The organism is Pseudomonas sp. P1.8 (assembly GCF_001269805.1).
In the GTDB taxonomy this organism is placed as follows: Bacteria; Pseudomonadota; Gammaproteobacteria; order Pseudomonadales; family Pseudomonadaceae; genus Aquipseudomonas.
In genome coordinates, this window is record NZ_LHVM01000006.1 from 1 (window position 1) to 57,671 (window position 57,671).

Genomic DNA, 57,671 nt, shown 5'->3' on the forward strand with positions numbered 1-57,671 from the left:
GGTCGAAGATACCAGGCCGCTGCGACTGTTTATTAAAAACACAGCACTCTGCAAACACGAAAGTGGACGTATAGGGTGTGACGCCTGCCCGGTGCCGGAAGGTTAATTGATGGGGTTAGCTAACGCGAAGCTCTTGATCGAAGCCCCGGTAAACGGCGGCCGTAACTATAACGGTCCTAAGGTAGCGAAATTCCTTGTCGGGTAAGTTCCGACCTGCACGAATGGCGTAACGATGGCGGCGCTGTCTCCACCCGAGACTCAGTGAAATTGAAATCGCTGTGAAGATGCAGTGTATCCGCGGCTAGACGGAAAGACCCCGTGAACCTTTACTATAGCTTTGCACTGGACTTTGAATTTGCTTGTGTAGGATAGGTGGGAGGCTTTGAAGCGTGGACGCCAGTTCGCGTGGAGCCAACCTTGAAATACCACCCTGGCAACTTTGAGGTTCTAACTCAGGTCCGTTATCCGGATCGAGGACAGTGTATGGTGGGTAGTTTGACTGGGGCGGTCTCCTCCTAAAGAGTAACGGAGGAGTACGAAGGTGCGCTCAGACCGGTCGGAAATCGGTCGTAGAGTATAAAGGCAAAAGCGCGCTTGACTGCGAGACAGACACGTCGAGCAGGTACGAAAGTAGGTCTTAGTGATCCGGTGGTTCTGTATGGAAGGGCCATCGCTCAACGGATAAAAGGTACTCCGGGGATAACAGGCTGATACCGCCCAAGAGTTCATATCGACGGCGGTGTTTGGCACCTCGATGTCGGCTCATCACATCCTGGGGCTGAAGCCGGTCCCAAGGGTATGGCTGTTCGCCATTTAAAGTGGTACGCGAGCTGGGTTTAGAACGTCGTGAGACAGTTCGGTCCCTATCTGCCGTGGACGTTTGAGATTTGAGAGGGGCTGCTCCTAGTACGAGAGGACCGGAGTGGACGAACCTCTGGTGTTCCGGTTGTCACGCCAGTGGCATTGCCGGGTAGCTATGTTCGGAATAGATAACCGCTGAAAGCATCTAAGCGGGAAACTAGCCTCAAGATGAGATCTCACTGGGACCTTGAGTCCCCTGAAGGGCCGTCGAAGACTACGACGTTGATAGGTTGGGTGTGTAAGCGCTGTGAGGCGTTGAGCTAACCAATACTAATTGCCCGTGAGGCTTGACCATATAACACCCAAGCAATTTGAGTCGAAAGGCCAGATTGCGGTGTGTGAAGACGCAATGAACCGAAAGTTCGAAATACTCACAAAACACCAAGCTATCACATCCCCAATTTGCTGAAGCGCGGCCAGCTGGCCACGATTCGGTACCCGAATTTCTTGACGACCATAGAGCATTGGAACCACCTGATCCCATCCCGAACTCAGCAGTGAAACGATGCATCGCCGATGGTAGTGTGGGGTTTCCCCATGTGAGAGTAGGTCATCGTCAAGATTAAATTCCGAAACCCCAATTGCGAAAGCAGTTGGGGTTTTGTTTTTGCGCCTTTTTTTCCTGCGCGAGCGAGCTTGCTCGCGATGGACTCAGGAGGGCTGCGTTTAGTCAGTAAGTACGCGTTACCGTTAACGACCATCGCTCGCTCCTACACATGAAGCAAGTCGCCTTCAATGCTAAAGTCGTCCCTCGATTTGCGCTTTCCAAGGAGGCCTTTATGCCGGACGCAACGTCCCTCAGTGCTGGTTTTATGGTGGTTCACGGTAACCGCCTGGACGAGTTACGCAGCCTGGTGGTGAGCTGGATGCGGCGTTACCCGCTGGCCCCCCTGGAAAATGAAATCGCCCTGGTGCAGAGCAACGGCATCGCCCAATGGCTGAAATTAGCACTGGCTGAAGACGCTGAAGATGACGACATGGGAGGCTGTGGAATTGCCGCAGCCATCGATGTGCAGTTGCCCGGCAGTTTCATGTGGCAGCTCTATCGTATGGTCCTGGGTCGAGACGAAATCCCGGTCAAGTCCTTGCTTGATAAAGCGCCGCTGACCTGGCGTCTGATGCGCCTGCTGCCGCAATTGATCAATGAACCACACTTCGAGCCGTTACAGCGCTTCTTGACCAATGACTCCGATCTGCGCAAGCGCTATCAGTTGTCTGAGCGGCTAGCGGACCTGTTCGACCAGTATCAGGTGTACCGCGCCGATTGGCTCGAAGACTGGGCAGAAGGTAGGCACCAATTGCGCAGCGGCAGAGGAGAAACCAAGCCACTGACTGCAGCCAATTGCTGGCAGGCTGAGCTGTGGCGTGCACTTCTATTGGATGTTGGTGAAGAGGGCATGGCGCAAAGCCGTGCCGGCGTCCATCAGCGGTTTATCGAGCGCATCAACAACCTCAATGATGCTCCACCAGGGTTGCCTTCACGGGTTATCGTTTTCGGCATTTCCTCACTGCCCGCTCAAGCCCTTGAAGCTCTGGCGGGGCTGGCTCGCTTCAGCCAGGTTCTGCTGTGCGTACATAACCCATGTCGTCACCATTGGGCAGACATCGTCGCCGATAAAGACCTCTTGCGGCATCAATACAAGCGTCAGGCTCGCAAGAGTGGCATGCCGGTTGTACTCGATTCCACAACGCTTCATCAGCATGCCCATCCGCTACTGGCTGCCTGGGGCAAGCAGGGACGGGACTACATCAATCTGCTGGACAGCTACGACGATCCCAACAGTTATCGCTCGGCATTTCGCGACGGTCGCATCGACCTGTTCAGCGAAAGCCAACCACTGAATATGCTCAACCAGTTGCAGGATGACATCCTGGAACTACGTCCCCTGAATGAGACTCGCGAGTTATGGCCATCTGTGAGCCTGGACGAGGACGAGTCGATCCGTTTCCACATCGCTCATAGCGCTCAGCGCGAAGTAGAGATCCTGCACGATCAACTGCTCGCGCGCTTCAGCGAAAATCCCCTGTTACGTCCTCGTGACGTGATCGTGATGGTCCCCGACATCGACAGCTATGCACCGCATATCCGTGCAGTGTTCGGTCAGCTTGAGCGACATGATCCGCGATTCATCCCCTTCACACTGGCCGATCAGGGGCAGCGTGGTCGTGATCCGTTGCTGATTGCCGTCGAACATTTGCTCAAGCTGCCGGACAGTCGTTTCCCTGTTAGCGAGATTCTTGATCTATTGGACGTTCCTGCATTACGTGCCCGCTTTGGCGTAGAGGAGCGTGACCTGCCGACCCTGCACCGCTGGATCGAAGGCGCGGGTATTCGTTGGGGCATAAACGCGCAGCAGCGTGCAGGTCTTGGCCTGCCGCAAGCGCTGGAGCAAAACAGTTGGCGTTTCGGGCTGCGGCGAATGTTGCTCGGTTACGCGGTTGGCAACGGCAGTGCCTGTGGAGAAATCGAGCCATACGACGAGATCGGTGGTCTTGATGCTGCGCTCATAGGTCCGTTGGTTGCATTGCTGGATGCACTTGAGATCGCTCACCACGAACTGGCACAACCAGCATCTCCCCAGCAATGGAGCCTGCGCTTGCAGGCATTGGTAGCGCTGTTCTTTCAGGCCAGTAATGAACACGACGACTATTTGCTGAGCCAGCTGGAAACGTTGCGCGAAGCCTGGCTTGAGAGTTGTGAATCAGTAGGACTGCTAGACGAACTGCCGCTGACCGTTGTCCGCGAAGCCTGGCTTGCCGGTCTTGATCAGGGGCGCTTGTCCCAACGCTTCTTGGCGGGAGCGGTCAATTTTTGCACCTTGATGCCCATGCGTGCGATCCCGTTCAAATTGGTTTGCCTGCTAGGCATGAATGACGGCGACTACCCGCGGGCACAGCCACCGCTGGACTTCGATCTCATGGGCAGTGATTACCGCCCCGGTGATCGCTCGCGGCGCGAAGACGACCGCTACTTGCTGCTCGAAGCGCTTTTATCCGCACGTGAGCAGCTCTATATCAGTTGGGTTGGCCGAAGTATTCGCGACAACAGTGAAAGACCCGCATCGGTGCTGATTGGCCAGCTACGGGACCACCTGGCCAGCGGCTGGCAGCTTGCCAATTCCGCGGGAGACCTGCTTGACGCGATTACCCGGGAACATCCCCTGCAACCATTCAGTGCCCGTTATTTTCACGAAGGCGATGACCTGTTCAGCTACGCCAACGAGTGGCAAGTGCTTCATCGATTGACGGAGCCAACGGTCGACATCGAGTTGCTTGGCGCCCACGTTCAGGATGAGCCGCTTACGCTCGGTCAGTTGCAGGATTTTCTGCGCAACCCCGTGCGACACTTCTTCAGTCAGCGGCTGAAAGTGTTTTTCGAGGCTGCCGAAGCGCCTCTCGCCGATGAGGAGCCCTTTGTCCTTGATGCCTTGCAACGCTACAGCCTGAGTGACCGTTTGCTTGAAGCCGCAATGGCAGACCTGGATGACACCGATCAGGCGTTGCATCTGCAGGCCCGGCGTCTTCAGAACAGTGGATTGCTGCCAATGGCGGGCTTTGGTGAATGCCTCCAGCGAGAGTTGATTGAGCCGTTGCCGGATTTGCTGCAACGCTACCAACAACTCCTGGCGCTATGGCCAACTCCGCTGACCAGCGCATTACCGGTAAGTCTGTCGTCGCATGCCTTGCGCATTGAGGGGTGGCTCAGTGGTCTGCATCAACGGGCAGACGGTGGTTTGCTGTCTGTGACCACAATCCCCAACAGCATCGGTTCGATCAAGTCCCGCAAATGGCATCGTCTGACTCGGCCGTGGGTCAATCATCTGGTTGCTTGCGCCAGCGGTCTGTCGATGACCACCGCGTTGGTGGCCAGTGATGACAGTCTGGTACTCGCTCCAATGCAGGTGGAGTCAGCACAACGAATACTGGAAGACCTGTTGCTCGCTTGGCAATCGGGCATGCGTCAGCCACTTCCGATCGCGATCAAAACCGCTTTTGCCTGGTTGGGTCAGACCGATAGGGTCAAAGCCGAAGCAGCCGCTCGAAAAGCCTATGAAGGTGATGGATTGACTACCAATGGAGAGCGACGTGAAAGCCTCGCGCTTGCTCGACAGTTTGCCGATTACGACGCGTTGACCGCCGACGAGACGTTTTTCGACTGGTGCGACGCTCTGTATCGACCGTTGCTCGAAGCCTCTTGGCGTTCATTGTCCAGCGACGAGGCCCGCCCATGACCACCAAGACACCGCTGGCCCTGGCATTTCCGCTGCGCGGCAGCCAGTTGATCGAAGCCAGCGCCGGCACCGGCAAGACTTTCACGATCTCTGCGCTCTACCTGCGCCTGGTCCTCGGCCATGGCGGGGAGTCCAATGGTTTCGGACGTGAGCTGTTACCTCCGCAAATCCTCGTTGTGACGTTTACCGACGCTGCCACCAAAGAACTGCGCGAGCGCATTCGCACGCGACTGGCTGAAGCCGCACGATTCTTTCGCGATGAAACCCCCGCTCCGGATGCACTGATAGGCGAACTGCGTGATCAATATCCGGCCGAGCTCTGGCCAGGCTGTGCAAATCGCCTCGACATCGCCGCGCAATGGATGGACGAAGCAGCCGTGTCGACCATTCACAGTTGGTGTCAGCGCATGTTGCGCGAACACGCGTTCGACAGTGGAAGTCTGTTCACCCAGACACTGGAAACCGATCACAGCGATCTGCTCGGCGAAGTGCTGCGCGACTATTGGCGATTGTTTTGCTACCCCATGCAAGGCGATGCCCTGAGCTGGGTGCGCGGCAACTGGGGCGGGCCGGCTGCTTTGCTGCCGCGAATTCGAGGACTGTTTTCCAGTGAGCGGGACACCTTAGCCGGTAAAGAGCCCGCAACGTTGATCAGCGAATGTTTGCAGGAACGACGAGCCGCATTGCTTGAGCTCAAGCAGCCCTGGTGTCGATGGGCCGACGAGTTGTTGGCGATCTGTCACGAAGGTGTCGCCAGCAAAAGTGTCGACGGACGCAAGATGCAGGTCCGTTACTTCGAATCATGGTTTGAAAAAATCAAAGCCTGGGCTGAAGACGAAACCATCGAGCAACTGGATATCGGTACCGGCTTCACGCGTCTTACACCCGACGGTATGGCCGAGGCCTGGAAGAAGGGTGAAGTGCCCAGCCATCCTGGTCTGGATGCCATGTCCGGTCTGAAAGCCAGTCTCGACAGTTTGCCGACGCCCGATGCCGCCGTATTGCAACACGCTGCCCATTGGGTTGGTGCGCGGTTCGAGGAGGAAAAGCGTCGCCGTGCCGAAATGGGTTTTGACGACATGCTGCTGCGCCTCGACGCGGCATTGCAGTCCGACGGTGGTGAGCGACTGGCGACCTTGATCCGCGAACAGTTCCCGGTCGCGCTGATCGATGAGTTCCAGGACACCGACCCGGTGCAATACCGAATCTTCGAAAGCATCTACCGCGTTGAGGACAACAATCCAGAAAGCGGTCTGTTCCTGATCGGCGACCCGAAACAGGCGATCTACGCCTTCCGCGGTGCCGACATCTACACCTACCTTCGCGCCCGTCAGGCAACCACCGGGCGCCTGCATACATTGGGCACCAACTTCCGCTCCAGCCACGGCATGGTCGATGCCGTGAACCATGTGTTTGAGTATGCCGAGTGTCGCGAGTCCGGACGCGGAGCTTTCCTGTTTCGCGAGAAAGACGGTGATAACCCTGTCCCGTTCCTGCCGGTCGATTCGCAGGGGCGCAAAGAAGTTCTGCAGATCAACCATCAGTGCGTCCCCGCGCTGAATATCTGGCACTTGCCCGCCGAGCAACCGTTGTCCGGTGCGGTGTATCGAAAGCAACTTGCCGCGGCGTGTGCCAGTGAAATCACGGCATTGCTCAACGGTGGACAACAAGGTCGAGCGGGCTTCCTGCGTGACAACGAATTCAAAGGCCTGATGCCCGCGGACATCGCGATCCTTGTCCGAGATGGCAAGGAGGCGCAGGCCGTGCGCGCAGAGCTGGCTGCCCGAGGCGTGCGCAGTGTTTATCTGTCGGACAAGGATTCAGTGTTCGCCGCGCAGGAAGCTCACGACGTTCTCACGTGGTTGAAGGCCTGTGCCGAGCCGGATGTCGAGCGACCGCTGCGCGCCGCATTGGCCAGCCTCACGTTGAACCTGTCGCTGGCAGAGTTGGAGCAGTTGAACCAGGACGAACTGGCCTGGGAAGCGCGGGTCATGCAGTTTCGCGGATATCGTGAGCTGTGGCGCAAGCAGGGTGTCTTGCCGATGCTGCGCCGCCTGCTGCACGACTTTCGGTTGCCCCAGTCATTGATCGCCCGCAACGATGGCGAGCGGGTGTTGACCAACCTTTTGCACCTGTCCGAGTTGCTGCAGCAGGCTGCCGCTGAACTGGATGGAGAGCAGGCGTTGATACGGCATCTCTGCGAGCATCTGGCGTTGTCCGGTCAGGCCGGCGAAGAGCAGATACTGCGGCTGGAAAGCGATGAGCAACTGGTCAAGGTGGTGACCATTCACAAGTCCAAAGGACTTGAGTATCCCTTGGTGTTCCTGCCGTTCATTTGTTCGGCGAAACCGGTGGATGGCAGTCGCCTGCCGTTGCATTACCACGACGCCACGGGCAAGGCTCAAGTGACGTTGAGCCCGACGCCCGAGTTGATCGCCCTGGCCGACGACGAACGTCTGGCCGAAGATCTGCGCTTGCTCTATGTGGCACTGACCCGGGCGCAGCATGCGTGCTGGTTGGGGGTGACCGATCTCAAGCGCGGCAATAACCACAACTCGGTGCTGCACCTGTCGGCATTGGGTTATCTGTTGGGCGGCGGCGCTTCACTGGGCGAATCGGCGGGGCTGAGTATCTGGTTGCGAGACCTGCAACAGGACTGTCCGGCGATAGGTTGCAGTGACCTGCCAGAAGCCAGTGCCGAGCTTTACCATCCGCCGCAGAACACGGCGGCGTTGCTGGCCCCGTTGATTCCCAAGCGCAAGGCCAGTGAAAACTGGTGGATCGCCTCCTACAGTGCCTTGCGCATAGGTGACAGTCTGAGTATCGGCAGCGATGAGGCGCCCGAGAGCCCGCAGGCCCAGAAACTCTTTGACGACGAACGTCTCGATCCACAGGCTCCCCGGGAGATGATCGCTGGCGGTGCCGATATCCATCGATTCCCGCGTGGTCCGAATCCCGGTACTTTTCTCCATGGTTTGCTCGAGTGGGCGGGTAACGAAGGTTTTTGCGCCACGCCCAAAGCCGTGGAAGACGCTATCGCCCGCCGCTGTAATCGCCGTGGCTGGGAAGGCTGGATTACCACGCTCAGTGACTGGTTGCAGCATCTGCTCAAGTCCGCACTGCCTGTTGGTAGCGGGCAGGCTCCCGTGGTTCTTGAAGAGTTGAGTCAGTACCAGGTCGAGATGGAGTTCTGGTTTGCCAGCCACAAAGTCGACGTGCTCAAGCTCGATGCATTGGTCTGCCAATACACCCATGACGGCGTGGTCCGTGTGGCGGCCGAACCGGTGATGCTCAATGGGATGTTCAAGGGTTTTATCGATCTGACCTTCGAGCACGACGGCCGCTATTATGTCGCCGACTACAAGTCCAATTGGCTCGGCGTCGATGACGGAGCCTATACCGCGCAGGCGATGGAGCAGTCTGTTCTCGACAACCGATATGACCTGCAATACGTGCTGTACCTTCTGGCTTTGCATCGCCAACTCAAGGCCCGGCTTGCCGATTACGACTACGACCGACATGTCGGAGGTGCGTTGTACCTGTTCCTGCGGGGGTCGCGGGCGCCGAGCCAGGGTGCGTATTTCGCCCGACCGCCAAGGGAGTTGATCGAACAACTGGACCGGCTGTTCCAGGGTAAACCGCAACCCAAGGCCGAACCCGCCTGGGAACAGGGAGTATTGCTATGAGCCGCACTTTCGCCGACGTGCTGACGGTTGCCGACAGCCTTGTAGATATCAAACCTTTGGATCGCGCCGACGATTTGCTGAGATTGCTCACACGCTGGGTCGAGCGAGGCTGGCTGCGGTCGCTGGACAAAGCTTTCGTTGCCTTTCTCCATGAGCTGGCTCCCGATGATGACCCGTTGGTGTTGCTGGCGGCAGCGTTGACCAGTCACCAATTGGGTCACGGCCATGTCTGCCTGGATCTGTTCGAAACACTCAAAGAGCCGGACTTCGCGTTGTCGTTGCCTCCGGAAGGTGATCAGCAGAGTGGCGTGATGTTGCTTCCGTCGCAGTTGCTGGAGGCCGTGGACGGCGGGCATTGGTGCAAGGTGCTGGCATCCAGCAGTCTGGTTGCATTGGCGGCAGACCCGCGTGAAGCGGTACAGCAGCGGCCGTTGGTCTTGTCAGGAAAACGCCTGTATTTGCGCCGCTATTGGACCTACGAGCGACGCATCGACAACTTGCTGCGTGAGCGCCTGGCCGCGCACGAAGCGACGCCGAGTGATCTCTTGCAGCGCCTCACCGAGCTGTTCGGTCCGGCCAGGACCGGTGAGGTCATCGACTGGCAGAAACTGGCTTGCGCACTGGCGACCCGAGGTGCTTTCAGCATCGTGACCGGCGGTCCGGGGACCGGCAAGACCACGACGGTCGTGCGCTTGCTGGCTCTACTTCAGGCACCTGCTGTGGAAGCTGGCAAGCCGCTGCGTATTCGCCTCGCTGCACCGACCGGAAAAGCGGCGGCGCGCCTCACCGAGTCGATCAGCCAGCAGGTCAGAACGCTGAAGGTCACGCAAGCCATACGCGATAAAATCCCGTCGGACGTTACCACCGTTCACCGTTTGCTCGGCAGCCGTCCCGGGACGCGACATTTTCGCCATCACGCCGCCAATCGTTTGCCACTGGATGTATTGGTGGTGGACGAAGCCTCGATGATCGACCTGGAAATGATGGCCAATTTGCTCGATGCGCTGCCGCCTCACGCCCGTCTGGTGTTGTTGGGTGACAAGGATCAGTTGGCGTCGGTGGAGGCCGGTGCCGTGCTCGGGGATCTGTGTCGCGATGCCGAGGGCGGTTGGTACAGTCCGCAGACGCGTCAGTGGCTGGAGGCCGTCAGCGGCGAAAACCTCGAGGCCAGCGGGTTGCACGAAGATACCCTCAATGTTCATCCGCTGGCCCAGCAAGTGGTAATGCTGCGTCACTCGCGGCGATTCGGCGAAGGCAGCGGAATTGGCCAGTTGGCCCGATGGGTCAACCAGCAGCAGCCCGAAGAGGCCCGCAGATTGTTGGCGGCACGCAGCCACGAGGACGTGTTTTGCCTGTCCCTGAAGAATGAGCAGGATCGCGCGCTGGAGCGCTTGTTGCTCGACGGCCATGGTGAAGGGCCGCAAGGTTATCGCCATTATTTGAACGTGCTGCGCAATCAGCGGCCAGCACTCGATAGCCCGCTGGAAGATTCGTGCTGGACCGAGTGGGCGCGCCAAGTCCTGCAGGCCTTCGACGCATTTCAGTTGTTGTGTGCCGTGCGCAAAGGGCCATGGGGCGTGGAGGGCTTGAACCAGCGAGTGGCCGGAGCATTGCTCAAGGCGCGGCTGATTGACAGTGACCAGCAGTGGTATGAGGGTCGTCCCGTGCTGATGACGCGTAATGATTATGGTCTGGGTTTGATGAACGGCGACATCGGCATTGCGCTCAAACTGCCTGAGCGCGAGGGTTCCCAAGCAGGCAAGCCTGTCTTGCGGGTGGCCTTTGCGCGTAACGATGGGCAGGGCGGTGTTCGTTTTGTTCTGCCAAGTCGGCTCAACGATGTTGAAACCGTGTATGCCATGACCGTGCACAAATCCCAGGGATCGGAATTTGCCCACACCGCGTTGATCCTGCCGGATGCCCTGAACCCGGTGCTCACCAAGGAACTGATCTACACCGGGATCACCCGGGCCAAGGACTGGTTCACCTTGATTGAACCGCGCTCCGGGGTTTTTGAAGAGGCGGTGCGGCGCAAGGTCAAGCGTTTGAGCGGCTTGATGCTGGAGTTGAAGGAAGGGGACGGCTGACAGCCCTTGTGCTGGCCAGATCAGTCGGCGAACCGAATCTCCCGGCTCTCACCCATCAACAGTGCCTGATTACGCTCGGTCACCTCCCGGATGTAATCCCACAGCAGGGTAATCCGCTTGAGCTTGCGCAGGTCCTCGCGGCAGTACATCCAGAACTGCCGGGTGATGTTGATCTCCTGCGGCAATACCGGCAGCAAACGCGGATCCTGGGCGGCGAGGAAGCAGGGCAGGATCGCCAGTGAGCGGCCCTGCTGCGCCGCCACGAACTGCGCGATCACGCTGGTACTGCGCAAGTTGGCGCTGGCACCGGGCAAGACGTTTGCCAGATACAGCAGCTCCGAGCTGAACGCCAGATCGTCGACGTAGCTGATAAACGAATGTTTGGCCAAGTCGGTGGATCGGCTGATCGGTGGGTGGTTGTCGAGATAGTCCTGGGTCGCGTACAGCTGCAATCGGTAGTCGCACAGTTTGCAGCAGACGTATGGACCATGCTCCGGGCGCTCCAGGGCGATGACGATGTCGGCCTCGCGCTTGGACAGGCTGATGAAGTGCGGCAGCGGCAGGATATCCACCGAGATCGCCGGGTAGGTGTCGATGAAGTGGCTCAGCTGCGGCGTGATGAAAAACGTGCCGAAGCCTTCGGTGCAGCCCATGCGCACGTGGCCCGATAGCGCCACGCCGGAGCCGGACACCTGCTCGCACGCCATGTGCAGGGTGCTTTCAATCGACTCCGCGTAACCCATCAACCGTTGGCCTTCGGCGGTCAGGACGAAGCCGCTGGTCCGGGACTTCTCGAACAGCAAAGTGCCCAGTGCGGCCTCCAGCGAACTGATGCGCCGAGACACGGTGGTGTAGTCGACCGCCAGGCGCTTGGCGGCAGTGCTGGCCTTGCGGGTGCGGGCGACTTCCAGAAAAAACTTGAGGTCATCCCAGTTCAGTGAACCGAGGGAGGTGATGTTTTTTTGCATGTTGGACCGGTTTTTATGTGCGTTCTTATTAGAAGTTTGCACATCTATACTCCAAAAACAGTCCGTTAACCAATTCGCGGCACACGCCTCATCTCAAGGCGACTTTCTCGCCTTGGCTCCCCTGATAACAACAACGTCCAGGTGACCCACATGAACGCATCGCTTACGCCCAACGACACTACCGTACAAAAGGTCAAATTGTTGATCGACGGCGAGTGGGTCGAGTCCAGATCCACCGAGTGGCACGACATCATCAACCCGGCGACCCAGCAAGTGCTGGCCAAAGTGCCGTTTGCAACCGCCGACGAAGTCGACGCGGCCATCAGCGCCGCCCATCGCGCCTTCCAGACCTGGAAACTCACGCCCATCGGTGCGCGGATGCGCATCATGCTCAAGCTCCAGGCGCTGATTCGCGAGCACTCCAAGCGCATCGCCGTGGTGCTGAGCGCCGAACAGGGCAAAACCATTGCCGACGCGGAAGGCGACATTTTCCGTGGGCTGGAAGTGGTCGAGCACGCTTGCTCCATCGGCAGCCTGCAAATGGGCGAGTTCGCCGAAAACGTCGCTGGCGGCGTCGACACCTACACCCTGCGCCAGCCCATCGGCGTATGCGCCGGCATCACACCGTTCAACTTCCCGGCGATGATTCCGCTGTGGATGTTCCCGATGGCCATCGCCTGCGGTAATACCTTCGTACTCAAGCCGTCCGAACAGGACCCGATGTCGACCATGCTGCTGGTGGAACTGGCCATCGAGGCCGGCGTTCCGGCCGGTGTGCTCAACGTCGTGCACGGCGGCAAGGACGTGGTGGACGCACTCTGCACCCACAAGGACATCAAGGCTGTGTCCTTCGTCGGCTCGACTGCGGTCGGTACGCACGTTTACGACCTGGCCGGTAAGCACGGCAAGCGCGTGCAATCGATGATGGGCGCCAAGAACCACGCCGTGGTGCTGCCGGACGCCAATCGCGAACAAGCGCTGAATGCATTGGTGGGTGCCGGTTTTGGTGCTGCCGGTCAACGTTGCATGGCTACTTCGGTAGTGGTGTTGGTCGGCGCGGCCAAGCAATGGCTGCCTGATCTGAAAGCGCTGGCACAGAAACTCAAAGTGAATGCGGGCAGCGAGGCGGGTACCGACGTCGGTCCGGTGATCTCGAAAAAAGCCAAGGCGCGGATTCTTGATCTGATCGAAAGCGGCATCAAGGAAGGCGCCAAACTGGAACTGGACGGTCGTGAGATTTCGGTTCCCGGCTACGAGAAGGGTAACTTTGTCGGCCCGACCCTGTTCTCCGGCGTGACCACCGATATGCAGATCTACACCCAGGAAATCTTCGGCCCGGTGCTGGTGGTGCTGGAAGTCGCGACGCTCGATGAGGCGATTGCCATGGTCAACGCCAACCCGTTCGGCAACGGCACGGGCCTGTTCACCCAGAGCGGTGCGGCAGCGCGTAAATTCCAGAGTGAAATCGACGTCGGCCAGGTCGGTATCAACATCCCGATTCCGGTGCCGGTGCCGTTCTTCAGCTTCACCGGTTCCCGTGGTTCCAAGCTTGGCGACCTCGGTCCGTATGGCAAGCAAGTGGTGCAGTTCTACACTCAGACCAAGACTGTCACCAGCCGCTGGTTCGATGACGACAGCGTCAATGACGGTGTGAATACCACCATCAACCTGCGATAAGGAGCCGGACATGAAAATCGCTTTTATCGGTCTCGGCAACATGGGCGCGCCGATGGCGCGCAACCTGATCAAGGCCGGCCATTCCTTGCGCCTGGTCGACCTGAACAAAACCGTGCTGGCAGAGCTTGAACAACTGGGCGGCAGCATCAGCGCGTCGGCCCGGGAAGCGGCAGAGGGCGCGGAACTGGTGATCACCATGCTGCCCGCCGCCGTTCACGTGCGCAGCGTCTGGTTGGGTGAGGACGGTGTGCTCGCGGGTATCGGAAAAGGCGTGCCGGCCGTGGATTGCAGCACTATCGATCCGCAGACTGCACGCGATGTGGCGGCTGCCGCTGCCAAACAGGGTGTGGCCATGGCCGATGCACCGGTTTCCGGTGGCACGGGTGGTGCGGCGGCCGGGACGTTGACCTTCATGGTCGGCGCTTCCCCGGAACTGTTCGCCACGCTGCAACCGGTACTCGCACAAATGGGCCGCAACATCGTTCATTGCGGGGAGGTCGGCACCGGGCAAATCGCTAAAATCTGCAACAACCTGCTGCTGGGGATTTCCATGGTCGGCGTCAGCGAAGCCATGGCACTTGGCGATGCATTGGGCATCGACACCAAGGTGCTGGCGGGGATCATCAACAGCTCCACCGGGCGTTGCTGGAGTTCGGAAATGTACAACCCGTGGCCGGGCATCGTCGAAACGGCGCCCGCCTCGCGCGGTTACACCGGTGGTTTCGGTGCCGAGCTGATGCTCAAGGATCTGGGGCTGGCGACCGAAGCGGCGCGCCAGGCACACCAGCCGGTGGTGCTGGGTGCGGTGGCTCAGCAGTTGTATCAGGCGATGAGCTTGCGCGGGGAGGGAGGTCAGGATTTCTCGGCGATCATCAACGGCTATCGTAAGCCGCAGTAAAGGATATTTCCGGGAATCCGCGTCGGGCGGGTTTCCGGTTTTTTATCTGGCAGAAAGAAAAGATCGCAGCCTTCGGCAGCTCCTACGGGGTGCATACATTCCCCTGTAGGAGCTGCCGAAGGCTGCGATCTTTTGCTTTATCAGGCAAACACGAAATATTTGCGCACGGTCTCCACCACTTCCCACGTGCCTTTCATTCCCGGCTCGATGACAAAAATATCCCCGGCGCGCAGGTGGATCGGGGCCATGCCTTCGGGTGTGATGATGCAGTAGCCTTCCTGGAAGTGGCAGTACTCCCACTTCACGTATTCCACGTACCACTTGCCCGGCGTGCAGATCCAGGTGCCCATGATCTTGCTGCCGTCTTCGCTGGTATAGGCGTTGAGGTTGACGGTGTGCGGGTCGCCTTCGAGCTTTTCCCATTTGCAGGCATCGAGAACGGGCAGCGGGTGAGTGTCGCGAAGAACGGTGATCGGTGCGGTCATGATGACTCCGGGCAGTGGGTGCTGGAACTGAAGTCGCACCCTATAGCGCGGGTCTGCTCAGCAGTTGTCTGTGCTCGACACTGAGCTATCCAGAAACGCAGTGAGCCGGGGTTGCGGGCAGTGTCAGGACATCCAGCAATGCCTTGGCGTAAGGGGCAAGCGTCGTGAAGTCTCGTGCGCAGAGTAAAAGTTTTCGCTGCGCCCAAGGCTCTTGCAGGGTTATTTGCTTCAGCGCAGATTCACCGAGCCAACGTTCGATGGCTGCAACCGGCACGATCCCAAGCCCGGCTCCCCGGGCCACCATGCGCATGACCCCTTCGAACCCATCGGCACGGATACGGATCTGCAGGCGCAACCCGGCGTGCAGTGCCTGTTCCTCCAGGTACACGGCCAGTGCACTGTTGGCGTTCAGGCCGATGTAGTCGTGATGCAGGGTGTCGGTGAAGCTCAGGGGCGCGGTGTTTGCGAGTGGGTGATCCCGGGGCATGATCAGTACCAGCGGATCGGCGCGAAACGGGCGGGTTTGCAAGTCATGGGTGTCTACCGCGTCCGAGACAATGCCGAGCTCCGCCGCACCCTGGCGCAAGGCATGAGTGATGCGCGTGCTGGGTAGCTCTTGCAGGTCGATGTCGAGGTTGGGATGGTCGCGCAGGAAATCCGCGAGCAGCTCCGGGAGGTACTCGGTGATCGCTGTGGTGTTGCACAGCAATCGAACCTGGCCTTTGACACCCTTGGCGTATTCGGCCAGCTCTTGTTGCATGCGATCGGCCTGTTGCAACAGCACTCGCGCATGTTGTGTCAGGGCATTACCCGCTGAAGTCGGACTGACACCGCGCCGATTGCGCTCGAGAAGCGCGATACCCAAGGATGCTTCCATTGCACGGATCCGCGCGCTGGCCGCCGCCAGGGATAAATGACTGCGGGCGGCGCCCGCGGTGATGTTGCCGGTCTCGAGGATGTTCAGATAGAGGCGAAGGTCGGTCAGGTCGAAGTGCATCGGCAGCCTCAAGTTCGTTGTTGGACGGACCGGCAACTTCGCTGGCAAGCCAGTACCTGCAGGCGATCAAATCCAGGAACTGGCTTGCCAGCGAAGACGTCATTAGCCGCGATACTATTTCAGTCTCTGTATAAACAAGAGGCAGCCTCAGTATATGGCAGATTTTCAACCGTCCCGGCCGGGCTCACCATAGTCCCATGAATACACTCGCATCCTTCTACCAAAACCTCGGTCTGGCCCTGTCACTGCTGGTGATCGTGACTTTCCTCCTGGCCGGCATGGTCAAAGGTGTGATCGGCCTTGGCCTGCCGACCATCGCCATGGGGCTGCTTGGTCTGGCTATGGCTCCGTCGCAGGCTGCGGCGTTGTTGATCATTCCCGCGACCTTGACCAACCTCTGGCAACTGGCTTTCGGTGGGCATCTGCCGGGGCTGCTCAAACGGTTGTGGCCGATGTTGCTGGCGATCTTCATCGGCACCGCGGCAGGCACCTTGTGGATCGGCATGGCCGATGGACATTGGATGGTGCGGGGATTGGGCGCGGCGTTGTTGCTCTATGCGTTGAGCGGATTGTTCCTGCCTTTACTGCGTGTCAGTGAACGCAATGAAGGATGGCTCGGGCCGTTGTGCGGCGTGCTGACCGGCGTCATCACCTCGGCCACGGGTGTGTTCGTGATTCCGGCGGTGCCGTATCTGCAAGCCCTGGGTTTGAGCAAGGATGAGCAGGTGCAGGCCCTCGGCCTCTCGTTCACCGTCTCGACCCTGGCGCTCGCGGGTGGGCTGTTATGGCGCGGCGAACTCGGTGGGGGCGAGTTGAGTGCATCAATGCTGGCGCTGATCCCGGCCATGCTGGGCATGTGGCTGGGACAATCGCTGCGCCAGCGAATCAGCGCCGTGTTGTTCAAGCGCGTATTTTTTCTAGGCCTGGCCTTGCTTGGTGGCCATTTGCTTGTCAGCGGCTAGCGGACGACGGGCTGATCATTTCGATGGCGCGGATCTCGAAGTCCCGTTCCAGGTACTCATCGCGCTGATCCAGAAACTGTTTCATGTGCGGCAGATTCGAGTGCACATCGAGATGGGCCTGGGATTGCCAGATCTCATAAAAGATGAACAGCGACGGGTCCTGTTTGTCCCGCAGCATGTGGTATTCGATGCAGCCGGGCTCGGCGCGACTCGCTTCTACATAACGACTGAAAAACGTTTCAAAAGCGTCGGATTTTTCCGGGCGGGTCTTGGCGTGCAGGATAAAGCCTTGGATTTCACTCATCAAAAAATCACCTTGAACTCAGAATTGACCAAATTCTAAGTCAATAATAAACAGTTGATTCGTGCGTATTGGTCAAATGAGTTTTGCCGCTTCGCCGCTTACTCCGCGTGAGTCGGATCGATATTCTGCCGCCATCGAATTCAACTCTTCCCGAGATCCCCCATGAAAAAAGTCCTGTTACTCAACGGCGGCAAAAAATTCGCCCACTCCGATGGCCGCTACAACACCACCCTGCATGAAGCCGCTTTGAGCGTTCTGGATCGTGGCGGTGTTGATATCAAAACCACCTTTATCGACGAAGGCTATGACATCGCCGAAGAAGTGGCCAAGTTCCTCTGGGCCGATGTGATCATTTACCAGATGCCCGGATGGTGGATGGGCGCGCCGTGGACCGTGAAGAAGTACATCGATGAAGTCTTCACCGAAGGTCATGGCAGCCTTTACGCCAGCGACGGCCGCACACGTTCGGATGCTTCGCAGAAGTACGGCAGCGGGGGCCTGATCCACGGCAAGCAATACATGCTGTCGCTGACCTGGAACGCACCGCAGCAAGCCTTCGACGACCCGGCTGACTTCTTCGAAGCCAAGGGTGTAGACGCGGTGTACTTTCCGTTCCACAAGGCCAACGAATTCCTCGGCATGACCCGTTTGCCGACATTCCTGTGTGTCGATGTGATGAAACGCCCGAACATTGACGCCGATGTGGTCCGTTACGAGCAGCATTTGACCGAGGTGTTTGGTCTCAAGGCCTGACACTCGGCTACTATCCGGTGCAACGGCTGAAAAGATCGCAGCCTTCGGCAACTCCTGCAGGTGTCGATCCGTTGTGACTGCCGAAGGCTGCGATCTTGCCGATCCGGGAAAGAGGACACACGTGAAAGCCAGATCCGATGAGTTGCAGATTTTCGTCTGCGTGATTGAGTGCGGATCGATTTCTGCAGCGGCCGAACAGGTCGGGCAAACACCCTCGGCGGTCAGCCGTACGCTGTCGCGGCTGGAAGCCAAACTCGATACCACGCTGATCAACCGCACCACGCGACGCATGGACCTGACCGAGGAGGGCAAGTATTTCTTCGAGCACGCCAAGCTGATTCTCGATCAGATGGATGAGCTCGAAGAGCGCCTGACCTCACGCCAGCAAACGCCGTCCGGACGCTTGCGGATCAACGCCGCGTCACCGTTCATGCTGCACGCCATCGTGCCCTACGTCGCTGAATTCCGCCGGCTCTACCCGGACATCCAGCTCGAACTCAACAGCAACGACCTGATCATCGATCTGCTGGAGCAAAGCACCGACATCGCCATCCGCATTGGCACCCTGACCGATTCCACGTTGCACGCCAGATCTCTGGGCTGCAGCCCGCTGCACATTGTCGCCAGCCCGGCCTATCTGGAAAATCACGGTAGCCCAACGGCGGTGGCGGATCTTGCCGAACATACTTTGCTGGGCTTCACCCAGAACGAAGGCCTGAACCAATGGCCGCTGCGTTATGTCCATGGCGACCGCTGGCCGATCCAGGCTTCGCTCAGCGCTTCCAGCGGTGAGACCATTCGCCATTTGGCGTTGGAGGGGCAGGGCATTGCCTGCCTGTCGCATTACATGACTATCGAAGACATTCGTGCCGGACGACTGAAAGTGCTGCTGGCGGAATTCAACAGCGGTTATCGCCAGCCAATTAACGCGGTGTATTACCGCAACTCGCAATTGGCGCTGCGGATTCAATGTTTCCTGGACTTTATCCAGGGAAAATTGGCGGCGTATGCGTCGGCAGATTTCAGTGGTTGATTTTAATTTCGCTTGAGACCGCGTCATCGTTCATCGCGGGCAAGCCACGCTCCCACAGGAACTCGCGTTCTTTGTAGGAGCGAGCTTGCTCGCGATGGCGTTTCCAGGGTCTCAACAACTGGCCGGGTCGCCCACGATTCCGTAACATCCGCACACTCTTTTCGCGACTTCCTGCATGCGGTCTTCCATGAAACCAAAACGTCTACGCGCCGATGTCCTGGCCGGGCTCACCACGTCTTTCGCCCTATTGCCCGAATGCATCGCCTTCGCGCTGGTGGCTCATCTCAATCCGCTGATGGGGCTTTACGGGGCATTCATCATCTGCACGCTGACCGCGCTGTTCGGTGGCCGACCGGGCATGGTGTCCGGTGCTGCCGGATCAATGGCGGTGGTAATCGTCGCGCTGGTGGTGCAGCACGGTGTGGAGTATCTGCTGGCGACGGTGTTGTTGGGTGGGGTGATCATGATGGCGTTCGGGCTGCTCAAGCTCGGCAAGCTGGTGCGGATGGTGCCGCACCCGGTGATGCTCGGTTTCGTCAACGGCCTGGCGATCATTATTGCGCTGGCGCAACTGGAACACTTCAAGAACGGTGAGACCTGGCTGAGCGGAACACCGCTGTACATGATGCTCGGCCTGGTTGCCGTGACCATGGCCATCGTCTACGTACTGCCACGCCTGACCCGCACGGTGCCGCCGGCACTGGTGGCGATTCTCGGCGTGGGGCTGGCGGTGTATCTGCTCGGCTTGCCGACCCGAACCCTGGGCGACATGGCGCACATTGCCGGTGGCTTGCCGACCCTGGCGCTGCCGGATATTCCGTGGAACCTGGAGACCCTGCACATCATCGCACCCTACGCGATCCTGATGGCGCTGGTCGGCTTGCTGGAAACCCTGCTGACCCTGAACCTCACCGATGAAATCACCGAGAGCCGCGGCTATCCGGATCGCGAATGCGTGGCGCTGGGCGCCGCAAACATGGTGTCCGGTGCGTTCGGCGGCATGGGCGGTTGCGCCATGATCGGCCAGACCGTGATCAACCTCAGTTCCGGTGGTCGCGGGCGGGTGTCCGGCGTGGTGGCCGGGGTGTCGATTCTGTTGTTCATCCTGTTTCTGTCGCCTTTGATCGAGCGCATTCCCCTCGCTGCGCTGGTCGGGGTGATGTTCGTGGTGTCGCAGCAGACATTTGCCTGGGCGTCGTTGCGCGTGCTGAACAAAGTTCCGGTGAACGATGTACTGGTGATCATCGCGGTGACGGTGATTACAGTATTCACCGATCTGGCGACTGCCGTGCTCTGCGGGATCATCATCGCGGCGCTGAACTTTGCCTGGCAGCAGGCGCGGCAGTTGTACGCCGACAGCCATCTGGAAAACGACGGCAGCAAGCTTTACCGCCTCCATGGCACGCTGTTCTTTGCCTCGACAACCCCCTTCCTCAACCAGTTCGACCCGGCCAACGACCCGGCACAAGTGACGCTCGATTGCCGTCACCTGAGCTTCGTCGACTACTCGGCCATCGCCGCGCTGGACACCTTGCGCGAGCGCTACACCAAGGCTGGCAAACACCTGCGGGTGTTGGGGTTGTCCGAGCGCTGCAAGAAGCTGTTGAAGCGCGCCCGGGTCCATCACGACTGAAACAGATCAGGGGCAGGCGCGATGAAAATCCGCCTGCCGGATTTTCATTATTCGCGACACGCCATACCGCTGAGCGACCTCGCATATCTCTGCACGAAAATTACTTTCACCTCGTTTGAAAGTCGCGCCTCGACATGTTTTTAGAGTTTCACAAACCATTCGACGTGATCCTTTCGAGGAGTACCGCATGAGCCCGTCCTTAGGCTATTGGCTGCTGGTGTATGCCGCCGTTGCCATCATCGCGCTGATCGTTCTGATCGCCCGTTACCGGCTCAATCCGTTCATTGTCATCACCGGTACCGATTCCCCGCTGACGCAATTGGCCGACACTGTCCTGCCCCTGCAAACTGCCGAGACCTCGTTCATCTACAAACCGACCGCCGCACGCTACGGCATACTGCTGGCCATCGACGTGCTTGCCACCGAGCTGGCACTGGCCAATCCTGAAGACAATCAAGAACGTTTGCGGCGGATCAAACTCGCCCTCGACGATTACCGCGGCGGCGACGATCACTTGCCGCTGGGAGACTGACATGCAGTACGACACGCTGATTCGCAATGCCCTGATCATCGACGGCAGCAACAGTCCCGGCTATCGCGCCGACGTAGCCATTCTGAACGGGCGAATCGAGCGCATTGGCGAGTTGCACAATGCCCATGCGGCGCAAGAAATTGATGCTGGCGGCCAGGTGCTGGCGCCGGGTTTCATCGACGTGCATACCCACGACGATACGGTGGTGATTCGCCAACCGCAGATGCTGCCCAAGCTCAGTCAGGGTGTGACCACGGTGATTGTCGGCAATTGCGGGATCAGCGCTTCGCCGGTCAGTCTGCGCGGCGATCCGCCGGACCCGATGAACCTGCTCGGCACGGCCGCGGCGTTTGTTTACCCGACATTTCGAGACTACCGTGCGGCGGTCGAAGCAGCGAACACCACGCTGAACGTCGCCGCGCTGGTCGGTCATACCGCGTTGCGCAGCAATCACCTCGACGACTTGTTCCGCACCGCCACCGCCGATGAGATCACGGCGATGCGCGAACAGCTGCGCGCGAGTCTGGAAGCGGGTGCGTTGGGCCTGTCCACCGGCCTTGCCTACGCCAGTGCCTTCTCGGCCTCCACCGATGAAGTGATGCAACTGACCGAAGAGCTGACGGCGTTCGGCGCGGTGTACACCACGCACCTGCGCAGTGAGTTCGAACCGGTGCTGGAAGCCATGGACGAAGCGTTCCAGATCGGCCGTCACGCCAAATCCCCGGTGATCATTTCCCACCTCAAATGCGCCGGCGCCGGTAACTGGGGCCGAAGTCCGCAACTGCTGGCGTCCCTGGAGGAGGCGGCGAAAACCCATCCAGTGGGCTGTGACTGTTATCCCTATGCGGCGAGTTCTTCGACGCTGGATCTCAAACAAGTCACCGATGCCCACCGCATCACCATCACATGGTCCACGCCGCATCCGGAGATGGGCGGTCGAGACCTGATGGACATCGCTGCGCAATGGAACCGGTCACTGCTCGATACCGGCCGCCAACTGCAACCGGCTGGCGCGGTGTACTACGGGATGGACGAGGCGGATGTGCGAAGAATCCTCGCGCATCCGTTGTCGATGGTCGGTTCCGACGGTTTGCCGGAAGACCCGTTTCCGCATCCTCGGTTGTGGGGTGCATTCCCTCGGGTGCTTGGACATTTCAGCCGCGATGTAGGGCTGTTCCCGCTGCACACCGCCGTCCACAAGATGACCGGTTTGTCGGCGGCGCGATTCGGTTTGAAGCACAGAGGCGAGATCCGCGAAGGTTTTTGGGCTGACCTGGTATTGTTCGACCCGGCGACCGTTCGTGATGTCGCGGATTTCAATGATCCGCAACGGGCGGCGCAAGGTATCGAAGGGGTGTGGGTAAACGGTGTCCTGAGTTACCGCGACGGTCAGGCCAATGGTCGCAGGGAAGGGCGGTTCCTGGCACGGGAAGGGGATTTGCGCGAAGGCTTCCTGTGACGTTTGAGTGGTGTGTCACAGTGGTGGCATTTTGAGACTAAAGAATGGCATGTTCGGGCCGAAGGAGTGTTATCAAACCCGACTACCATTGCTGATCGTTTACATGTTTTGCAGGAGCGGGCCTGCTCGCTCCTGCAGGTCTTTCATTGTCTGGGAGCAACTCGATGAGCTTCGGTAAAACCACTCCGATCCTGCGTATTTTCGACGAAGCCAAGGCTGTGGAGTTCTACGTCGATTTCCTGGGTTTCAAGATCGACTGGCAGCACCGCTTCGAAGCCAACTTCCCGCTGTATTTACAGGTTTCCCGTGGTGATTGCGTGCTGCATCTGTCAGAACACCATGGCGACTGCTCGCCGGGTTCGGCACTGCGCATCGAAACCGATGAACTGGAAGCCTTCCAGCAGCAACTGCTGGCCAAAGCATACAAATTTGCCCACCCACAGATTCAGGCCATGCCGTGGGGCAGCCAGGACATGACCATCAGCGATCCATTTGGTAACCGGTTGGTGTTTACCAATGCGATCAGTGTTTGAGAGTGCAGTAAAAACTGCGTCTCGTGATCTTGTCTTCTATCCGATCGCAATCGCGGGCAATCCCGCTCCTACAGGTTCAGCGCAACCCTGTGCGAGCTTGCCCGCGATTGGTTTTATGATTCAGCGTTGAGCTGACGTCAAACCCGGAAATGACTCACCATCATCTGCAACTGATTCCCCAACCGTGCCAGTTCAACACTGGACGCAGCCGTTTCATCGCTGGCGGCGGCGGTCTGTTCCGACACGTCGCGTACGTTGATGATGCTGCGGCTGATCTCTTCGGCGACGGCGCTTTGCTGCTCCGCGGCGGCGGCGATCTGCTGGTTCATCGACTGGATGTTGGACACCGTGCGGGTAATGTTTTCCAGTGACACGCCGGCCTTGCGGGTCAGGGCCACGCTGCTGTCGGTGAGGGTGCGGCTGTTGTTCATCACCGCCGACACCTGTTGAGTGCCGTTTTGCAGGGCAGCCACCAGGCCTTCGATTTCCTCGGTGGATTTTTGCGTGCGCTGGGCAAGGCCCCGGACCTCGTCGGCCACCACCGCAAAACCACGACCGGCCTCACCGGCGCGGGCCGCTTCAATCGCGGCGTTGAGTGCCAGCAAATTGGTCTGTTCGGCCACGGCCTTGATCACGTCCATGACGCTGCCGATCTTGTCGCTTTCCTGTTGCAGCACGCTCATGGCATCGGTGGAACGCACCACTTCGCTGGCCAGCCGCTCGATCTGGGCGATGGCTTCGTTCACCACTTTGTCACCCTCGCGGGCTTCGCCATCGGCTGCCGCGGCGGCTTGCGAGGCTTCTTCGGCGTTGCGCGCGACTTCCTGCACAGTGGCCGTCATCTCGTGCATGGCAGTGGCGACCTGATCTGTCTCGACCTTTTGGCTGTTGACTCCGGCGCTGGTCTGCTCGGTCACGGCGGAAAGCTCTTCGGCGGCGCTGGCGATCTGGGTGACGCCGTCGCGGATACCGCTGATCAGGTCGCGCAGGGTCACGCCCATGCGTGCGATGCCTTGCTGCAATACACCCAGTTCGTCGCGACGGGTGACCTGGATGTTCTGGGACAGGTCGCCGCTGGCGATGCGGTCGACCACGGCCAGGGTTTCGCGCAACGGGCGGGTGATCTGACGGGTGATCAACACGGCGGCTATGATGCCCACGAGCAACGCCAGCAACGTGCTGATCACTTGCAGGGTGCGTGCCTGGGCGCTTTCGATGTCACGGCGGTCGACCTGGATCTGGTATAGCTGATCGCTCAGGGACACGATGGCAGCGCCCTGATCGGTCATTTCCTGGCGAGCCTGTACCGCATCGGTGTTGGCGGCTTTGTACGCCTGCAAGGCGCTGCGGTAGTTACCGAGCGCAGCTTCCAGTTGACGCAGGGCGTCTCGCTGGGTGTCGGCGAAATGCACGTTGAGGGGGCTCAGACTGGCGATGGCCGCATTCAGTTGGCCAACGGCTTTTTGCTCAGTCTCGGTGTTGGTGGTCGCGGTGTAGCCTCGCACTTCGTAGCGCGCGAGCAGGAACGCTTCCCTGGCGGCGGTAATAGCCTGGAATTGTTCGAAGCGCTGGTCACTCGGCGGCATCTGTTGCACGCGGGTGTTGATGTCGTTGATCAGACTGTTGGCGGCTTCGGCATTGGCGGCCATGGCGTCGCGAGCGCTGTTGCCGCTGCGGTAGGCGTTGCGCATCTTGGCCAGGGACGTCTTGTAGGCGTCGATGACCGTGCCTTGCTCTTTCAGTCGCTTGAGGTTTTCCGGGCTCTTGAATTTCTCCAACAGCGCTTGTTGCTGGGCGGAAAAGGCTTCGAGAGTGGTCTGCACGTTTTGTGCGGCGGTTTCGTCGCCATTGGTCAGCATGTATTGCAGACGAACCACGCGCAATTTGGTCAGGCCGGCGTTGAGCTGGGTGATGTCGCTCATCCAGTTGCTGCGGTCAATCAGACCGCCCAGGCTGGTCCAGCCGGTAAGGGCGAGGACGCAGGTCAGTGCCAGGACCAGGCCGAATCCCAGGCCCAGTTTCATGTTCACGCTGATGTTGCCAAACCAGCTATTCATCAAATTCCTCCAGGAACGTGGTGCTTCTTTATCGTCGGTTGGCTGGAAGATTGTTTTTTTTGAAAGCCAGCAAGGTGTGTAGCAGCTTGTATCGGCAGCATTCCCCGGAGCTGAAAGGTTTTTGCAGGACGGATTCTGTAACAAGGTTTTTGCTGGGCTTTTAAGCTTTTTTTCACATGGCTTTCACCCTCAGCCAATGCAGGCCTCTCTAATCTCGCGTCATCAAAAGACAGCGTTGTATGCCGGTGAGGCGGCTTGATGTGGAATTGAGACTGAGTTTTTTCGGGGTTTCCCGCTCAATCGATCTGAGCCGTTTTGCCCGCTATCGCAATGCAGCGGTGGTGCTGGCGTCAGCTGTGCTGGTGATTCCATTGACCCTGTTTTTACTGCGACCCGCCGCTGTGCCGGACTTGGCCCACGGTAACGTGGCGGGTGCTCAAGCGCTGATGGCGGGATGGGCCAAGGGCGACATGATCGTGCTGGTGCGCCACGTCGAACGTTGCGATCACTCCAAAGCCGCCTGTTTGAGCGGAAACGATGGCATTACCGATCGCTCCCGCAGCATTGCAGTGAGTGTCGGAGCGCGGTTCGAACGGCTGGGCCTGGCACGTGCCGATATCTACAACAGTCCGATCCTGCGTACGGCGCAAACGGCGGGCTTCATGTTCAACAAGGTCGATGTTGGCGAGGATTGGTTGATCAATTGCAAGGGCACGATGTTGCGGGACGCATTGGCGCACAAGGTGGCCGGGCGCAACCTGATTCTGGTGACACACAGCGAATGCATGGCGCAATTGCAAAAAGACCTCAAGTGGGCGTCTTCGACACCGGGTTACGGAGCCTCATTGTTTATCTCCGCCGCAAACCCGCAGGCACCGCACATGTTGGGGGTCATCGAAGCTTCGGATTGGCGCTCGCTTACCACGAAATGAATTCCCCTTCTGGATCAACCACCACCATGCAGACAGCTTCCCGCCCCCGTTTTTACTGGATGAACTTCGGCATTCCGCTGGCCTGCGCGGTCGTGGTGTTTCTGATGTTCGACCTGACCAGAATCGATATCGCCTTCAACGATCTGTTTTACGATCCGCTCACCCGGACATTCCCGCTGGACCATGTGCATTGGTTCGAAAAGATTACCCATAAATGGGCGCGGATCATTCCGAACTGGACTGGCGAGATAGCGATCATTGGCGCCTTGCTGTCGTTTCTCTGGCCACGCCTGAAAGCGGAAAAACACTCGAAACTCATCGCCTTTCTGGAAAAAATCAGAGTCGCGCCCGTGCTGCGCTTTGCCAACAAGCATCGCCGGGATTTTCTCTACGTGGTCTTCGCGTTTTCCATCAGCACCGGTGTGATCCATTACCTGAAGGGGCACACCAGCGTGTATTGCCCAATTGAAACCACACAGTACGGTGGCAAGATCGAGCACAAGGAATGGTATGAGAATTTCGACCTGCTGAAGGTCGCCGGAGACGGTCGTTGCTGGCCGGGCGGGCATGCCTCGGGTGGCTTCACCATGCTCGCGTTGTATTTCGTGGCGCGTCGTTATCGCTGGCGCTATTGCAAGGCGCTCATGTACGGCTCGCTGTCGCTGGGGTTTGTCTTTGGCACGACACGGGTGCTACAGGGCTGGCACTACATGTCCCACACCTTCTGGGCCGGGATCTTCGTGTGGCTCGCCTGTTTGCTGACAGCACTGGCGTTTTATGGGCGCGCACGGCTGGAGCTGCCGGTGCTGCAAGAGGCTCCCGGCCTCACAAAAGGGTTCGCGCAGCCGCGCTGCTCCGAACCTTCCTGAACCGGTTACGGCGAGCCGGATCCTGCGGATTTTCAGGCAAAAAAAAGCCCGCGGGAGGGCGGGCAAACCGTAGTTTCTTGAATGAGCGAGTGAAATGTACAGGCTGGCGCCGGGCACCGGGGTGAAGAAAAATTCATTTCGATGAGACCCCCGGGCCAGGCACGCCGCAGCATCAAGGCAAATGATCGGCGGCAAAATCGGCCTCGGACCGCGCACGGAAACTCCCTTTGCGACAGGCTTGCTGGAATCGTTCGAAATCGCGCTCGTTCTGTTCGGTGTAGCCAAGAGCGTATTGGTACAGCGCATCGGCCAGTGCTTCGCCCTTGCCGATGTAGCCGCTGATTACCGCCGCATGTCCGGAAGACTTGGCATGGGCGCGTGCCAGGGCCCGGCCACAGACCCGCCCATAGGCTGTGAAGGTGTCGCCGTCGAAGGTTTCGAGTTCAGCCGAGACTTTCATGTCGCGCAATTGCCGCACATAGAAGTGCCTCCCGCTCGGACCGGTGGTCCAGCCGAGGAACAGATCACTGGCCGATTGCATGAGTCGCTGGCCGTCGACCACCCGCTGGCCCTCATGGCGTATCCGTGACTTGGTCTTCACATAGTTCGCCAACACCGAGCGACGCGCCTCCTTGAATTGCAGGAACAGCGGAAATTCCTGATCGTCGGTCAGCAGGGCCACCAGGCAACGGGTGCCGACACTGCCGACACCCACTACTTTGAACGCCATGTCATGCACATGAAAACGTGACAGCAAGTCACGTCGGTCGGCTTGCAGCGTGCCTTTGTAGTCGCGCACGAAGGTGTCATAAAGCGATCGCCAGTCCGCGAGGCGCAACCAGTCGTCATCGGGATCCAGCAGTGTGGTGTTTTTGTGCAGGTGAAATATTTCCGGCAAGTCATCGCGAATGACCATATGGCCGTCGGCATGACGTTCGCTGATTTTCGGCAGCAGCTCGGCATGGGTGCGACGTCCGGCCTTTTCGATGGCGCGTTGCACATGGTCGATGGCGGTTTTGCGAGCCTTTTCCAGCATGTCGTCGTAGCTGATCGATTCGTACCAGGTTTCCATGGCGCTTTGCAGGGCGCACTCCAGCATCGTCTCCTGGTAGGCACCGACAACTTCATGGCACAAGGTTTCTTCAACCGATTGGCCGTGACGCAGGTCTCGGGCGGCCACCATGCAACTGGCCACCAGACGCTTCAAATCCCACTCCCAGGGGCCTGAATGGGCTTCGTCAAAATCATTGACGCTAAATAGCAGGTTACGTTCCGGCGTGGCGAATCCACCGAAATTCATCAAGTGACAATCACCACAGATCGGCGAAACCATCCCCATGTCCGAGGTGCCTGACAGGTCGTGGGCCTGCAGCAGCGCATTGCCGCGATAGAAGGTAAATGGCGACACCAGCATGCGGCCGTAGCGCAATTCCACCAGCGACCTGACGCGCCCTTCACTCGACGCCTTGATCAATGCCAGTGGATCGCGATCGATGTTGCCCAAGGCCGAATGCGAACTGCGTGGACAGTGCTTGCGAGCATCTTTGCCTTGCTTGAAACGGTCTGTGAGGGTGGTCATGAGGCCTCTTCTACGGGAGGTGTCGGGCATGTGCGAGTTGAGTGTAGAAGGGCTTTGGGGGTTTAACTGAAGTGTTGTGAACTGAAAAACCGTACTTCAGGTTTCAAGATGAAGGACACAAAGGGCTCTGGGCCGTTCAACGGTAAGCCGGTTATGGCGGCTTTGTGGCTTTATGCTAGCATCTGGGCGCGTAGAGGAATGTCGGTTCGCCCAGATACCCGGTTTAAGGAAGACCACGTTGAGACCCATCAGAGCACTGCGAGCACTGGCCAGCCTGGTTACTCGCGGTTTGTTGCTTGTACTGCTGTGCAGCGCGTTCGGGGTGCAGGCCGACCAGGTGATCGGTCGCTTCAATTCGGTGGCCGGGCCTTTCAGTCACATGGAAACTCCGGCTGGCAGAGCATACTTGAGCCTGCATGAGCGCAAGATGCAGGTGCAACTGCCGGACGACTGGCGTGAAAGCACCGTTGAAACCACGATGGAGCTGGACGGCGACACGGCGGTGGTCATGAGCTATCGCACCGCCCAGTGCGACTCGCAAACCGCCCTGGTGGTGATCTCCGGGAAGACAGTCTGGGGTCCTTATCGACTGGGGGGCTGTGGCGACATGCTGGCCTTCCAGCGCAGTGAAGACGGCAAGAGTTTCGTCGCCATGCAGATGAATGGCCCACGCTCCGAGGCCTGGACCTATTCCTCGCAGGATAAGAATTTCCGTGGGCCGATGAAGGTCGACCTGCCGGGGCTGCTGCAAGGCCTGTCCAAGGCCCGGCCGGCGGTTGCCGCCGCACCGGTGCCCAAGACCGCAGCGGCCCCCGTGGCCTCTACGCGCGCCGCGCCTTCCGCGCCGCCGGCGCCCAAGCACGTGGCGAGCGTGCCTACCCCTCCCAAGCCCGCGGCCAAACCGCTGGCCAAAGTGTCGATTTCTTCCGCGCTGCCGCAGCCGGTGGCCAACGCGGTCGTCGAACATGCCCAGGCCACTACGCCCCCCAGGCGCCGAGTAGAAATCAACCTGATCTCCAAGATGGAGACCGAGTCGTGACCAGCCTGACACCGCTCCAGCGATTTGGTCCCCGTGCGCAGCGCCGCTCGCCGGCCAGTGCGTTGATGCACTGGCTACGGGAAGACAAGAACCCTCTGCCACGGCGCCAGGAACGTGTGCTGGTCCTGGTGATGCTGACTCTGACGCTGCTGTACCTGATTGTCGAAATGGGCTTCAACGCCCGTTTGCTGGACGTGGTCGGCGGCCTGGCCAGTCAGCATCAAGTAGAGTCCATCGAGGTCTACGGACGCTTGATCGCCGGCACGGCGGTGGCCCTGCTGGGGTTGGGCTCGGTGCTGAAGAAAAGTTTGCGCCTGGGCTGGAGCCGTCTTCGCACGACGATCTGGGCGGTCCTGGTGATCGTCGGCTGCGTGGGTACTACGTACTTTGCACAGTTGGCGCTGGTCAATCACCTGGTGGATCGCTCGACGCCCGATGAGCGCGCACGCGCGGCCTTGGGCGTGCCGATGACGTACTTGATGGTGCACCACGATTTCGGCTTGACTGGCCTGGACCTCACGGCAGAGGATTTGCAGCGCCCCGAGGGCAAGACCCTGCTGGCGACGTTTCCCATCATGCTGTTGTCGGTGGATCGCCTGACGGATCGCATCAAGCAACAGGCGCAGGCGTTCTTCGAGTTGTTCGCCGAAACCGTGCGCGGCGATGCCGAGGCTAATTATCGCCACTACCAGGACTCCCTCGCCGAGCTGGATGACAGTTATCGCCAGTATCAACAGGGCAGCATTCGCTACCTGGAGGCGATCAGCGCGGCTTCCATCGCCCGGCACCAGCAGCAGGCCTGGAACGATTACGTGCAGAACCTCAAACAACGCAATCGCCGCCTGACCCCCAACAATGTGCCGAACCGCCATGCCAATACGGTGCGTCAGTCGCTACGCGAGAAGGGCATCGCGGTGGCCGACGATTGGCGCCCCAACGACCGTGCGGCTTTCAATCGAGCCGTGGCCCGGCGCGTGCAACTGGATGCCCGCAACGCCTATGCCTCGGGGTTACAGTCGGTTGGGCGGTGGATCGATCCGGGCTTGCCGCGTGGGCAGTTTTTTGCGCAGCTGCCGATCCAGAACAAGTGGCGCGACGCGTTGCACTTGCCCTACTTGATCACCTTGCAACCCGACCTGTCGGCCAGCGGCTTCGAGCAAACCGTGTACCGGCCGACCATCAGTTTCGATGCCAAGCAGTTGATCGAAGATCGCATGGTCGACCCGCAGAACTACCGCGACAGAGGCGAAAAGGCGCAGATCGGTCGTGACAGTTATCGAGCGCTGATTGTGCCGATGATTGCCCTGATGTTTTCCCTGCTCGGCGCCTTTACCCATATCTTCAAGTGCCTGGGCTTTTTCACCCGGGCGCTGTGTTATGTCCCGCCGAGGCTCTACGTGGCCGCCTTCGTCGGCTATGCGCTGGTGGTGCTGACGGTGCCGATGTTCTGGACCAACAAGGTGACAGAGCAGCCGCTGTTTCTCAGCCTCAAGCAGCAAAGCGGCTCCTCGCTTGGGCTCATGGGCTGGATCATTGCCCATGGCGTGCAATGGACGGCGCAGGTCCAGCCGGTGTTTTACCCGCTCAACGAACGGGTGCGCCTGGGCCTGCTCGGTGGCCTGACCTACGGTTATCAGCCTCAATGAATGCTCATGTTCAGTCTCGAAAGGAGTCGCCCTTGTCGCGCGCACTTGTTGTATCGACCGTGTTGCTCGCCTGCACCGGTTTGTTGTTGAGTGGTTGCCAGAACTCGCCGGTGGGCAGCACAGCGGTCGGTGGTGTGCTCGGTTGCATTGGCGGTGCGGCGATTGCGGCGGGGACGGGCGGCCACCCTGGCACCGGTTGCGCCATTGGCGCAGCCCTGGGCGCGCCGACGGGTTACTACGTGGGTCGTCAGAAGGACCTTGAAAACGCCCGGCAGGCCAAGGCGGCCATCGAGCGCCAGTCGAGTGATGTCGCGGTGGTGCAACTGACGACCCGCCAGGAAGCGGTACCGGCGGATAAGCGCAACGACGTCGGGGCCGCGAGTGTCGAAAGCATGGACTCGATGCAGGTCAACGTGCCGCAGACCCTGGTGAAAAAGCGCGACAAACGCCTCAAGCAGCCGCTGTCGCAAGTGGGCAACTACGTGTCCAGCGCCAGCAGCAAGGCCAACATTGTCGTCACCACCCACAGCAAAAGCGACTTCAACTACATCGTCGCCAACATCAAGAAGGGTTACACCGGCAAGGTCACGCCTGACAAGGTGACCTACGAGTATCGCGAGCTGACGCGTGGCACCCAATCGGCGATCCAGGTGATGCCGAGCGCCCAGGTATAAGGACGCCAGGCAAGCGGGACTCATCCGCCTCCAGGCGGAAAAAAGGCACTGACGAGTAACATCCAGTGCCTTTTTTTCGCCCGTTCGACGCATAAAAACGCCGACCTTCCAAGGCTGTGCTGGATGCGGCGCTACTGGACCAGGGTTTCACTCGCGTCACGGCGCCCATCAGTAGGCGTGTCGGGCAAACGCTGGTCTGAGCGGCTGTATCTAGAGCGGACTGGAGGAAGCTTGCTGTTTGGCGTGTTTTATCCAAGGCTTTCCCGGCGAGCAGACTCATCCCGCTACGCACGGTGATGTCGGCGTAGAAAATTGGGAGCCATGACTCTGCCGAGTGGATTTTCCACGCAGGCGTAGTTCCAGTGGTAAGCAGGCCAGGCGGTTATCTGGCCATCACCGCAGCATGAACGTACTGATCGAGCGCATCCGTCAGCTCACGCGTGAGCAATGGTATCGCCGTCCGAAGGGAGACCGACGTCAGCAAGCCAGGGGCATGCGGTGCGTGTCTGCGACTACTCAGACGCGATGCTTGCTCGTTAATCGCGGACTCTGATCATTCGGGTCAACCTGTATTACTTCCAGCAGATCCAGGTCAGGTTGCGAGTCGAGCAAGTATTCGATGATCTTGACCGGTTGCGTGCTGAGCGCGAGCGTAACCCGATATTTGACCACCTCATTGGCTATATCTGCGCAGTTGAGCAGGGGGAGGATCGTGGCTGCCACATCCATGCAGCCTTCTGCTTAAACGGTAACGAGGTGCACGGGGAAAAGTACGAGGACGAGCTGGGTATAGGCATCATCACTTCAGAGTGATCGGAACATCCGTGCGCATGTCCATTACGCGATGCGTTACCTGGTCAAGGATGCTCAGCAGCTGCGGTTGAAGCCCTTGAGGGCTCGATGTTTGCGGATGGGGCAAATAAGCCACTGGCAAAGGCTGCAGTTCATCTAGGTTCGCTACGACGATCTGCTGCGCTGTAGCTTTTGCGTGCATCTTGGCCGAATCGATTTGGTAGCGTTGCAGCACGTACTGCACCAAAGCACCACGAGTATCAATCACAAGCTGATCGTCACTCATGCCAACATCAATTTCGATGATTGCTGCCTGCTCGGCTTTTAGGCGTGAGCCCGACTGGATGATGACGTGGATCAGGCTGTTCCATCGCCGTCCTGCTTACGGGGGTACTCAGAATGGTTCCCTGGCGGATCTCTCGGTGTCTGGAATCGGCTTTGCAGTATCGAACAGGCAGTGCCCCCGGATGCGCACATCAGGGCCCACAGGTATTGGTCGATGGCGAACCGGGTGGACAACGTCTGCGGCGATCGCAATCTGTTCTGCGCCTGTGTGCCGGTGGAGGAATATCGATGAGGTCTTAGGAAATTTCCAGCATCGTTTTCAGACGCTTCTTAAATCTAATTTTTTGACAACGTTGAATACTCGTATCCATCAAGGGATCAGTGGCTCGAAAAAGGCGTCGTGGGTTCCTTCAAAAGACTGTTGGCCGACTCGGCACAGTCAACGTTGCATGGATGGAATCAACATGTCGGTATTGCGCCTCCGGAAGAGGTCATGTTCTTTTGTTTTGTTGGGTTGCCTGGGTTGCCTGGGTTCTGCCTGGGCCGCTCCCATTCTGACGCCCGGTGATCAAGGCCTGATCCGTGAGCGACAGGACCGGTTGCTGGAAGAGCAGCGACGTCGGCTCCAGGAGCTCAAGGAGTTACCGGGTAAAGAGACCGTTCCCTCTGCGCCCAGCGCCCCGGCCGACGGTCGTTGTTTTCCAGTCCGGCAGATCTTGATCAACGGCGCGGATCACCTCTCTGGGGCCGATCGCGAGCAGCTGATACGGCCCTACCAGGATCAATGTCTGGGTACCTCCCAGCTCAATGAGCTGCTGAAAGTCATCACCAACCGCTACATCGACAAGGGGTTGGTGACCAGTCGTGCCTATCTGCCACAGCAGGACCTGTCCGGCGGACAGTTGACGGTGCTGGTGGTCGAAGGGCATCTGGAAAAGATTCAAACCACACCAGACAGTGGACTCTCGGTACTCGAACTAGCCATGAGTTTTCCTGGTCGTGAAGGTGAACTGTTGAGCCTGCGCGAAATCGAGCAGATGGTCGATCAGCTCAACCGGCTCCCGTCCAATCAAGTGCAGATGGAGTTAAGCCCTGGCCAAGCGCTGGGCGGCAGTGATGTATGGGTCAACAACACTGCGCAAAAGTCTTGGCGTGCATCGTTGGCACGCAGCAACGACGGCCAGGACAGTACCGGCGAACAGCAATGGGGCACCTCGCTGGAATGGGACAGCCCGCTGGGGCTGTCTGATCAGTTGATGTTGCGTAGCGGTCACGACGCAGTCAGTGATCATCAGCGTACCTCCAGCAACGCATTTTTGAATTACAACCTGCCGTGGGGTTGGTGGAACTTCAACTACAGCTATAGCCAGAGCGACTACCGCTCGCAAGCGCACGCCAACGGTTTTGACTTCAAACAGACTGGCAATAGCCAGAACCACCAATTGCGCGCCGAGTGGGCGATTTACCGCGATGCGATGAGCAAGACGACGCTCAATACCGGCCTGTCCTACCTGCGCACCAACAACTTCATCGAAGACAGCAAGCTGGCATTGAGCAGTAACCGGATCAGCGAAGCGCAGTTTGGGGTCAACCATGGCCGGCGTATCGGCAACGCATTCGTCAACCTCGATCTCGGCCTGCAGAACGGCATCGGTGCCTTCGATGCCCAAGGCGATCATGACCCTGGCCCCGGTCAACCCACTTCTCGCTACCGCAAGTACACCGCCACGCTGAGCTATTTGCAGCCATTCAGCCTGTGGGGCGAGTCTTTCAGCGTCAGCAGCCTGGCCACCGGCCAACGCAGCGAAGACGTGTTGTTTAGCTCGCAGCGCATGAGCCTGGGTGGGCTGGGTTCGGTACGCGGCTACAAGGATCATTTGTTGTCCGGCGACAGTGGGGGGTACTGGCGCAATGACCTGCGTTGGAGCCGTCAGGTGAGTTGGTCCGGGTTGCGCACGGTACTGAGCCAATACGGTGTCAGCCTGGGTTATGACCAGGGCGTGATCCGAGGTGATAGCTACAACGGTGATCAGCATGGGCGAATGTCCAGCAATTCGCTGGAGCTGTTCGCCCGAGGCGCCTACCTGGCCAGCAGCGTGACCTTCGCCCATTCACTGGAGCGCCCCGATGCGCTGACCGATCGCGAAGCGCCGATCTATTTCAGCCTGAGTGTCTTCCTGTAGCCATCAGCGGCTACCTGCTGCGTTTTTAGAGAGTACCAACATGGACGTCCGCCAATTTGCCTTCCAGGTTCGCCAACCTTACGCCGCGCTATTGAGTCGTGAGCGATTCCGGGGCATGCCCAAACGTGGGGTGGCATTCCTGCTGGCCAACGTCATGCTCTGGCAGTCGTTGTGGGTGCAGGCCAACGGAATTGCCGTCAGTGCTCCGGGAACTACGCTGGATCATGCGGGCAATGGCGTACCGGTTGTGAACATTGCCGCGCCTAATGCCAGTGGGATGTCGCATAACCAGTTTCGGGATTACAACGTCGGTAGCGAAGGCGTGATCCTCAACAACGCCACGGGCCGTACACAGACGACCCAGCTGGGTGGGATCATCCTCGGTAACCCGAACCTGCATGGCACGGCGGCCAGCACCATCCTCAATGAAGTCAACGGCGGCAACCCGAGTCAGCTACGCGGCTATACTGAAGTGGCGGGGCAATCGGCGCGGGTGATCGTCGCCAACCCCTACGGCATCAGCTGCAATGGCTGTGGTTTTATCAACACCCCGCGCGTCACCCTGAGTACCGGTAAGCCCATTCTGAACAATGGCCGTCTCGATCATTTCCAGGTCGAAGGTGGCAGTGTGGCCGTTGAGGGGGCAGGGCTCAACGCCAGCAACGTCGACCGCTTCGAGATCATCACTCGCAGCGCCAGGATCAACGCCGAGATCCAGGCGCGAAACCTGACCCTTATCACCGGGCGCAACGATGTCGATGCGCGCAGCCTGAATACCACGGCGCGGGCGAATGACGGTAGTGCCAAGCCGGAACTGGCGATCGACAGTTCGGCGCTGGGCGGCATGTATGCCGGCGTGATCAAATTGGTGAGTACCGAAGCCGGGGTCGGCGTGCGCTTGGCCGGTAACCTGGCGGCCAGTGGTGGGGACATTCAGATCGATGCCAATGGTCATTTGAGCCTGGCCCAGGCGGCGTCTTCTAACGCCATCAACGTCAAGGCGGCGAGCCTCGATGCGCACGGCCCTGTCTTTGCCGGCACCACCCTGGATGTACATACCAGCGGTACATTGAGCACCCAGCACAGCCTGGCTGCCCGTGATCGCATCAGCCTGAGCAGTGGTGGTCCGTTGAGCAACAGCGGCATCATCGAGGCCGGCGTAAATGCCGATAACAGCCCTAATACCGTCGGTGACGTTACGCTGAACGTGCAGAACCTGCGCAACGCCGGCAGTGTAACGGCCAACCGCAAACTTGATGTGCGCGCGAGTCAGTCCCTCGACAACCGTGGCGGTACGTTGAGTGCGCAGAACTGGACTCAGGTCACTACTTCAACCCTGGACAACCGTCAGCAGGGTCGCGTGCTCAGCAATGACAGTCTGGATTTGAGCGCCGAGCGGGTGCTCAACCACCAAGGCTTCATCAACAGCCGTGGGACGCTCGGTGCGCAACTGGGTTACCTGGATAACAGTGGTGGTGAGTTCTCCAGCCACGCTGCGACCTATCTCAATGTGGCCGCCCTGGATAACGTCGCCGGCCTGATCATGGCCGGGCAGAACCTGAGCCTTGCCGTCAGCGGCGCAGTGAACAATCGTAACGGTCGGCTGGGCGCGAACCACGCCGTGAACCTCTCGGGCACCACGCTGGATAACAGCCAGAACGGTCTCATCACCGCAGCACATGACTTTAACCTCAGTCTCACGCATCTGGATAACCACGGCGGTCTGGTGAATGCGGGTGCGGCCCGTCTGCATGCCGGTACCGTGGAGAACAGCGGTGGACGGATCGCGACCAAGGCAGACCTTGTCGCCACTTTCGGCAGCCTCACTCAGCAAGGCGGTGAGTTGATCGCCCAAGGCAACCTGAGCCTGACCGGAACCACCCTTCACAACCGCAAAGGGGGCCTGGTTGGGGCCGGCAAAGCGCTGACAGTCCAGGTTGACACCGTTGATAACCGTGGCGGTGAGCTCTCCAGCTCGGCTGCACTCAATCTGGTCGGCCAGCAGCTGAATAACAGTAACGGCGGCAAGGTACTCGCCGGGATGGATCTTGGGCTGATGGTTGCGCACGTGATCAACCAGGCCCAGGGACTACTGCTCGGCCAAGGTCGCACCACAATCATTGGCCAGACCCTGAATAACAGCGGCGGTACATTGAGAGCGTTGTCGGCACAGGATCTGCGCCTCGACGGAGCTCTGAATAACCTCAGCGGCCTGGTCAGTAGCGAAGGCGCACTCACCGTCAGTGCCGCCAGCCTGTACAACCGCCAAGGCAACCTGTCCAGTGCCGGTCCACTCAGCCTTACCAGCAGCGGCGCGATCGACAACCAGGGCGGTCAACTGGTGACCGACGCCGGCTTCAACCTGCAAAGCGCCAGCCTGGATAACCGCCAGCTCGGCAGCCTCAGTGGCAAGGGCCCGGTACAGATCCACACCGGTGCACTGGATAACAGCCACGGCGGTCGCCTGACCAGCAGTGACAGCCTCGATCTGACCGCGACGCAAGTGACCAACCAGGACAATGGTCGCATCGCCAGTGAGCAGGCCTTGACCGCCAACATCACCGGCCTGGACCAACAAGGCGGAGTGTTGTTCAGCAACAGCGCGCTGACCCTGAACCTCAATCACGGCCAACTGAACAACCAAACTGGCCTGATCACCGCACCCTTGTTGATGCTCAGCAACCTCAATGGAGTGAACAACCAGGACGGTGAAATCTCCAGTGCCCAGGCGTTCACCCTCGCGGCCAGTAACCTGGATAACAGCAACGGCAAACTGCTGAGCAATCAGGCACTGACCCTGCGTATCGATCAGGAAATCCACAACCTCAAGGGCTTGATCGCCGCCGCATCTCTCGACGTGCGTGCCGCCAGCCTCAACAACCAGGGCGGCACCCTAACCAGTCGCGACAGCCTTGATTTAAAGGTCACGGGGCTCCTCGACAACCAGAATCAGGGGCTGGTCAACGCCACGAATCGACTCAACATCACTAGCGCGACGCTGAACAACCAAAGCGGTGGTTCGCTGTTGGGCGATGCCATTGGCCTCGATTTCGGCACGGCTGGTGGTGACCTGAACAACGCCGGTGGACTGATCACCAACGCTGGCCCGCTGAGCATTAACCACCTGCGTGACCTGAACAACCAGGGCGGTGAAATCTCCAGCAGCCAAAGTTTCTCATTGAGCGGCCGCCACCTCGATAACCACTCCGGCAAGCTGATCAGCAGCCAGCAACTGGCGCTCCATGGCGCTGGCGTGTTCAACCAGAACGGGCTGATCTCGGTCTGGGAAGGTCTCACGGTAAGCGCCAACAGCCTGGACAACCGCAACAACGGCACGCTCTCAAGCCGCCGTGGTGATCTGACGGTTGATGTCGCAGGCACCTTGCTCAACAGCGGCGCCGGGGCGCTGGTCAGTCAGAAAAGCCTGACAGTAAAAACCGCCAACCTCGACAACAGCAACGGTGGGATTCTCTCCAGTGCCGGTCACCAGACCCTGACCGTCGACGGCCTGCTGAACAACAGCCAGGGCGGCCAGATCGACAGCGCTACGGCCCTGACCGTCCAGGCCACGACGCTCGACAATAGTCGCGGCGCGATCAGTGCCCAGCAAGCGCTCGAGTTCACCGGCACTGCGCTGGATAACAGCGCTGGCAACCTGATCGGCAATGCCGGCATCACCCTGAACCTGCTCGGTGCGTTGATCAACAGCAACGGCAAACTCGCTAGCGCCGGGCCGTTGCGTCTGAGCGCCAACCAGATCAATAACCAGGGTGGTCAACTGGTCAGCCAAGGGCTGTTGACCCTGCTCACGAGTGGACTGGACAACCGTAATCGGGGCACCGTCGCGGCCAATGATCGGCTGAGCCTGACGGCCAGCGGTCTTGTGCAGAACGGCGCTGATGGCCTGATCTATAGCCAGTACGGCGACCTGAAACTGCAAGCCGCGAGTCTAGCCAACGACCAGGGCACGTTGCAAAGCCAGGGCGCGCTCGCCCTTGAAGTGACCGGGGATGTCGACAACCACCACGGTCGCGTCCTCGCTCAGGACGGCGAGCTGATCCTCTCCGCCGTCAACCTCGACAACCGTGGCGGTGTATTGGCCAGCCTGCGCGCGGCATTAACCGCCACCCTCAGTGGTTGGCTGAAAAACGAATTGGGCGGCATCACCCAAGCGGAACACCTGAACCTGACGGCACTGGCCGGGATCGACAATCAGGGTGGCCGCATTGCCGCGCAGTCGGGCGACGTGACCGTCAACACCACTCATTTCGATAACCATGATGGTGGTCTGTATGCCGGGCAGCGTATCGGCGTTACCGGCAGCAACCTGGATAACCGTGGCGGACAGATCGCCGGCCAGCAGATCGATCTGAGCCTGACCGGCGCCCTGAGTAACGGCCAGGGCATAGTCGAAAGCGACAGCACACTCAGCGTCGCTGCGGCCAGCCTGGACAACCAGAACGGGCAAATGCGCGCGCTCGGCACGAGCGGTGCCACGGTATTCCATATCGGCGGGCTGTTCGACAACCATAACGGCACCCTCGAAAGCGCCAACACCGACTTGAGCCTGCTCATGGGTGGTTTCTTGAACGCTGGCGGTACCGTGCTGCACGTCGGTAATGGCACGTTCGATATCGCCACCGCTAACGTCATCGACGCCGGTGGCAACCTGGTCACCCGGGGTGGCCTGACCCTCAGTGCCGACCGCTGGACCAACAGCAGCGTCATTCAGGCCGGGCGTTTGAGCGTCAACGTCAACCACTTCACCCAGACCGGCAGCGGTCAACTGCTGGCGGCCAACAGCCTGATCGGCAGCGGTGTGAACTGGAGCAACGACGGCCTGATCGCCAGTGACGGTAGCCTCGATCTGAGGCTGACCGGATTGTACAGCGGTAATGGTCGACTGAGCAGCCTGGGTGATTTGACCCTGTATGCCGGGCAGTTGAATCTGCCGGAGGTTGCGAGCATCGCTGGTGGTGGCGACAGCCTGATCACGGTGGGCGGTCGGTTGACCAACTTCGGTCGACTGACCTCAACGAATGACCTGACCCTGAACACCGGCACCCTAAACAACTACGGGGCCCTGGGCAGCGGCCAAGACCTCACGCTCACTACCTCGGAACTGCTCAACGAGCACGGGCTGATCTTCAGTGGTCGGGACATGGGGCTGCGGGTCGGCTCGTTGCTTAACAGCTACGCCAGTATCTACAGCTTGGGCGACCTCAACATCGACCGTGACGGCTACGGCGGCTGGGCCACGAGCATCGTCAACAGCTCCGGCCTGATCCAGAGCGACGGTAGCCTGAGCCTGGCGGCCAGCACCATTCACAATGTTCGTGCGCTCTTGACCATCAGCAATGGCGGTATCTACACCGCCAAGATTGAACAGATCCAATGTATCGAGGGCGTGAATTCCGGTGACTGCAGCGCTAAGCGCAACCGCGTCTGGGAGATCGTGCAGCGCGACAAACTGGAAGTGACCGCTGCCAGTGCCGCGTCCAGCATCACCGCTGGCGGTAACCTGAACATCAACGGTGGTGACCTGCTTAACCAGAGCAGCACAATCGCCACCAGCGGCAACTTCACCGCCACGTTGAACAACCTGACCAACACCGGTGTGGAAACCTCTGATACCGAAACCGTGCGCGTGTTTCGTACGCAGCGCTCCCGTGGCGATAGCTGGTCCGGTCCGGCACAAGATTTTACCGATCATTACTGGTTTGAAAGCAGCGGCTACGACGCCAATAACCTCGGCGGCCTCGAACAAGCGATGGCCAACTTTATCGGCACCACCGAAGCCGAGTTGCCGCAGTTTGGCCGGACCACGCAACTGACCATGGGTGACCAGACCTACGCCGCGATTATTCAGGCAGCGGGCAACGTCAACATCACCACTCAGAACAACTTCGACAACAGCGTGGTACACGGCGACTTCGAGTACGTCGGCAACGGGCCGAACACCAACACCGAGGCGCCGGGCAGCGAGTTCTCCACCCGCGTCACCCTGAATCAGCAACTGCCGCCGGATCTGGCCCAACAGCAGGTCAACCCGTTGGCCCTGCCAGGTTTTGAACTGCCCACCGGGCAGAACGGCCTGTTTCGTCTCAGTGGCCAAGGCAGCACCAAGGGCGATACCGGTCCACACAGCTGGAACCTGGGCGACGCAAGCGTGGGGAGTGCCCAGCGTCAACAAGAGGTGCCGGGTACTCAAGGCCGAGACATTGGCCCCCAAAATCTTGGCAACCTGAATATGGCTGGCATGGTGAGCGTCAACAAGGTCCAGGGCCTGCCGAGCAGTGGTGGCAGATCCAGTCCGCACAAATACCTGATCGAAACCAACCCGGTGCTCACCGACCTCAAGCAGTTCATGAGCTCGGACTACCTGTTGGGTAACCTCGGTTATGACCCCGACAACAGTGCCAAGCGCCTAGGTGATGGTTTTTACGAGCAGTCCCTGATCCAGCAAGCGGTGGTCGCCCGCACTGGCCAGCGCTTTCTCGACGGCCTGACCTCAGACGAGGACATGTTCCGCTTCCTGATGGACAACGCCATCGCCAGCAAAGACGCCCTGCACCTGTCGCTGGGCGTCAGCCTCACCGCCGAACAAGTGGCGGCGCTGACCCATGACATTGTCTGGATGGAAACGGTGCTGGTCGACGGCCAGGCAGTGATGGTGCCGGTGTTGTACCTGGCCAACGCCAACAACCGCCTGGCCGCCAACGGCGCGCTGATTCAGGGCAAGGACGTGACCCTGATCGCCGGGAACAACCTAAGTAACGCCGGTACGCTCAAGACCAGCCACAACCTGGCCGCGATGGCCGGCAACAATCTGCTCAACAGCCGACTGCTCCAGGCCGGCAACCGCCTCGACCTGCTGGCGGGTAACGAACTGAGCAACAAGGCTGGAGGCACCATCAGCGGGCGTGACGTAAGCCTGACCAGCCTCACCGGCGATGTGATCAACGAACGCACGGTCACCGGTTATGACAGCAGCAACGGCTACAACAGCCAGCACCGCGACTTCGTCGACAACACCGCGCGCATTGAAGCGGCCAACGATCTGACCATCCAGGCCGGGCGAGATGCCAGCTACATCGGTGGTGTAGTGCAGAGCGGCCGCGACACCCGCATCAGTGCCGGTCGCGACGTCATGCTGGGGTCGGCGACTCAGGTCAACAGCAACAGCCATGGCAAGAACAGCCGTGACCTGACCATCAGCCAGAATGGCTCCAGCCTGGAAGCGGGTCGCGACCTGTCGATCAGCGCCGGGCGTGACCTCAACGTAATTGCCAGTCAGGTCGATGTTCAGCGTGACATCGCCTTGACCGCCGGCAACAACCTCACTCTGGCCTCGGCCGCGGAGGAGGAGCACAGCTACAACAAGACCAAGAAAGTCACCAGTCAGGAAGACCACATCAGCCAGGTCGGTAGCAGCGTCAATGCTGGCGGCAACGTCGCACTGACCGCCGGCAAGAATCTGACGCTGATCTCCAGCAAGGTCAGTGCCGGTGATGAAGCCTACCTGGTGGCCGGTGGCAATCTTGAGTTGCTGGCTGCGCAAGACAGCGATTACTCGCTGTACCACATGAAGAAAAAGGGCAGCTTCGGCAGCAAGAAGACCCAGCGCGACGAAGTGACCGATGTGAAAAACATTGGCAGCGAAATCAAAACAGGGGGTGACCTGACCCTGGTCAGCGGCGGCGATCAACGTTACCAGGGCGCCAAGCTCAACAGCGGCAACGACCTGACCCTCGACAGCGGTGGCAGCATCACCTTCGAAGCGGTGAAGGACCTGCACCAGGAGAGTCACGAGAAGAGCAGCAGTGACCTGGCGTGGACCAGTGCGAAGGGTAAGGGAAATACGGATGAGACGCTGCGCCAAACGGTAATAGTGGCGCAGGGGAAACTGGCCATTCAGGCAGTGGATGGGCTGAAGATCGATATCAAGAAAATCGACCAGCACTCTGTCAGCGAGACCATCGACGTCATGGTCAAAGCCGATCCGCAACTGGCTTGGCTGAAAGAGGCCGAGGCTCGCGGCGATGTGGACTGGCGGGAAGTGCAGGAAATGCATGACTCCTTTAAGTACAGCCACTCCAGTCTTGGTCAGGGAGCGATGTTGGCGATCATTATTGTGGCCACTGCACTGACAGCGGGCGCTGCTAGTGGAGCGTTAGGTGCGGCGGCAGGGGCGGGTGCCGGGTCTGGCACCGCAATGGCTGCGGCGGGTAGTTCTGCGATGGTTACAGCAGGTACTGCGGTCGGGACGGCGGCGGCTGGATGGGGGAACGTGATGCTCACCACGGCTTTGTCCTCAATGGCAGGGACAGCGGCTGAGAGTACCATCAATAACAAAGGCAACCTCGGTCAGGTGCTCGATGACGTAACCAACGAAGATAGCCTGAAGGGGTATGCAACCGCCTCCTTGATCGCGGGCTTTGGCGCGGCCTTTACCGATGGTTGGGGGCGAGAGTTGACGACTGAAGGTAACTACAAAACGGTGAGTTACGCCGAGCGTGTCAACGCCTACACCGCGAATACCGCACTGAAAGGGGTGCTCAGTGGGGAAGATAAGGATTCCTGGATGGCCATTGCCGGAACTGGGGCGTTGATGGAGATATATCAGTATTCGGCCGGGCGGGCTCCTGATGTCCAGTCGGGCGTAGATAGACAAGGAGGCGCTCAGTACGCTGCAGGATTAGATAAGTTCGTCCCGATGGAATTGGTGGATGGTGTTATGCGAGAAGGAAACAACATTGGTCTAAACAGAATTGATGATTGCGCTAGTTTTTACGCTGTTTGTCATGGCACGCCAATTAGTAATTTGTTGAATAAGGTTCCTGGCTTTAACGCATTCGCTACTTTGCATGATGGATGGATGATGGATTTAGAGGCCCATAAAGGCACAGGAATGTCGGTTTTCGAAAACCTAGGCAGTATGCCTCCTGCATTGCTCGTTAACTACGGCGCTCTGTATGACAAGTATCTCCCACTGATTGAAGTGGAGAAAAATCGTGAGAAAAAATAGTGGCATATTCTTAGCTTCTATTTTTCTAGCTGGGTGTGCACCGTCTCACTCTGCATGGACTTCTAGTAGAGATACTTGGCCCGGAGCAAGTTTTGACTCTCATGTGTATGAAGTATGCTCTCGGACTCCAGGTGCATGTAAGGACTCATTTTGGTCTCCTGTAAATAACAATAGAACATTTGATCGTGTTCTCGAGGAGGCCGGTGGAAGGCGTTATTACATTACTTGGATCAGGGATTGTCGATACTCCGTTCTCGTGTCACCGAAAGGGGTCATCGTTTCGTGGCGATATGAGACCGACAATACAAAAAGTTGCTATATTTTCTAAATCAGTGGGGCGGGTCCTGAAGAAAAAGGGCAGCTTCGGCGGAGGTAGCATGACCCAACGCGACGAAGTCACCGAAGTGAAGAGCATCGGCAGTCGAATCACCAGTGGCGGTGATCAACATTACCGGAGCGCCTAGCTCACCAATCGTAATATCCGCACACAGAGTCACAATTTGATAATGCAAAATTCACTCAGAAGGTTCCAGGTTTTGAGAGGTCAATGACTTCACTATTTCTGTGAATGAAAACGTTGCAAGAAATATACATTTGGAGTTGCATATGGAAGTATCAAGGACATCGTTGCTGGTACGCCGTGTAGGGGCCTTTACCATTGATAAACTGGTGATACTCATACTCTGCCTAGGCATGCTGGAGGCAAATCTTGCTTTTGACGGCCTTAGGGATGGTCTGAAGTAGTCACGCTTTTCTGGCTGACTTCAGCCTCCGCTGATTTTGAAAACGGCGAATCGACCAAAACGATAAATCATCCGCTTATTTCTGAGCTTTTAGCCGCCGCGAGCACCTCGAAACGGCTATTTCCCACATTACAGGCACACCTCTCCTGTACTGGTCAGTAAATGTCGGCGTGCCATCCACAGATTCGACAGCGCGAATAGCGTCACCAGTTGCGCGGTGTTTTTGGCCAGACCACGGAAGCGCGTTTTCACAAAACCGAACTGGCGCTTGACCACCCGAAACGGGTGCTCGACTTTGGCGCGTGCCTGGGCCTTGGCCTTCTCGATCTTGCGCTTGGCTTTGTATAGAGCGCTACGCTTACCCAGCTTCTTGTAAGTACTGCGGCGTGCCGGGGTAATTTGAACAGGTTCTGTATGTTATTGATTTAAAATAAAAATATATTACTGACTTTTGTAGTGGAATACTGTTTGGAATGCCATCGGCTGAGGACTCCACCGGTTTGTACTGCAAATGAGGTTACCTGTAAGTGAGTCATCTGCAGTTGTAGTTCAGTGCGACGCAATCTGTCGTTCCCCCATGAGCATGCTCCAGCCATCGAACAATGGAGGGTGTCACGTGCTGAAAGATATTCTGGCTGCTGTCGGAATCGTTGTTATCGCAAAGAAAGGGTATGAGGTGTATCGGCAGTACAAGTCAATGGAGGCGGAGTGTGAAATCTTACGCAAGGGGCAAAGGGGGCTCAGTGTCGCCCTCTCGCAACCCGTTTCCAGAACTGACTCAATGCGTGACGCGCTGTGTCACGCATTGAGTCAGTAGCTGTTAGATCACTCATACAACCAAGGCTTCAACTCATCCAGGTTCTTCACCACGATCTGCTGTGCAGCGGGTTTGGGGTCGAGTTTCTTCGGATCGATCTGAAAGCGTTGTAACACGTACTTGACCAACGCCCTGCGTGTTGGAATGACCAGCACACCATCCATCATCCCGAAGTCGGCTTCGATGATCGCCTTCTGTTCCGGCTTGAGGCGTGAGTCGGGCTCGATGATCACGGCCACTTCGGTGTTCCAGTCTTCATCGTCTCCGATGAGGTTCTCGGTCTTGCGCTCGAACTCCGGTTGGCCGCGCAAACGACTTAATACAAAATCCCGGTACTCACGATTCTTCTCGCAGTACGCCCGCACATGCCAGCGCATGCCGGTGTAAATCAGCGTGTGCGGCGCGATCAGGCGAATTTCCGGGTTCGGGTTGGCGAGCGAAACGTACTCGATTTCAATTACCTCGCTATCGCGGCAAGCCTTGAGCAGCGGGCGCAACACTTCGGGCCGAATCGTCCGGTCCGGCACTTCCAGGACCATGGTGTGTGCGTAGGCCAGTGCCAGGCCTTCCACATGCGGTGCGCGAGAATGGGTCTGGTTCAGCAGGTGCAGATAGGCGTTGGCGCTGTCGTCAATGAACCGCGGCTTGAACTGCTTGCTTGGTACATAGCCCTTGAGATGCTTGTCATATGTAAGATTTTTAGGCGCATGGTCCGTTATGTAGGTGTTGATGTCCTTCGACGCCTGCTGACGACTGATCCCGAAGCTCTGGATCAAGTGCCCTGTGGTCAGGCGGCCCTCCCACCATGCAACGGTTTCGATTAAACGATAGCGAAGTGCCAGATCCCAGCGGACTTGTTTGATGTCTTGTGTGCGTTTCATGACCACTCCATCTGCTCGTTTTGTTTACCTGTATAAGTCTACATTCTAGACCTGTCGCTCATCACTACATATATTTTCTCTGTCTTCGAAGTCGTTCGAACTCACTAAGGAAATGGATATGAACACGTTGGACATGGTTTCGGCAGGTGCGCTGGCGTTGCTCGGGCTGATCCTGTTGATCTTGTTGTTCCAGTACCTGCGGCTGCGTGGCATCTGGCAGATGATGCTTGTCTGTCGGACTGCAACTCGCTGGGCCCGAACCTGGGAAATGGAAAACAAGGAACTGCGCTCTGCTCTCAGAGCAGAAAAAGCACATGTCGAGCAGCTGAAAAGAAAGATGGTGCTGCTGCAAGCATTGATTCCGACACCATAAGGAAGCAGGCATGAATAGGCTCGAACGAATCAAAGGCTGTTTGCTGGGCGGCGCTGTCGGTGATGCTCTGGGCGCACCCGTCGAGTTTCTCGAATGGTCGGCCATCGAAGCGAAATTCGGTCCGTCCGGGATCGTCGATTTTGTTCCTGTCTGCGGCATCACCGGTGCCATCACCGACGACACGCAAATGATGCTCTTCACTGCCGAAGGCCTTCTGCGCGCTTACGTTCGCGGCAGCTCCCGTGGCATCTGTCATGTGCTCAGCATCATCCATCACTCGCTGCTGCGCTGGTTGCTCCCCCAAGGCTACCGGCCGGCAACGTCAGTCAGCCGGGATGGTTGGCTCATCAAAGAGCGCTTGTTGTGGTCGAGAAGAGCACCGGGCAACACCTGTCTCAGCGCATTAAAAGCGAGCAAGTGCCTAGGTGTTCTCGCTGAAAACAACAGTAAGGGCTGTGGCGCGGTCATGCACGTCGCACCCTGCGCCTTCTTCGGCAACGCGTTCGATTACGCCGCAGAATCCGGTCGCCTAACCCACGGTCACCCAACGGGCTACCTTGCGGCAGGCCTGTTCGCCGACATCCTACGGCGCATGGCTGACCGGCAGGACAGACTCGAACGCGCCCTCACAGAAAGCCTTGCCACCCACGGCGACAAAACAGGCCTGGAAGAAACCCGCACCATCCTTGAACGCGTGTTGTTCTACTACTACGAGGGCTATCTCCCCACGCCACAACGCATCGATGAGCTCGGTGGCGGTTGGGTCGCTGAAGAAGCACTCGCCATCGGTATCTGGTGCGCCCTTACCGCCACTTCATTCGAGCAAGGCGTCATCAGCGCCGTGAACTATAGCGGTGACAGCGACAGCACCGGAATGATTGCAGGGCATTTTTTGGGGATCCAATACGGTTCCGCCGCTATCCCGGCGCGGTGGTTTGAAGGGGTGGAACTGAGAGCGGTGATCACACAGATTTCCGAGGATATCGATGAAGTGCCACGTCGCAACTCCGGCGGTGTCAGCGCGAAATACGATGAAATGTGGAGGCGTTATCCGGGATGATCCTTGCTACATGCGGCTTATGTCGATTTGACATCACGCCTCCTAAGAAAGAAAGTGTGCAAGACCTGCTAAGGACAGTAAGTGATAATGGCATTTTCCCCAATTAGCCCCTTTTTCTTTGTGTTCGACAAACAGAAAGATCAGTGGCGTGTAGCAACAAGTGATGCCATGACTACCCAGCAGTCTCTGACCAATTTCGGCTTTAAATTCGGCAAAAGCGGGGCGCACGACTCGCGCACCATGATGCTGCCTGAGTTGCGAGCGCTTTTTTCTCGTACCGATATCAATACAAGTCGACAGCAGTATCGCGAGCATATCGTTGATCTTAACTGCCTGGACAAGCCCACCAGCAGCGCCCGAAAACTCACCGCAGGTCACTTAGTTGATCTCTATGGCTTGTCTGAAGACATCCCATTGTTCCGGATTTTTCGGCGTCTCTGGGAGCTCCGTCCTGAGGGCCAACCTTTGCTGGCCCTACAATTAGCAGCGGCTCGTGACCCCCTGTTTCGTCTGTCCGTGCCCCTGATACTGGAGTTGCAACCGGGTGAGCCTTTGCAACGTGAACAAACCGAAGCCGTACTGATGGCCCAGGATCCCAATCGCTTCAGCCCTTCGTCGCTTAAATCCTTTGCCCAGAATATCAATGGCAGCTGGACCCAGGCGGGTTTTCTGCAAGGGCGGATCAAGAAGAGCCGAGCCGAGCCTATAGTCACAGAAATCAATGTCGCCTTCGCTCTGTTCCAAGCCTACCTCAATGGCCTAAGTGGACAACGGTTGTTCAGTACTGAGTGGTGCAAATTGCTCGATTGCCGCTTTGAACGACTGCTGGAGTTGTCGCGCCTTGCCTCCCAGCGTGGACTGATCACTCTCAAACATTCTAGTGAGGTCATCGAAGTGGACTTTCCCGATTTCCTCACTTCTACCGAAAGGGCCTGGCTTCATGAGTAGTCGCCTGAACAAATTGGTCAAGAATTTTGCCCATCATATCGGTTTGCCCTGGCAGGCCGGTTTATCCCATGAGCAGCGGGTGTTGTTTGCCGTCTACTACAAAGAAGACGAGCTAAAACTGCGCGCGCGTATCGAAGAATTCAAGGTCGCTACTGAAGGGGCTCGGCATCTCTGGCTGCCGCTGGATATCACCAATGCCTTTGCCAATTGGATGGCTGCCGAAGAGTACCGGGACTCTTACTTTGCCGAGCCCAATGACCTGATCGGCAACTACCCGGACTTCATCCATGATCAGCTCGAATACCTTCAGCAGCAGATCGTCGAGCAGGCTGATGCCAACACCCTGGTAGCCCTTATCGGCTGCGGCACCTTGTTTGGATTTGGCTCGGTCGCTGGATTTGTCAAAGAGCTCTCCGTACATGTTCCAGGACGCTTGCTGGTGCTCTTTCCGGGCGAGTACATCGATAACACATACCGCCTGCTGGATGCCCGCGACGGCTGGGGCTACCACGCCACACCGCTGACCGCCGACAACTGAATAGCTGTTTTGCTTTAAGGGATTAACCATGTTGAACCGCGATATTTACTTGAACGACCCGCTGGAAAACGATCTGGCCAACAACGGTGTAGCTGAGGTTAAGGACGATCTGTCCGAGCAGGCGCTCAACACCCTGCGCTACGAGTTGAAAACTTTCGTTTGCGAAGGTGAATACCAGGCCGGCATGGACAAGATCCTATCTACCTACCTGCGCAACCTTGGTAGTAACCACGAACAGCCGGGCGTATGGATCAGCGGGTTTTTTGGTTCCGGTAAGTCGCACATGGCGAAAATGTTGCGCACACTTTGGATCGATCAGACCTTCCCCGATGGCGTTACGGCGAGGCATATCGCTAATCTGCCGCAAAATGTCTCAGATTACTTTAAAGAGCTCAGTGTCCAGTCGCGTCGCTACGGCGGATTGCATGCCGCCTCTGGCACTCTCGGTGCAGGTGCCAACAACAATGTTCGATTAGCCTTACTCGGCATTATCTTTAAATCAGCCGGCTTGCCCGAGCAGTATCACCAAGCACGCTTCGTGCTCTGGCTCCAAGAGCAGGGCTACTACGACATAGTCAAACAGGCAGTGGAAGAAGCCGGTAAGCCCTGGGAGCGTGAGCTGAGCAAACTCTACGTTTCGCCTTTGATCGCCAACGCTTTGCTCAAGGCCTATCCCGGCATGGCAAGCGATGCTCAGGGGGTACACCAGTTGCTCAAAGGCCAGTTCCCCACCGTCACAGACGTCACCAATGACCAGATGGTTCAGGCTGTTGCCGATGCTTTGGAGCAGAACGGTGAGTTCCCGCTGACTTTGGTTGTGCTCGACGAAGTACAGCAATACGTTGGCAGCGATGTCGATCGTGCGCATATGGTGCAGGAGGTAGTGGAGACCTGCTGTAAACATTCTGCTTTCGGCAACCGACTGCTATTTGTTTCTACTGGCCAGAACGCTCTGTCCGGTATGGCAAACCTGCAACGTTTAATGGGCCGCTTCCAGATTCCCATTATGCTTAGAGATACCGACGTAGAGTCAGTGATCCGCAAGGTCATTCTGCAAAAGAAAGAGTCCGCTCGTGCTGAGCTGCAGAGTTTACTCACCAAACACCTAGGCGAAATCTCCCGGCATCTGCGGGGTACCAAGGTCGAGTACCATCAGGATGACGAAAAAGTCATGCTCGCCGACTACCCACTGTTGCCAGTTCGCCGGCGTTTTTGGGAGAAAGTGCTGCGGATCGTCGACACCACTGGCACCGTTTCTCAGTTGCGCAATCAACTCAAGGTCATCCATGAGGCTGCTAAAGCCACCGCCGACAAGGCACTGGGAAATATCGTGCCTGGTGACTTCATTTATCAGCAGATTGCACCCAATTTGCTGCAAACCGGGGTCATCTCCAAGGAAGACTACGAGCGAATTGCCGAGCTTTCTGCCGGCTCGGCCGATCAGCAACTGCAGTCCCGATTACTTTCGCTCATTCTGCTGATTGGCAAGTTGCCAACTGATTCAGTGGCAGACAGCGGGGTGCGTGCGACGTCCGACATGCTCGCCGACCTACTGGTGGACGATCTCAACCAAGGTAAGGACGAACTCCGCGCGCGGATTCCTGGCCAACTGGAAGTCATGGACAAAGCTGGTCAGTTAATGGCAATGAATACCAGTGCTGGTGTTGAGTATCGCTTGCAGACTCAGGAAAGCGCCCAGTGGTATGACACCTTCCGTCAGCAGGAAGCAGATCTGCGCGGCAATATGCAGCGCGTTGAGAACTATCGCATCGACCTGCTGCATAAACAGATCAAATCCGAGTTGGCCAAGGTGCGCGTTACTCAGGGCGTGAGTAAGGAAATCCGCCAGGTCATTGCCTGTTTTGATGCTGAAGTACCCAACGATGCTAGCCAGAAGATTTACCTTTGGGTGCAAGATGGCTGGAGTCTCAACGAAGCTTCGTTTCTTGCTGAAGCACGTAAGGCCAATCCGGATCTGCCGACTATTTACCTTTACATCCCCGCTCGAAACCGTTCTGAGCTAAACAACGCCATCATTCATCAGCAGGCTGCCGATGCGACCCTCAGTCTGCGAGGTATCCCCAATACTGAAGCAGGGACCGACGCGCGTAGGGCAATGGAGACTCGTCAGCGCGATGCGCAAAAACAGGTCGAGCAACTACTAAAGGAAATCCTCTCGGGTGTGCAGGTGTTGCAGGCTGGCGGTGCGGAAGTAGACGGCAATGCCATTGCAGAGCGTATTCAGAACGCCGCTCAGGCCTCTGTCGTGCGACTGTATCGCGAGTTTGATCTCGCCGACAGTCCACACTGGAGCAAGGTCTACGAGCGGGCACGCAAGGATGGCGGGCAGAACGCCATGGAAGCTGTTGGCTTCAGTGGTGACACCGAAAAGCATCCAGTTTGCGCCGCTATCCTGCGTTACATCGGAAGCTCTAAGAAAGGCAACGAAATCCGAGACAACTTCCTCGCTGCCCCGTGTGGTTGGCAGCAGGACACCATCGACGGTGCGCTCTTTGCTTTGGTTGCCGCGGGTGTATTGCGCGCCACTGATGCCAGTGGGAAACCGCAAACCGCCCAGACCCTGGAGCGGCAGAAACTAACCCAGAGTACCTTTCGCCCGGAAACGGTCACTATCCGCCCTGTGGATCTAATCAAAATTCGCGGCCTGATAAGCTCTCTGGGGATCGACTGCCCTCCAGGTGAAGAACAGGTCCGTCTGCCGATACTTATCAATCTGGCGCGCGAGCTGCATAACGCCGCTGGCGGAGAAGCCCCGGCTCCGGCCCGTCCAGACGCCAAGCTGATAGATGACATCGCTAAAGAAAGTGGCAACACCCAGCTCAAGCTGGTGATCGACCACAAAGACCAGATCAAACCCTTGCTTGATGCCTGGCGTGCCCAGGGCGAGCAATTGCGTGCCCGTCGCAGTGACTGGGATCTGCTACAAACCTTGGTGCGCCTGAGCAAGGGTCTTGCTTTCCAAGACAAGCTGCACACCGAAGTCGAAGCAATTAAGAGTAACCGCAGTTTACTAGCTGACCCCAGTCCGCTCGACAACTTGATTAGCAACACCGTTAACCAGTTGCGCGATGCCATTAGCCACCATTTTCGTGCCTACCTGGGCGAGTACCGAAAGCGTCATGCCGAACTCGTTGCTGACAGTCACTGGCAACAGTTGCCCGCTAGCCAGCAACAAGAGTTGTTGACCCGTCGCAATCTGGTTGAGCCCTCTGAACTACTACTCGGTAGCCGTGAGGAAGTGGTCGACAATCTTGAAAGCGCCAGCCTGGAACAGTGGAGCGATCGTAAGGATGGGCTGGCTGCCAAATTTGAAAGTGCCCGCCAGGAGGCCGTCAAGTTGCTGCAACCCAAGGTGCAGCATGTGTCCTTGCCCAAGCGGACCTTCGACAGTGAAGCTCAGATTCGCCAGTGGCTGGTCGAAGTTGAAACCGAGCTACTGGCCAAACTGGTTGAAGGCCCAGTGATGGTGTAACCCGGCAAGTAACATCAGCTGTGTCCAAGACGGTAGCGCCGCAGAGCGGCTTGTACCCCGAAATAGACCCCGTAGGTTGGGTTAGTTGCAGATCGGCTAACCCAACGGATACCCCCGCACCTATTGCGGCAAGGAAGTACCTGCATATGCGCCACGCCCTCGAAAAAAAGCTCCGAAAGAAACTGGAAATTACCGTGATCAAGGCACGAGAAGTCGCCGAGCAGGCTGCTTTCGAGGCTCTGACCCGCCTGAGTGTCGGCGAGGCCAAAGCAGCCGACTACCTCGATGATCAACAGCGTGCCCTGCGCAACCGCTTGCGTGCCCATGGTCGTCAGCTGGGGGACGAACGCAACAGTAACGGTCAGCAGCAGATCGAGCGCCTTCGCGTGGAAATCGCCTATGAGCACTGGCATCGCATGCTGTTCGCTCGCTTTCTCGAACAGAGTCACCTACTGATGTATGACCAGCACACTGCTCTAACCCTCGACGAATGTCAGGAATTAGCGCCCGACGAAGGTTGCGCAAATGGCTGGGAACTGGCTGGAAAGCTGGCTTCCCGCATGTTGCCGCAGGTGTTCCGCGAAGGCTCGCCGGCACTGTCCGTGCCCCTTGCCTTCAACCATGTGCGTGACTTGGAAAAACTGATCGCTGGCCTTGACGCCGAAACCTTCCAGGCCAGCGATAGTTTGGGCTGGGTCTACCAATACTGGCAGACGAAGAAGAAGGACGAGGTCAATTCCTCCGGAGTAAAGATCGGTGCGGACGAGCTCTCAACTGTAACCCAGCTGTTCACTGAGCCCTATATGGTGCAGTTCCTGCTGGACAACAGCCTTGGTGCTTGGTGGGTCACCAACTATCCACAGTATCGCAACCTGCTGCCACTCACCTATCTGCGTACCGTCTACGCGAATGCAGAAGCAGCTTCATCCGCGAGCGATTTCAATGCCATTCTTCCCGCCGCTGGAACTTTCCATGGCTGGCCAGAAAACCTGGCTGACTTTAGGATGCTAGACCCCTGTTGCGGCTCTGGTCACTTTTTGGTCGCCACCTTCCTGATGCTAGTACCCATGCGCATGGCTGCTGAATGCCTCGATGCTGATCAGGCAATCGATGCCGTGCTTAGTCAGAACCTTCACGGCTTGGAACTGGATCAGCGTTGCGTCGAACTGGCCGCATTTGCCGTAGCTCTGGAGGCCTGGCGATACCCGCAGGGCAGTGGCTATCGCAGCTTGCCCGAGTTGAACATTGCATGTGTCGGCCAACGCATCCGTACTCCGCGCGATCAGTGGCTGGCCTTGACTGGTGATAACCCCGAACTCAAGGCCGGTATGGCTCGTCTCTACGACACCTTCAGCGATGCGCCCATTCTCGGCTCATTAATTGATCCGGCCCGCAGCCTTGAGGGCGATCTATTGACGGCTGACTGGGCTGAAGTTCAGCCGTTGCTAACCAAAGCGTTGACCGTTGCGGGGGAGGAAGAGGATCTGCATGAGGCGGCTATTACCGCGCAGGGCCTGGCTCGTGCCGCCGAGATGCTGGACCAGCGTTATCAGTTGGTGATTACCAATGTACCTTATCTCGCTCGTGGCAAGCAGGCCAACACTCTCAAAGACTTTAGCGAGCGATACTACGACTTTGCCAAGAACGATCTGGCCAATGTATTTCTTGAACGCTGTTTGGAGTTGGTTGCGACTAGCGGAACCGTGCAGGTCGTAATGCCGCAGAACTGGCTGTTTTTAGGTAGTTATAAAAAGCAGCGTGAGAAATTGCTCAAGTCTGTCAGCTGGAGTTTGGTCGCATTATTAGGTGCGAAAAGTTTTCAAACTCCAATGTGGGATTTTAATGTTCAGTTGTTGACTCTTAACAATGAACTACCTCCCGAGGCTTTTCTGTTGAGAGGTATGGATGCAAGTGGGCCTAGTACGGCGCAGGAAAAGGCCGAGGTGCTACAGCTAAGTAGTCCTATATCAATCAGTCAGCGGAGACAGCTGCTAAATCCAGATGCGCGAGTTTCATTAGTCGAAGCGGTTGGTGAGAAATTACTAGAAGAATATGCTCTTGCATTGGCAGGTATTAATACTGGCGATTACCCTCGCTGGGGCAGAACTTTTTGGGAGTTTTCAGAGCGAGGGAGCGAGTGGGAGTTACAGCAAACGACCTCTACGGGCTCTTCGCTTGATGGTGGTCTCACGCAAGCTGTTCGCTGGTGTAATGGGGAGGGTGATTATTTAGAGTACATTAAAAGTCTCGAGGGGCGCCTAGGAGGGTCTTGGCGTCGAGGTGTTGATGTATGGGGTAAAACTGGAGTTGCTGTCAGTCAGATGAGCGCTCTACCTGTGTCACGGTACGCAGGAAGTGCATTTGACAGTAATGTGTCTGCTGTCGTTCCAAAAGATCAGCGCGACGTAGCTGCAATATATGCATTTTGTTCGTCCGAGGAGTTCTCTCAAGCAGTGCGACGAATTGATCAAAAAGTTAATGTCACCAATGCGACGTTTGCAAAAGTCCCGTTCGATCTAGCCCATTGGCAACTAGTTGCCGCAGAGCTTTTTCCTAATGGTCTGCCAAAGCCCTATTCTGACGATCCTACTCAGTGGATATTCCATGGTCACCCCCAACCCGCTTCAAACCCTTTGCAAGTCGCCGTTGCCCGTCTGCTGGGCTACCGGTGGCCGGTGGAGTTGGACGACAGAATGGAACTTTCCGACGAAGCTCTTGCTTGGAACGACCTCTGCCCTAGCCTTACGCCTTTGGTCGATGATGACGGTATCGTCTGTCTGCCACCTGTAAGGGGCGAGAAGTCTGCAGCCGCTCGCTTGGAATATTTGCTTGAAGCCGCCTTCGGTAGCGATTGGAGCGCCCCGTGCCGTAACAAGCTGCTCGACGAGGTCGGCGCCAAAAGTCTTGATGCCTGGCTGTTTGACAAGTTTTTCGAGCAGCACTGTAAGCTGTTCCACCATCGCCCGTTTATTTGGCATGTCTGGGATGGCCTCAAGGATGGCTTCGGCGCTCTCGTCAATTATCACAAACTCAACCGCGCTAACCTCGAGCGTCTGATATTCACATATCTAGGCGACTGGATTCGCACCCAGCAGCACGGCGTTGAACAGAAACTTGATGGCGCCGACGCACGTCTGGCTGCGGCACAAAATCTTAAATCTCGCCTTGAGCTTATCCTTGAAGGCGAAGCCCCCTACGACATTTTCGTACGTTGGAAGTCTCTTGCCGAACAAGCTATAGGGTGGGACCCCGACTTTAACGACGGGGTGCGTCTCAACATTCGCCCCTTCATGACCGCTGAGGTGCTGCGCCACAATAAAAAGCCAAAACTTAACATAGAGTGGAAGAAAGACCGCGGCAACGACGTCCCCAGCGCCCCCTGGTTTACCTTGGGCCTGCAATACGGCGAAAAAGAAGGCGCCCGTATCAACGACCACCACTTGAAATTGGCTGAAAAGAAAAAAGCGTGATAGCCAGTCAGGTACAGCACGAGGCTGAGTGGACTCCTGTGGTTGCGGAATGTCGTCAGAAAAGCATGCTTGAGGCGCTCAAGAGGGACTGGCGATGAGTGTAATGGGAGACATCCTCCTCCTCCTGATCGAGAGGGCCGGATTCCGAACCTGCTAACGTTGAATACGGTCACGCTCAATGTGGGTTGGTGAGCAACGTATTCACTCTGGAATGCAAACGTCACGAGAAAAAGCTATCGGCATACTTCGAACCATTAAAGGTGCCTGGTGGAAGTGTTTTGATCGCCTGGCTCCGCTTCAGATTTTGGGCCTTGGATTGTAGATGTGGCGCTTGCCTCGAGGATAACTGGTGTTTTGAAAGCTTGAAGCTCAATGGATCATCCCTCAGGATCTGACGATGCTGACGACCGGCCAGTACATATGGATTGCGAGCAACAGTAATGAAAGTAATTGAAGCCCTGATTAAAAGCCTGCGTTCAGCAGCGCAGTACAACGCGAGTGCCCAGGTTGCGCCAGCGGCAATCCTTTGGACTGACAAGGAGTGTGAGTGGCTACCGGTAATAACTCAGTTGCAGAGCGCATTACCCGAGCTTTTCTGTCTAGGTAGCTATAAACCAGAGCGTCGGCAAGGTCCGGCCATCTGGCTCAAATGCGTGCTTGCAGATGCCTTGCCTGAAATTTCATTGCCTACTGGTCTCATTCCAATTATCTATTTACCTGGCGTTAGTCGTCAGGATCTTCGAGCAATTTCAGCCTGTCCAGCCGATTTGCAGCCTTTGGCCGAATTGCAATATCGCGGAACCTTATGGAGCCAGGTAAATGCCAAGGACTGGACGCTTAATGCATTTCTTGTTTCTCGCAGTGGCGGTCTGGCGTTGGATGTGGCTCAAGATGGCAAGACCCAAGCGGCTTTGTTGCGTGCTTTAGAGCCGTTATTGGACAGTGAGATAGCTCAATTACAGAATCATCGGCTTGAGGCCAGTGATTTCAATCAGTTGCTCAGTACCGATGCGGTGCGAGACGTCTTAACCTGGATGTCCGATTCCAAGGCCGTACAAGAAAACTGGGCTGGGCCGCGCTGGGAAGCATTTGTAGGGATTTGTCATAGTGAGTTTCATGTCCACCCTGAGCGAGACGGAGATCTCGTCGCTGCAGAAAATTTCT

General features: G+C 58.0%; 34 protein-coding genes, 2 rRNA genes and 6 pseudogenes (1 of these 42 running past the window's edge). 31 read left to right on the top strand and 11 right to left on the bottom strand.

Annotated features, from left to right (window positions below):
• The 5 genes from AD668_RS02545 to recD form a co-directional block, all read left to right on the top strand.
• Window positions 1-1,156, top strand: a 23S ribosomal RNA gene (locus AD668_RS02545); the annotation flags it as partial.
• Window positions 1,157-1,307: 151 nt separating this feature from the next.
• Window positions 1,308-1,423, top strand: a 5S ribosomal RNA gene (rrf, locus tag AD668_RS02550).
• A gap of 217 nt (window positions 1,424-1,640) precedes the next feature.
• A complete protein-coding gene (gene recC / locus AD668_RS02555) occupies window positions 1,641-5,093 on the top strand; it encodes an exodeoxyribonuclease V subunit gamma (RefSeq protein ID WP_053154218.1) in 3,453 nt (1,150 codons plus the stop codon).
• Entirely contained in the window at window positions 5,090-8,779 is a 3,690-nt protein-coding gene (gene recB, locus AD668_RS02560) for an exodeoxyribonuclease V subunit beta (protein WP_053154223.1), read from the top strand. The genes recC and recB overlap by 4 nt, the downstream gene beginning before the upstream one ends.
• Complete coding sequence (recD, locus tag AD668_RS02565) at window positions 8,776-10,866, top strand: exodeoxyribonuclease V subunit alpha (RefSeq protein WP_053154225.1); 2,091 nt, start codon at window positions 8,776-8,778, stop codon at window positions 10,864-10,866. Before recB ends, recD begins: the two co-directional genes overlap by 4 nt.
• 20 nt (window positions 10,867-10,886) lie before the next feature.
• On the opposite strand, the gene AD668_RS02570 is transcribed toward recD, so the two are convergent.
• On the bottom strand, window positions 10,887-11,834 hold the full coding sequence (locus tag AD668_RS02570) for a LysR family transcriptional regulator (RefSeq protein WP_053154228.1): 948 nt from the start codon (window positions 11,832-11,834) through the stop codon (window positions 10,887-10,889).
• A gap of 150 nt (window positions 11,835-11,984) precedes the next feature.
• Here AD668_RS02570 and AD668_RS02575 point away from each other — a divergent pair, with 150 nt between their 5' ends.
• Complete coding sequence (locus AD668_RS02575) at window positions 11,985-13,511, top strand: CoA-acylating methylmalonate-semialdehyde dehydrogenase (protein ID WP_053154231.1); 1,527 nt, start codon at window positions 11,985-11,987, stop codon at window positions 13,509-13,511.
• Window positions 13,512-13,521: 10 nt separating this feature from the next.
• Window positions 13,522-14,409, top strand: a complete 888-nt coding sequence (mmsB, locus tag AD668_RS02580; RefSeq protein WP_053154234.1) for a 3-hydroxyisobutyrate dehydrogenase — start codon at window positions 13,522-13,524, stop codon at window positions 14,407-14,409.
• A 140-nt stretch (window positions 14,410-14,549) separates the two neighbouring features.
• Here mmsB and AD668_RS02585 read toward each other — a convergent pair whose 3' ends face one another.
• Together AD668_RS02585 and AD668_RS02590 are read right to left on the bottom strand one after the other, a co-directional pair.
• A complete protein-coding gene (locus AD668_RS02585; RefSeq protein ID WP_007900627.1) occupies window positions 14,550-14,894 on the bottom strand; it encodes a cupin domain-containing protein in 345 nt (114 codons plus the stop codon).
• 85 nt (window positions 14,895-14,979) lie between these two features.
• Complete coding sequence (locus AD668_RS02590; protein ID WP_053154237.1) at window positions 14,980-15,891, bottom strand: LysR family transcriptional regulator; 912 nt, start codon at window positions 15,889-15,891, stop codon at window positions 14,980-14,982.
• 197 nt (window positions 15,892-16,088) lie between these two features.
• Here AD668_RS02590 and AD668_RS02595 point away from each other — a divergent pair, with 197 nt between their 5' ends.
• A complete protein-coding gene (locus AD668_RS02595) occupies window positions 16,089-16,853 on the top strand; it encodes a sulfite exporter TauE/SafE family protein (RefSeq protein ID WP_053154240.1) in 765 nt (254 codons plus the stop codon).
• On the opposite strand, the gene AD668_RS02600 is transcribed toward AD668_RS02595, so the two are convergent.
• Window positions 16,843-17,157 carry a putative quinol monooxygenase gene (locus tag AD668_RS02600; RefSeq protein ID WP_053154243.1) on the bottom strand — a complete coding sequence of 105 codons (315 nt, stop codon included), beginning with the start codon at window positions 17,155-17,157 and terminating at the stop codon, window positions 16,843-16,845. The genes AD668_RS02595 and AD668_RS02600 overlap by 11 nt on opposite strands.
• Window positions 17,158-17,319: 162 nt before the next feature.
• Between AD668_RS02600 and AD668_RS02605 the strand changes: the two genes are divergently transcribed.
• The 6 genes and pseudogenes from AD668_RS02605 to AD668_RS02630 all read left to right on the top strand — a co-directional run bounded on the left by AD668_RS02605 (window position 17,320) and on the right by AD668_RS02630 (window position 23,100).
• The gene (locus AD668_RS02605; RefSeq protein WP_053154246.1) at window positions 17,320-17,910 is read left to right on the top strand and encodes an NAD(P)H-dependent oxidoreductase; all 591 of its coding nucleotides are present in this window, start codon (window positions 17,320-17,322) and stop codon (window positions 17,908-17,910) included.
• Window positions 17,911-18,031: 121 nt separating this feature from the next.
• The gene (locus AD668_RS02610) at window positions 18,032-18,943 is read left to right on the top strand and encodes a LysR family transcriptional regulator (protein ID WP_053154248.1); all 912 of its coding nucleotides are present in this window, start codon (window positions 18,032-18,034) and stop codon (window positions 18,941-18,943) included.
• Between the two features lie 187 nt (window positions 18,944-19,130).
• Window positions 19,131-20,576 carry a SulP family inorganic anion transporter gene (locus AD668_RS02615; RefSeq protein WP_053154251.1) on the top strand — a complete coding sequence of 482 codons (1,446 nt, stop codon included), beginning with the start codon at window positions 19,131-19,133 and terminating at the stop codon, window positions 20,574-20,576.
• Between the two features lie 289 nt (window positions 20,577-20,865).
• A pseudogene (locus tag AD668_RS02620) lies at window positions 20,866-21,108 on the top strand (MurR/RpiR family transcriptional regulator); the annotation flags it as partial.
• Window position 21,109: 1 nt separating this feature from the next.
• The gene (locus AD668_RS02625; RefSeq protein ID WP_053154254.1) at window positions 21,110-22,567 is read left to right on the top strand and encodes an amidohydrolase family protein; all 1,458 of its coding nucleotides are present in this window, start codon (window positions 21,110-21,112) and stop codon (window positions 22,565-22,567) included.
• A 164-nt stretch (window positions 22,568-22,731) separates the two neighbouring features.
• Window positions 22,732-23,100, top strand: a complete 369-nt coding sequence (locus tag AD668_RS02630) for a glyoxalase superfamily protein (protein ID WP_053154258.1) — start codon at window positions 22,732-22,734, stop codon at window positions 23,098-23,100.
• Between the two features lie 137 nt (window positions 23,101-23,237).
• Here the strand turns inward: AD668_RS02630 and AD668_RS02635 are convergent, their stop codons facing one another.
• Both AD668_RS02635 and AD668_RS29375 read right to left on the bottom strand, forming a co-directional pair.
• Window positions 23,238-25,157 carry a methyl-accepting chemotaxis protein gene (locus AD668_RS02635; protein WP_053154261.1) on the bottom strand — a complete coding sequence of 640 codons (1,920 nt, stop codon included), beginning with the start codon at window positions 25,155-25,157 and terminating at the stop codon, window positions 23,238-23,240.
• A complete protein-coding gene (locus AD668_RS29375; protein ID WP_156322300.1) occupies window positions 25,157-25,354 on the bottom strand; it encodes a hypothetical protein in 198 nt (65 codons plus the stop codon). Before AD668_RS29375 ends, AD668_RS02635 begins: the two co-directional genes overlap by 1 nt.
• Before the next feature lie 63 nt (window positions 25,355-25,417).
• Between AD668_RS29375 and AD668_RS02640 the strand changes: the two genes are divergently transcribed.
• Both AD668_RS02640 and AD668_RS02645 read left to right on the top strand, forming a co-directional pair.
• Window positions 25,418-26,089, top strand: a complete 672-nt coding sequence (locus AD668_RS02640) for a histidine phosphatase family protein (RefSeq protein WP_053154897.1) — start codon at window positions 25,418-25,420, stop codon at window positions 26,087-26,089.
• A 26-nt stretch (window positions 26,090-26,115) separates the two neighbouring features.
• Window positions 26,116-26,958 carry a phosphatase PAP2 family protein gene (locus tag AD668_RS02645; protein WP_053154264.1) on the top strand — a complete coding sequence of 281 codons (843 nt, stop codon included), beginning with the start codon at window positions 26,116-26,118 and terminating at the stop codon, window positions 26,956-26,958.
• 172 nt (window positions 26,959-27,130) lie between these two features.
• Here AD668_RS02645 and AD668_RS02650 read toward each other — a convergent pair whose 3' ends face one another.
• Window positions 27,131-28,537: a DUF2252 domain-containing protein gene (locus tag AD668_RS02650; RefSeq protein ID WP_053154267.1), complete on the bottom strand. Its 1,407-nt coding sequence runs from the start codon at window positions 28,535-28,537 to the stop codon at window positions 27,131-27,133.
• A gap of 238 nt (window positions 28,538-28,775) precedes the next feature.
• Here AD668_RS02650 and AD668_RS02655 point away from each other — a divergent pair, with 238 nt between their 5' ends.
• The 4 genes and pseudogenes from AD668_RS02655 to AD668_RS30255 all read left to right on the top strand — a co-directional run.
• Complete coding sequence (locus tag AD668_RS02655) at window positions 28,776-29,576, top strand: hypothetical protein (protein WP_053154269.1); 801 nt, start codon at window positions 28,776-28,778, stop codon at window positions 29,574-29,576.
• Window positions 29,573-31,222, top strand: a complete 1,650-nt coding sequence (locus AD668_RS29380; protein WP_053154272.1) for a hypothetical protein — start codon at window positions 29,573-29,575, stop codon at window positions 31,220-31,222. Before AD668_RS02655 ends, AD668_RS29380 begins: the two co-directional genes overlap by 4 nt.
• Before the next feature lie 32 nt (window positions 31,223-31,254).
• Window positions 31,255-31,896, top strand: coding sequence for a glycine zipper domain-containing protein (locus tag AD668_RS02665; RefSeq protein WP_053154275.1), 642 nt, complete (start codon window positions 31,255-31,257; stop codon window positions 31,894-31,896).
• Window positions 31,897-32,003: 107 nt separating this feature from the next.
• Window positions 32,004-32,093 (top strand): annotated as a pseudogene (locus tag AD668_RS30255) (hypothetical protein); the annotation flags it as partial.
• Here the strand turns inward: AD668_RS30255 and AD668_RS29815 are convergent.
• Window positions 32,093-32,280 (bottom strand): annotated as a pseudogene (locus AD668_RS29815) (hydrolase or metal-binding protein); the annotation flags it as partial. The pseudogenes AD668_RS30255 and AD668_RS29815 overlap by 1 nt on opposite strands.
• Before the next feature lie 213 nt (window positions 32,281-32,493).
• Between AD668_RS29815 and AD668_RS29820 the strand changes: the two are divergent.
• On the top strand, window positions 32,494-32,709 hold the full coding sequence (locus AD668_RS29820; RefSeq protein ID WP_256220564.1) for an inovirus-type Gp2 protein: 216 nt from the start codon (window positions 32,494-32,496) through the stop codon (window positions 32,707-32,709).
• A 121-nt stretch (window positions 32,710-32,830) separates the two neighbouring features.
• On the opposite strand, the pseudogene AD668_RS28485 reads toward AD668_RS29820, so the two are convergent.
• A pseudogene (locus AD668_RS28485) lies at window positions 32,831-33,034 on the bottom strand (WYL domain-containing protein); the annotation flags it as partial.
• A gap of 75 nt (window positions 33,035-33,109) precedes the next feature.
• Between AD668_RS28485 and AD668_RS30260 the strand changes: the two are divergent.
• The 3 genes and pseudogenes from AD668_RS30260 to AD668_RS02685 form a co-directional block, all read left to right on the top strand.
• Window positions 33,110-33,265: pseudogene (locus tag AD668_RS30260) on the top strand (hypothetical protein); the annotation flags it as partial.
• 172 nt (window positions 33,266-33,437) lie between these two features.
• Window positions 33,438-35,156, top strand: a complete 1,719-nt coding sequence (locus AD668_RS02680) for a ShlB/FhaC/HecB family hemolysin secretion/activation protein (protein ID WP_053154282.1) — start codon at window positions 33,438-33,440, stop codon at window positions 35,154-35,156.
• Between the two features lie 40 nt (window positions 35,157-35,196).
• Window positions 35,197-44,184, top strand: coding sequence for a filamentous hemagglutinin N-terminal domain-containing protein (locus tag AD668_RS02685; RefSeq protein ID WP_053154284.1), 8,988 nt, complete (start codon window positions 35,197-35,199; stop codon window positions 44,182-44,184).
• 872 nt (window positions 44,185-45,056) lie between these two features.
• Here AD668_RS02685 and AD668_RS28500 read toward each other — a convergent pair.
• Both AD668_RS28500 and AD668_RS02700 read right to left on the bottom strand, forming a co-directional pair.
• A pseudogene (locus AD668_RS28500) lies at window positions 45,057-45,317 on the bottom strand (transposase); the annotation flags it as partial.
• A 435-nt stretch (window positions 45,318-45,752) separates the two neighbouring features.
• Window positions 45,753-46,625 carry a WYL domain-containing protein gene (locus AD668_RS02700; protein WP_032902490.1) on the bottom strand — a complete coding sequence of 291 codons (873 nt, stop codon included), beginning with the start codon at window positions 46,623-46,625 and terminating at the stop codon, window positions 45,753-45,755.
• Between the two features lie 118 nt (window positions 46,626-46,743).
• Here AD668_RS02700 and AD668_RS02705 point away from each other — a divergent pair, with 118 nt between their 5' ends.
• The 7 genes from AD668_RS02705 to pglZ form a co-directional block, all read left to right on the top strand.
• The gene (locus tag AD668_RS02705) at window positions 46,744-46,998 is read left to right on the top strand and encodes a hypothetical protein (protein ID WP_053154292.1); all 255 of its coding nucleotides are present in this window, start codon (window positions 46,744-46,746) and stop codon (window positions 46,996-46,998) included.
• Window positions 46,999-47,008: 10 nt separating this feature from the next.
• Complete coding sequence (locus AD668_RS02710) at window positions 47,009-48,058, top strand: ADP-ribosylglycohydrolase family protein (protein WP_053154293.1); 1,050 nt, start codon at window positions 47,009-47,011, stop codon at window positions 48,056-48,058.
• Window positions 48,059-48,145: 87 nt separating this feature from the next.
• Window positions 48,146-49,006: a hypothetical protein gene (locus AD668_RS02715; protein WP_218187248.1), complete on the top strand. Its 861-nt coding sequence runs from the start codon at window positions 48,146-48,148 to the stop codon at window positions 49,004-49,006.
• Window positions 48,999-49,544 (top strand): hypothetical protein, encoded by a 546-nt coding sequence (locus tag AD668_RS02720; RefSeq protein WP_053154296.1) that lies wholly within the window; start codon window positions 48,999-49,001, stop codon window positions 49,542-49,544. Before AD668_RS02715 ends, AD668_RS02720 begins: the two co-directional genes overlap by 8 nt.
• 28 nt (window positions 49,545-49,572) lie before the next feature.
• On the top strand, window positions 49,573-53,037 hold the full coding sequence (gene brxC, locus AD668_RS02725; protein WP_053154299.1) for a BREX system P-loop protein BrxC: 3,465 nt from the start codon (window positions 49,573-49,575) through the stop codon (window positions 53,035-53,037).
• A 146-nt stretch (window positions 53,038-53,183) separates the two neighbouring features.
• Window positions 53,184-56,507, top strand: coding sequence for an Eco57I restriction-modification methylase domain-containing protein (locus AD668_RS02730; protein ID WP_053154302.1), 3,324 nt, complete (start codon window positions 53,184-53,186; stop codon window positions 56,505-56,507).
• A 440-nt stretch (window positions 56,508-56,947) separates the two neighbouring features.
• A protein-coding gene (pglZ, locus tag AD668_RS02735) for a BREX-1 system phosphatase PglZ type B (RefSeq protein WP_053154305.1) crosses the window boundary here: on the top strand, window positions 56,948-57,671 show its 5' portion. 1,598 nt of this gene lie beyond the right edge of the window; the window shows 724 of its 2,322 coding nt (coding positions 1-724); its start codon is at window positions 56,948-56,950; the stop codon falls past the right edge of the window.

Bases quoted from the DNA above. Each gene is read 5' to 3' on its own strand.
- mmsB (WP_053154234.1), top strand. From the start codon at position 13,522: ATGAAAATCGCTTTTATCGGTCTCGGCAACATGGGCGCGCCGATGGCG.
- AD668_RS02595 (WP_053154240.1), top strand. From the start codon at position 16,089: ATGAATACACTCGCATCCTTCTACCAAAACCTCGGTCTGGCCCTGTCA.
- AD668_RS02720 (WP_053154296.1), top strand. From the start codon at position 48,999: ATGAGTAGTCGCCTGAACAAATTGGTCAAGAATTTTGCCCATCATATC.
- AD668_RS02715 (WP_218187248.1), top strand. From the start codon at position 48,146: ATGGCATTTTCCCCAATTAGCCCCTTTTTCTTTGTGTTCGACAAACAG.
- AD668_RS02710 (WP_053154293.1), top strand. From the start codon at position 47,009: ATGAATAGGCTCGAACGAATCAAAGGCTGTTTGCTGGGCGGCGCTGTC.
- AD668_RS02680 (WP_053154282.1), top strand. From the start codon at position 33,438: ATGTCGGTATTGCGCCTCCGGAAGAGGTCATGTTCTTTTGTTTTGTTG.
- AD668_RS02625 (WP_053154254.1), top strand. From the start codon at position 21,110: ATGCAGTACGACACGCTGATTCGCAATGCCCTGATCATCGACGGCAGC.
- AD668_RS02700 (WP_032902490.1), bottom strand. From the start codon at position 46,625: ATGAAACGCACACAAGACATCAAACAAGTCCGCTGGGATCTGGCACTT.
- AD668_RS02705 (WP_053154292.1), top strand. From the start codon at position 46,744: ATGAACACGTTGGACATGGTTTCGGCAGGTGCGCTGGCGTTGCTCGGG.
- AD668_RS02630 (WP_053154258.1), top strand. From the start codon at position 22,732: ATGAGCTTCGGTAAAACCACTCCGATCCTGCGTATTTTCGACGAAGCC.
- AD668_RS02605 (WP_053154246.1), top strand. From the start codon at position 17,320: ATGAAAAAAGTCCTGTTACTCAACGGCGGCAAAAAATTCGCCCACTCC.
- AD668_RS02585 (WP_007900627.1), bottom strand. From the start codon at position 14,894: ATGACCGCACCGATCACCGTTCTTCGCGACACTCACCCGCTGCCCGTT.
- recB (WP_053154223.1), top strand. From the start codon at position 5,090: ATGACCACCAAGACACCGCTGGCCCTGGCATTTCCGCTGCGCGGCAGC.
- AD668_RS02685 (WP_053154284.1), top strand. From the start codon at position 35,197: ATGGACGTCCGCCAATTTGCCTTCCAGGTTCGCCAACCTTACGCCGCG.
- AD668_RS02650 (WP_053154267.1), bottom strand. From the start codon at position 28,537: ATGACCACCCTCACAGACCGTTTCAAGCAAGGCAAAGATGCTCGCAAG.
- AD668_RS02570 (WP_053154228.1), bottom strand. From the start codon at position 11,834: ATGCAAAAAAACATCACCTCCCTCGGTTCACTGAACTGGGATGACCTC.
- AD668_RS02730 (WP_053154302.1), top strand. From the start codon at position 53,184: ATGCGCCACGCCCTCGAAAAAAAGCTCCGAAAGAAACTGGAAATTACC.
- AD668_RS02600 (WP_053154243.1), bottom strand. From the start codon at position 17,157: ATGAGTGAAATCCAAGGCTTTATCCTGCACGCCAAGACCCGCCCGGAA.
- brxC (WP_053154299.1), top strand. From the start codon at position 49,573: ATGTTGAACCGCGATATTTACTTGAACGACCCGCTGGAAAACGATCTG.
- recD (WP_053154225.1), top strand. From the start codon at position 8,776: ATGAGCCGCACTTTCGCCGACGTGCTGACGGTTGCCGACAGCCTTGTA.
- AD668_RS02615 (WP_053154251.1), top strand. From the start codon at position 19,131: ATGAAACCAAAACGTCTACGCGCCGATGTCCTGGCCGGGCTCACCACG.
- AD668_RS02635 (WP_053154261.1), bottom strand. From the start codon at position 25,157: ATGAATAGCTGGTTTGGCAACATCAGCGTGAACATGAAACTGGGCCTG.
- AD668_RS02575 (WP_053154231.1), top strand. From the start codon at position 11,985: ATGAACGCATCGCTTACGCCCAACGACACTACCGTACAAAAGGTCAAA.
- recC (WP_053154218.1), top strand. From the start codon at position 1,641: ATGCCGGACGCAACGTCCCTCAGTGCTGGTTTTATGGTGGTTCACGGT.
- AD668_RS02645 (WP_053154264.1), top strand. From the start codon at position 26,116: ATGCAGACAGCTTCCCGCCCCCGTTTTTACTGGATGAACTTCGGCATT.
- AD668_RS02590 (WP_053154237.1), bottom strand. From the start codon at position 15,891: ATGCACTTCGACCTGACCGACCTTCGCCTCTATCTGAACATCCTCGAG.